This window comes from Thioalkalivibrio sp. ALE25, assembly GCF_000377285.1.
Taxonomy (GTDB): domain Bacteria; phylum Pseudomonadota; class Gammaproteobacteria; order Ectothiorhodospirales; family Ectothiorhodospiraceae; genus Thioalkalivibrio.
This window is the reverse complement of the sequence record NZ_KB897927.1, coordinates 57,041-114,711: the sequence shown is the minus strand read 5'-3', so window position 1 is coordinate 114,711 and position 57,671 is coordinate 57,041. Positions and strand designations below refer to the sequence as shown.

50 protein-coding genes, 1 tRNA gene and 2 pseudogenes (1 of these 53 cut by a window edge) are annotated in these 57,671 nt (G+C 65.5%); 17 read left to right on the top strand and 36 right to left on the bottom strand.

Annotated features, from left to right (window positions below; all coding sequences use genetic code 11):
* Positions 1-50, bottom strand: partial view of a nuclease-related domain-containing protein gene (locus C996_RS0103395; protein WP_018866061.1) — the 5' portion only. The gene continues 730 nt to the left of window position 1, outside the view; only the first 50 of its 780 coding nucleotides appear in the window; the start codon lies at positions 48-50; its stop codon lies beyond the left edge, outside the window.
* Positions 51-158: 108 nt separating this feature from the next.
* On the bottom strand, positions 159-1,661 hold the full coding sequence (locus C996_RS14640) for a hypothetical protein (RefSeq protein WP_026279186.1): 1,503 nt from the start codon (positions 1,659-1,661) through the stop codon (positions 159-161).
* Positions 1,662-1,947: 286 nt separating this feature from the next.
* Between C996_RS14640 and C996_RS0103385 the strand changes: the two genes are divergently transcribed.
* Positions 1,948-3,414: an amidohydrolase family protein gene (locus tag C996_RS0103385; RefSeq protein ID WP_018866060.1), complete on the top strand. Its 1,467-nt coding sequence runs from the start codon at positions 1,948-1,950 to the stop codon at positions 3,412-3,414.
* A 144-nt stretch (positions 3,415-3,558) separates the two neighbouring features.
* On the opposite strand, the gene C996_RS0103380 is transcribed toward C996_RS0103385, so the two are convergent.
* Entirely contained in the window at positions 3,559-4,272 is a 714-nt protein-coding gene (locus C996_RS0103380; RefSeq protein WP_018866059.1) for a DUF3012 domain-containing protein, read from the bottom strand.
* Positions 4,273-4,622: 350 nt separating this feature from the next.
* Between C996_RS0103380 and C996_RS0103375 the strand changes: the two genes are divergently transcribed.
* Positions 4,623-5,900 carry a hypothetical protein gene (locus tag C996_RS0103375; RefSeq protein ID WP_026279185.1) on the top strand — a complete coding sequence of 426 codons (1,278 nt, stop codon included), beginning with the start codon at positions 4,623-4,625 and terminating at the stop codon, positions 5,898-5,900.
* Positions 5,901-6,004: 104 nt separating this feature from the next.
* On the opposite strand, the gene C996_RS0103370 is transcribed toward C996_RS0103375, so the two are convergent.
* From C996_RS0103370 to C996_RS14700, 12 genes and pseudogenes are all read right to left on the bottom strand, one after another.
* Complete coding sequence (locus C996_RS0103370; RefSeq protein WP_018866057.1) at positions 6,005-6,655, bottom strand: hypothetical protein; 651 nt, start codon at positions 6,653-6,655, stop codon at positions 6,005-6,007.
* Between the two features lie 93 nt (positions 6,656-6,748).
* Complete coding sequence (locus C996_RS0103365) at positions 6,749-7,024, bottom strand: BrnA antitoxin family protein (RefSeq protein WP_018866056.1); 276 nt, start codon at positions 7,022-7,024, stop codon at positions 6,749-6,751.
* A gap of 7 nt (positions 7,025-7,031) precedes the next feature.
* Positions 7,032-7,289, bottom strand: coding sequence for a DUF2442 domain-containing protein (locus C996_RS13985; protein ID WP_081619368.1), 258 nt, complete (start codon positions 7,287-7,289; stop codon positions 7,032-7,034).
* The gene (locus C996_RS0103360) at positions 7,261-7,506 is read right to left on the bottom strand and encodes a DUF4160 domain-containing protein (protein WP_018866055.1); all 246 of its coding nucleotides are present in this window, start codon (positions 7,504-7,506) and stop codon (positions 7,261-7,263) included. Before C996_RS0103360 ends, C996_RS13985 begins: the two co-directional genes overlap by 29 nt.
* A 27-nt stretch (positions 7,507-7,533) precedes the next feature.
* Complete coding sequence (locus tag C996_RS0103355) at positions 7,534-8,559, bottom strand: transposase (protein WP_026279184.1); 1,026 nt, start codon at positions 8,557-8,559, stop codon at positions 7,534-7,536.
* 204 nt (positions 8,560-8,763) lie between these two features.
* Positions 8,764-9,345 (bottom strand): hypothetical protein, encoded by a 582-nt coding sequence (locus tag C996_RS13980; RefSeq protein WP_196799342.1) that lies wholly within the window; start codon positions 9,343-9,345, stop codon positions 8,764-8,766.
* A gap of 182 nt (positions 9,346-9,527) precedes the next feature.
* A pseudogene (locus tag C996_RS13975) lies at positions 9,528-9,692 on the bottom strand (transposase); the annotation flags it as partial.
* 135 nt (positions 9,693-9,827) lie between these two features.
* The gene (locus C996_RS0103350) at positions 9,828-10,049 is read right to left on the bottom strand and encodes a hypothetical protein (RefSeq protein ID WP_018866053.1); all 222 of its coding nucleotides are present in this window, start codon (positions 10,047-10,049) and stop codon (positions 9,828-9,830) included.
* Between the two features lie 85 nt (positions 10,050-10,134).
* Positions 10,135-10,377 (bottom strand): annotated as a pseudogene (locus C996_RS0103345) (transposase); the annotation flags it as partial.
* Between the two features lie 250 nt (positions 10,378-10,627).
* The gene (locus C996_RS13970) at positions 10,628-12,289 is read right to left on the bottom strand and encodes an ATP-dependent endonuclease (protein ID WP_081623665.1); all 1,662 of its coding nucleotides are present in this window, start codon (positions 12,287-12,289) and stop codon (positions 10,628-10,630) included.
* Positions 12,290-12,400: 111 nt separating this feature from the next.
* The gene (locus C996_RS13965) at positions 12,401-13,024 is read right to left on the bottom strand and encodes a GIY-YIG nuclease family protein (RefSeq protein WP_081623664.1); all 624 of its coding nucleotides are present in this window, start codon (positions 13,022-13,024) and stop codon (positions 12,401-12,403) included.
* A 91-nt stretch (positions 13,025-13,115) separates the two neighbouring features.
* Positions 13,116-14,624, bottom strand: a complete 1,509-nt coding sequence (locus tag C996_RS14700; protein WP_231367126.1) for a P-loop ATPase, Sll1717 family — start codon at positions 14,622-14,624, stop codon at positions 13,116-13,118.
* A gap of 250 nt (positions 14,625-14,874) precedes the next feature.
* Between C996_RS14700 and C996_RS0103330 the strand changes: the two genes are divergently transcribed.
* Complete coding sequence (locus C996_RS0103330) at positions 14,875-15,846, top strand: integron integrase (protein WP_026279183.1); 972 nt, start codon at positions 14,875-14,877, stop codon at positions 15,844-15,846.
* A 142-nt stretch (positions 15,847-15,988) separates the two neighbouring features.
* Here the strand turns inward: C996_RS0103330 and C996_RS0103325 are convergent, their stop codons facing one another.
* The gene (locus C996_RS0103325) at positions 15,989-17,227 is read right to left on the bottom strand and encodes a ribonucleotide-diphosphate reductase subunit beta (RefSeq protein WP_018866049.1); all 1,239 of its coding nucleotides are present in this window, start codon (positions 17,225-17,227) and stop codon (positions 15,989-15,991) included.
* A gap of 109 nt (positions 17,228-17,336) precedes the next feature.
* Complete coding sequence (locus C996_RS0103320; RefSeq protein ID WP_018866048.1) at positions 17,337-20,231, bottom strand: ribonucleoside-diphosphate reductase subunit alpha; 2,895 nt, start codon at positions 20,229-20,231, stop codon at positions 17,337-17,339.
* Between the two features lie 528 nt (positions 20,232-20,759).
* Here C996_RS0103320 and trxB point away from each other — a divergent pair.
* From trxB to gloA, 5 genes are all read left to right on the top strand, one after another.
* Positions 20,760-21,875 carry a thioredoxin-disulfide reductase gene (gene trxB / locus C996_RS0103315; RefSeq protein WP_026279182.1) on the top strand — a complete coding sequence of 372 codons (1,116 nt, stop codon included), beginning with the start codon at positions 20,760-20,762 and terminating at the stop codon, positions 21,873-21,875.
* 4 nt (positions 21,876-21,879) lie between these two features.
* Positions 21,880-23,118, top strand: coding sequence for a GNAT family N-acetyltransferase (locus C996_RS0103310; protein WP_018866046.1), 1,239 nt, complete (start codon positions 21,880-21,882; stop codon positions 23,116-23,118).
* A gap of 135 nt (positions 23,119-23,253) precedes the next feature.
* Positions 23,254-24,009, top strand: a complete 756-nt coding sequence (gene aat / locus C996_RS0103305; RefSeq protein ID WP_018866045.1) for a leucyl/phenylalanyl-tRNA--protein transferase — start codon at positions 23,254-23,256, stop codon at positions 24,007-24,009.
* A 423-nt stretch (positions 24,010-24,432) separates the two neighbouring features.
* Positions 24,433-25,107 (top strand): hypothetical protein, encoded by a 675-nt coding sequence (locus C996_RS0103300; protein ID WP_026279181.1) that lies wholly within the window; start codon positions 24,433-24,435, stop codon positions 25,105-25,107.
* Between the two features lie 484 nt (positions 25,108-25,591).
* Complete coding sequence (gloA, locus tag C996_RS0103295; protein ID WP_018866043.1) at positions 25,592-26,092, top strand: lactoylglutathione lyase; 501 nt, start codon at positions 25,592-25,594, stop codon at positions 26,090-26,092.
* 236 nt (positions 26,093-26,328) lie between these two features.
* Here the strand turns inward: gloA and C996_RS0103290 are convergent, their stop codons facing one another.
* From C996_RS0103290 to C996_RS0103270, 5 genes are all read right to left on the bottom strand, one after another.
* Positions 26,329-26,955, bottom strand: coding sequence for a peroxiredoxin (locus tag C996_RS0103290; RefSeq protein WP_018866042.1), 627 nt, complete (start codon positions 26,953-26,955; stop codon positions 26,329-26,331).
* A 178-nt stretch (positions 26,956-27,133) separates the two neighbouring features.
* The gene (locus C996_RS0103285; RefSeq protein WP_018866041.1) at positions 27,134-27,790 is read right to left on the bottom strand and encodes a hypothetical protein; all 657 of its coding nucleotides are present in this window, start codon (positions 27,788-27,790) and stop codon (positions 27,134-27,136) included.
* Positions 27,791-27,959: 169 nt separating this feature from the next.
* Positions 27,960-29,441 (bottom strand): sigma-54-dependent Fis family transcriptional regulator, encoded by a 1,482-nt coding sequence (locus C996_RS0103280; protein WP_018866040.1) that lies wholly within the window; start codon positions 29,439-29,441, stop codon positions 27,960-27,962.
* Between the two features lie 151 nt (positions 29,442-29,592).
* Positions 29,593-30,597 (bottom strand): cytochrome d ubiquinol oxidase subunit II, encoded by a 1,005-nt coding sequence (gene cydB / locus C996_RS0103275; RefSeq protein ID WP_018866039.1) that lies wholly within the window; start codon positions 30,595-30,597, stop codon positions 29,593-29,595.
* Positions 30,598-30,600: 3 nt separating this feature from the next.
* Positions 30,601-32,007, bottom strand: a complete 1,407-nt coding sequence (locus tag C996_RS0103270) for a cytochrome ubiquinol oxidase subunit I (RefSeq protein ID WP_018866038.1) — start codon at positions 32,005-32,007, stop codon at positions 30,601-30,603.
* A 368-nt stretch (positions 32,008-32,375) separates the two neighbouring features.
* Here C996_RS0103270 and C996_RS0103265 point away from each other — a divergent pair, with 368 nt between their 5' ends.
* The 3 genes from C996_RS0103265 to cydC all read left to right on the top strand — a co-directional run bounded on the left by C996_RS0103265 (position 32,376) and on the right by cydC (position 37,149).
* On the top strand, positions 32,376-33,761 hold the full coding sequence (locus C996_RS0103265; RefSeq protein WP_018866037.1) for an NAD(P)/FAD-dependent oxidoreductase: 1,386 nt from the start codon (positions 32,376-32,378) through the stop codon (positions 33,759-33,761).
* A 102-nt stretch (positions 33,762-33,863) separates the two neighbouring features.
* Complete coding sequence (cydD, locus tag C996_RS0103260) at positions 33,864-35,483, top strand: thiol reductant ABC exporter subunit CydD (protein ID WP_018866036.1); 1,620 nt, start codon at positions 33,864-33,866, stop codon at positions 35,481-35,483.
* Positions 35,476-37,149 carry a thiol reductant ABC exporter subunit CydC gene (gene cydC, locus C996_RS0103255; protein WP_018866035.1) on the top strand — a complete coding sequence of 558 codons (1,674 nt, stop codon included), beginning with the start codon at positions 35,476-35,478 and terminating at the stop codon, positions 37,147-37,149. Before cydD ends, cydC begins: the two co-directional genes overlap by 8 nt.
* Before the next feature lie 405 nt (positions 37,150-37,554).
* Here the strand turns inward: cydC and C996_RS0103250 are convergent.
* The 8 genes from C996_RS0103250 to C996_RS0103215 all read right to left on the bottom strand — a co-directional run bounded on the left by C996_RS0103250 (position 37,555) and on the right by C996_RS0103215 (position 44,932).
* Positions 37,555-37,645, bottom strand: a tRNA-Ser gene (locus tag C996_RS0103250).
* A 93-nt stretch (positions 37,646-37,738) separates the two neighbouring features.
* The gene (csrA, locus tag C996_RS0103245; RefSeq protein WP_026279180.1) at positions 37,739-37,996 is read right to left on the bottom strand and encodes a carbon storage regulator CsrA; all 258 of its coding nucleotides are present in this window, start codon (positions 37,994-37,996) and stop codon (positions 37,739-37,741) included.
* 68 nt (positions 37,997-38,064) lie between these two features.
* Positions 38,065-39,309, bottom strand: coding sequence for an aspartate kinase (locus tag C996_RS0103240; protein WP_018866033.1), 1,245 nt, complete (start codon positions 39,307-39,309; stop codon positions 38,065-38,067).
* Between the two features lie 328 nt (positions 39,310-39,637).
* Entirely contained in the window at positions 39,638-42,247 is a 2,610-nt protein-coding gene (gene alaS / locus C996_RS0103235) for an alanine--tRNA ligase (protein ID WP_018866032.1), read from the bottom strand.
* Between the two features lie 187 nt (positions 42,248-42,434).
* The gene (locus C996_RS0103230) at positions 42,435-42,923 is read right to left on the bottom strand and encodes a regulatory protein RecX (protein WP_018866031.1); all 489 of its coding nucleotides are present in this window, start codon (positions 42,921-42,923) and stop codon (positions 42,435-42,437) included.
* Complete coding sequence (gene recA, locus C996_RS0103225; protein ID WP_018866030.1) at positions 42,898-43,944, bottom strand: recombinase RecA; 1,047 nt, start codon at positions 43,942-43,944, stop codon at positions 42,898-42,900. The genes C996_RS0103230 and recA overlap by 26 nt, the downstream gene beginning before the upstream one ends.
* Positions 43,945-44,088: 144 nt before the next feature.
* Positions 44,089-44,622: a CinA family protein gene (locus C996_RS0103220; RefSeq protein WP_018866029.1), complete on the bottom strand. Its 534-nt coding sequence runs from the start codon at positions 44,620-44,622 to the stop codon at positions 44,089-44,091.
* 7 nt (positions 44,623-44,629) lie between these two features.
* Positions 44,630-44,932: a PilZ domain-containing protein gene (locus C996_RS0103215; RefSeq protein ID WP_018866028.1), complete on the bottom strand. Its 303-nt coding sequence runs from the start codon at positions 44,930-44,932 to the stop codon at positions 44,630-44,632.
* 134 nt (positions 44,933-45,066) lie between these two features.
* Between C996_RS0103215 and mutS the strand changes: the two genes are divergently transcribed.
* The 6 genes from mutS to C996_RS0103185 all read left to right on the top strand — a co-directional run bounded on the left by mutS (position 45,067) and on the right by C996_RS0103185 (position 51,801).
* On the top strand, positions 45,067-47,712 hold the full coding sequence (mutS, locus tag C996_RS0103210) for a DNA mismatch repair protein MutS (RefSeq protein WP_018866027.1): 2,646 nt from the start codon (positions 45,067-45,069) through the stop codon (positions 47,710-47,712).
* A gap of 452 nt (positions 47,713-48,164) precedes the next feature.
* Positions 48,165-48,488, top strand: coding sequence for a ferredoxin FdxA (gene fdxA, locus C996_RS0103205; RefSeq protein ID WP_018866026.1), 324 nt, complete (start codon positions 48,165-48,167; stop codon positions 48,486-48,488).
* A gap of 580 nt (positions 48,489-49,068) precedes the next feature.
* Positions 49,069-50,040, top strand: coding sequence for a hypothetical protein (locus C996_RS0103200; protein ID WP_018866025.1), 972 nt, complete (start codon positions 49,069-49,071; stop codon positions 50,038-50,040).
* A gap of 134 nt (positions 50,041-50,174) precedes the next feature.
* The gene (locus C996_RS0103195; protein ID WP_018866024.1) at positions 50,175-50,528 is read left to right on the top strand and encodes a hypothetical protein; all 354 of its coding nucleotides are present in this window, start codon (positions 50,175-50,177) and stop codon (positions 50,526-50,528) included.
* Positions 50,525-51,241 carry a C39 family peptidase gene (locus C996_RS0103190; RefSeq protein WP_018866023.1) on the top strand — a complete coding sequence of 239 codons (717 nt, stop codon included), beginning with the start codon at positions 50,525-50,527 and terminating at the stop codon, positions 51,239-51,241. The genes C996_RS0103195 and C996_RS0103190 overlap by 4 nt, the downstream gene beginning before the upstream one ends.
* Positions 51,242-51,321: 80 nt before the next feature.
* On the top strand, positions 51,322-51,801 hold the full coding sequence (locus C996_RS0103185) for a hypothetical protein (protein ID WP_038035606.1): 480 nt from the start codon (positions 51,322-51,324) through the stop codon (positions 51,799-51,801).
* Between the two features lie 29 nt (positions 51,802-51,830).
* Here C996_RS0103185 and C996_RS0103180 read toward each other — a convergent pair whose 3' ends face one another.
* The 6 genes from C996_RS0103180 to C996_RS0103155 form a co-directional block, all read right to left on the bottom strand.
* The gene (locus C996_RS0103180) at positions 51,831-52,844 is read right to left on the bottom strand and encodes a transporter (protein WP_018866021.1); all 1,014 of its coding nucleotides are present in this window, start codon (positions 52,842-52,844) and stop codon (positions 51,831-51,833) included.
* A 155-nt stretch (positions 52,845-52,999) separates the two neighbouring features.
* Positions 53,000-54,451 carry a sigma-54 dependent transcriptional regulator gene (locus tag C996_RS0103175; protein WP_038035592.1) on the bottom strand — a complete coding sequence of 484 codons (1,452 nt, stop codon included), beginning with the start codon at positions 54,449-54,451 and terminating at the stop codon, positions 53,000-53,002.
* Between the two features lie 248 nt (positions 54,452-54,699).
* Complete coding sequence (locus C996_RS0103170; RefSeq protein WP_018866019.1) at positions 54,700-55,668, bottom strand: arsenic resistance protein; 969 nt, start codon at positions 55,666-55,668, stop codon at positions 54,700-54,702.
* A 33-nt stretch (positions 55,669-55,701) separates the two neighbouring features.
* Positions 55,702-56,091 (bottom strand): hypothetical protein, encoded by a 390-nt coding sequence (locus tag C996_RS0103165; protein ID WP_018866018.1) that lies wholly within the window; start codon positions 56,089-56,091, stop codon positions 55,702-55,704.
* 55 nt (positions 56,092-56,146) lie between these two features.
* On the bottom strand, positions 56,147-57,037 hold the full coding sequence (locus C996_RS0103160) for an EamA family transporter (protein WP_018866017.1): 891 nt from the start codon (positions 57,035-57,037) through the stop codon (positions 56,147-56,149).
* A 40-nt stretch (positions 57,038-57,077) separates the two neighbouring features.
* Entirely contained in the window at positions 57,078-57,584 is a 507-nt protein-coding gene (locus tag C996_RS0103155) for a hypothetical protein (protein WP_018866016.1), read from the bottom strand.
* Positions 57,585-57,671: the final 87 nt, after the last annotated feature.

Below are 57,671 nucleotides of genomic sequence, written 5' to 3'. Positions count from 1 at the left end.
CAGAACTGCAGAGCCGCGTTCACAAATACTGCGCCCAGATCGATATCCATCTCGATTTCCTTCTCCGCTACCGGGATCCCGCATCGCCGACTGCGCGGGATCAACGAAATCGCGGCTGTCCTCTCTTCGCTCTTCCCGTCGAGACCGTTGTCCTCGAGTCAGTAGGGGACGGGGCCCCACTCCCGGCGCAACCGCGTCAGTGTCGGATCGAATTGGCAGCCAATCCGCCGGTCCACCTGCTCGAAATGGCGTGTCAGCTCCGGCATGGCCTGACGCAGCTTTTCCACTTCGTCCGGAGGAATCTCCGGATCCCCCTCCTCCAGGCAGATTCGCGCCAGATCATAGCCCCAGGCCTGACCGAGGTAGTTCACCTTGTGGTGATCACAAACGTCTTCCGTACCCCGCGCTACCTGCATCAACTGCCGCGTGAACTCATCGTACTGCCGATGCTTGATGGCGCATTGCTCGCCTCCGCCGGGCGCGCCCGCGACACCCTCGGCCACCGACTCCGGCGCGACCCCCGTCAGCGTCGGGTCATACTCGTCGTCCAGAACCGCGGCCAGCAATGCGTCCGCCGTCTCGCCGGTCTCCCGCCATTGCTCGGCAGCCGCGGCCAGCTGGCTGCGTTCCTCGTGCAGCTCACTGTACTGCTCCACCGAGGCCTGGACTTCTTCATCGAGACGCCAGTAGGCCTCCAGGGATGGTCGCGCGTCCCGGTTCAGCTCCGATTCGCACCGATCCTCCATGCGCGCCGGATCGTTCTCCCATGCCCGACGCCCATACTGCTCAAAGCAATACGGGATCGCCGCCCGGGCAATCGAGTCGTCCATATCCGGGGCCCCGAGGGCCGGGCGTACCTGCCACTGCCTTTCCAGTTCATCCCGGAGATCGTCTTGCTGCGTCACCAGCGCTTCGTACTGCGCGCGCCGGCGATCCAGCTCCTTATCCTGCTGCTCCAGGGCTACCCGCACCCGCTCGGCGTCACCTTCCAGCCTCGCATCGTTCCGAGCGACGGCGGGTTCCTCATCGCCGTCCTCCGGAACGGTGTCCGCAACCCGCTGTTCCCCGCCCTCCGGAACTGACCCTGACTCCAACTCCGGCGCCTCAACCTCCGCCTGTCGTCGCACCGGCACCAGTCGAGCGGCCTCCGGATACGCCTCCAACAGCTCTTCGTAGCGCGCCTCGGGGGCGTCCGACTCTTCAATGCGCGCCACCATGCGCTCGAACACCGCCTCCCGCAGCGGCGTCGCGGGATAGGCTTCGAGGAATTCCCGATACGCCTCCAGCGTGTCGCGCTCCCGATACGGTGCAAAATCTTCCTCATCGCCACGGGGTTCCAGCTCCAGATGGATCGCGATGGGCTCGCCCCCCATAGCCGACGTGGGCTGTTGATGAAGCTCCGAGTCGTGATACCCCTCCTTGCGCGCCAGGAAGTACATCCCGGACCAACCCTCGGACCGCGAGGTCGTCAACCGAAAAGGGGTCGTCGTATAGTGATAAAGGCGATCCGGACGATCCCCTCGATAGATCTCGGCTCCCGGCGGATCCGACGTCAGCACATACTGGGTAGGCCCATGCTGGACACCAGCACATCCCGCCACGACCCAGGTCAGCCATAGCCCGACCGCCGCCAACCCTACCCGCCTCAGCCCCTTGATCATCCTGCCGCTCCCTGACCTTCGCCCGTGCCAAACGAGCCTAGGCCAGTCCGTGCGAAGTTGCCATCGCGGCCATCGGCCAGAAAGCCGGGCTCGAGAACGCGGCGCCGCGCCCCGGTCAGGCCAGTAGACGCGCGCCCGATCTTGGGTATGCTGCAGGCATGCCCCGGCTATCGCTCGCGATCGGCAGCGGCCGGGATTCCGGCACCCGCGCGGGCGTCGGGGCGCGCCCCGAACCACTCGGCGCCGCATCCCGATGTCGCGCGCGTTAACCAGGAGCCACACCGTCATGGGCATGGCCTGTTGTGCACCGCACGGCGCGAACGCCGGCATCAACCCCTGCCACTGTGGCGCAGCCCATACCCAGGCGGCCCTCCGCCGCATCGAGGCCGACCTGAACCGGCGCCAGTTCCTCGGCGGTGTCGCCGCCGTGCTGGGCATGTTCGCGGGCTTCGGCCTCGCCCCGCGCGAGCTCAAGGCCGGCGAACCCGGCCAGCCGCTGCTGCTCACCCACCTGCGACTGTTCGATGGCGAGACCCTCGAGCTGCGCGAGGACGTGGACATCCTGATCGCGGACGGCCGCATCGCCGCGCTGCCCCGACGCGGCGAGGGCCCGACCGCCGCACGCACAATCGATTGCGGCGGGCGCGCGGTCATCCCCGGCCTGATCGACGCCCACTGGCACAGCACGCTGGTCGGGGTTAGCCAGCTGACCGCCATGACCGCGGACATCGGATTCCTGCACCTGATGGCCGGGCGCGAGGCCGGCGCGACCCTGATGCGCGGCTTCACCACTGTGCGCGATCTCGGCGGCCCGGCCTTCGGCCTGAAGATGGCCATCGACCGCGGCGCGGTGGCCGGCCCGCGCATCTTCCCCTGCGGCGCGATGATCTCCCAGACCTCCGGGCACGGCGATTTTCGCCAGCGCCACGAGTTGCCACGCATGCCGAGCACCCCGCCGAATTACATCGAGAGCAGCGGTGTCGCTGCGATTGCGGACGGCGTGGACGAGGTGCTGCGCCGCACCCGGGAACAGCTGATGCAAGGCGCCAGCCAGATCAAGATCATGGCCGGGGGCGGCGTCTCCAGCCTGTACGACCCGCTGGACACCGCCCAGTACCTGGAAGAGGAGATGCATGCCGCCGTGCGCGCCGCCGCCGACTGGGGCACCTACGTATGCGCCCATGTCTACACGCCGCAGGGCATCCAGCGCGCGATCCGCGCCGGGGTGCGCTCCATCGAGCACGGCCAGCTCGCCGACGAGGAGACGGTGCGCATGATGGCGGATGCCAACGTGTGGTGGAGCATCCAGCCCTTCCTGGACGACAAGGACGCCAACCCGAAGACGGACCCCGTCTCCCGGGCCAAGCAGCTCCAGGTGAGCGCGGGCACCGAGCGCGCCTTCGAACTGGGCCGCCAGTACGGCGTGCCCATGGCCTTCGGCACCGACATCCTGTTCAGCCCCGAGGGCGCCGCCAGCCAGGGCCGCCAGCTGGCCAAGCTGACCCGCTTCATGTCCCCGCTGGAGGCCCTGCACATGGCCACCGGCGCGGCCGGCCAACTGCTCGCCCTGTCCGGCGACCGCGCCCCCTACCCCGGCCGCCTCGGCGTCATCGCCGAAGGGGCCCTGGCCGACCTGCTCGTGGTCGATGCCGACCCGGCAGCCGGCCTGGACTGGCTGGATGCACCCGCCGACCACCTGGACCTGATCATGAAGGGCGGCAGCATCGTCCGGAACCAGCTGGACCACGCCTGACCCCAGCCACCCGCGCGGGGGAAACACGAAACCCGCCTTGGTGCGGACAAACCTTGCCTTTGGCCGGATGCGCTTGCACACCCGATCCCGTCAGTTCGCGCATACTCGTCCTCCGGCCATTCAGGTCCGCAGGGGCATCACGACTCAACCGCCCGTACAGTGATTCGCGAAGGCGAAAGCATCGTTCATCGTCCATTGGGCTTGCGGCGTGTTGGCCATCCGCTCGCACCAGGCGGGTGACCCCACCCGGGAGGCAGGCGCGGCCTCCACCGGCTGCGGCTCCGGCTCTGGCGCCATCAGGAGATCCATCGCCACCATGCGCTCGTCCGTCATGAACGCCTCCACCTGATCACCCAGCGCGAGCATCCCTTCCAGTACCGCGTGGCCCTGCCGAGGATCGCGCAGCATCAGGGCCTCCAGTCGCCCCCCGACCCGCTCGGTGGCACGATCAAACCGCATCTCCGCTGCCTGGAACCGGTCCGAGGCCGCAAACAACGCCTCCAGCTCCTGATCGATCACGGCACGTTCCGCTGCGTCCACCGGCACCAGATGCGTCTCCGCCCAGACCACCATCTCCTCCATCTGCGCAATCATGCGAGCGGTGTATTCACCCGCCAGGCGCCGACCCAGAGCGTCCGCCGCCGCCTGGTCATCCACGGCCTCCAGCTCGTCACCAATCGCCTCGAAGACGGCCGCCTGGTCGTGCAGATTCGCCAGTACCCGATCCGCCACCATCCCGGCATCCAGCGCCAGGGACTCCGCGGCAACCGGATCGGCATCCGCCGTCTGTTCCGTTCCACAGCCCAGGGGGAGAAGAATCATCAGCGCCGCGAGCGCCACCCATCGTTGCGTAATCATATCTGCAGCCCTCCATATCAGGGGCTGTCGAACGACGGCGGGTGGGAGTGAACGGCCGCCGTCCGGCGGGGAATCCACCGGGCCACGGCCCGCGGATCAGGGGACAGGCAGATCCGGCGACCCACGGCTCCCGGCCAAGGTCTTACGCTCGCTCCGCCCGGAATACTCCGCACTTCCTGAGTATAGATCCGCAAGCATCTCGCGCCGCCCGGAATCACCAGCGCCGGAGCATCGCCGACCAAGGGCGACAGGACACCCCGCTGCAGGTATGGTGTGGCCATGGGACAAGGCAGTCCCACAGTCGGGCCGGGACGCGCCCGACCCGGTTACGGAAAGACCAGGGAGCGAACATGTCAGGGAAGGGAATCTTGGTCGGCCTCGTGGTACTCACTGCCGCGGGCTTCGGCTACTACCACTACGAACTCCAACAGGCGGAGCAGAAACTCGACGATCTGGTCGAACGGCTCCAGCCACTCGGCACACTGCATTACACCAACGTCGGGGTTGGCCTGGGCGGCAGCCTGTACGTAGACGGTCTGCTGTTCGAGCCCCACAATACGGCGGTGGGCCGCATGCGGGCGGAACGCGTCTCACTGGAAGCTGGCAACCTGTGGCGACTGGCCCGCCTTCGACACACGCTGGACGCCCGCCGCCTGCCACAACAATTCGGGTTCTCGGTGCAGGGCCTGACCCTTCCGGCCGGCCTGGTCACCGGCAATCAAGGCGACCCACCCGCGCTGTCGCTGGACACCGCCGGTTGCGGTTCCTACCACGCCGCTCCGCCGGACGAATTGATGTCGGCGCTTGGCTACCACGACATCCCTCTGGATTTTGCGGTCCGCTACGACCTGACAGACGGCAACGACCGCATGACCGTGCACAGCACCTTCGGCATGGGGCCATTGAGTGCGGGCTCGTCCACTGCACACTTCTCGCTTGAGGCCCGCTCCAACCGGGCGCGCGATCTCGCACCGGCGCTGATCAACGCTCCCCTGCAGTCAATGACGGTGGTCTACGAGGATCGTGGCTACTACCCCGCATTGATGGAATTCTGCGCGGCCGAAATGGATATGACCCTCGAGGACTACACCGAGCACCACATGGGTGAATGGGTCGAGGCCTGGCGCCCCTTCGGCCTGCAGCCGGGGCCCACGCTGGTCGCAGCCTATGAACACTTCATCCAGGCCCCCCGCGACCTTTCGCTGCGGATCGGTCCAATCGACAATCCGATGCTTCTCTGGGCGAACCTGGACTCGGCCGAACGCATGCTGGGCCAGATCGAACATCGCCTGAGCGTGGCGGGCAGACACTTTGGCCCAGTGGACCTTTACCCGGTCGCCCCGGAGCCCGCCCGGACGACCCCTCAGCCCCAAACGAACTGGCCCCAAATGCGGCCCGAACGCGACACGCAAGCCGAACCCTCAACAACCGCCACCATTGCACTGACGGCTCTGGAAGAGCACATCGGACACACACTCCGCATTACCCTCGCCGACGGACGCGCGCGCAACGGTGAGCTGCTGGCCATCGAGGGCGATCGCATCCGCGTGCGTCGTCGCGTCGGCAGCGGCTATATGGAGGCGCCGATCGCTCTCTCCGCGATCGCCGAGGTACGCCGCCTGCGCTGAAGCCATCCCACCCCGGTGACTACCACTCGACCCGACAGTCCTGTGCACAGGTGACAGTTCTTACGAAATCACGGGTGTCCTCTTCGAGACGCTTTCGCAGCGAATCAGAGGCGTGGATTCCGCCGGCCCAGGCTCCCCGAATCTCGCGCCTTGGAGGACGGGCCGAACACCGTGGCGAGAATCATCCGCGTGGAGATCGCGATCAACACCACCCCCAGTAGCAGCATGCCATCGACCACCCAGCCGTTCTCGAACCACGGCAGGAGCGGATCCGAGTTTCCGAGTCGTTCCGCCAGGCCGAGTCCCAGCAACATCGCTCCGGGCGTATGCACCATGAAGGCAAGCCGCATCGCCCGCGCCCGGTCATCCTGCCTCGGCGCCACATCGTGTCCATGCCCCGAATCGGACTCGTGCCCAGCGCCATCAGACTCCTGCCCCGCGACGTCGGTAACCAGAGGGTCCCGCCTCGGGTTCACATTTGTCTCCTGCGCCGGCGATACGGACGGGTATCGCCGCACGAACATCCGAGCAAGACCGGCGGGAACGACCACAAACCCGAAGAACAAGACCGTCAGCGCCACCCCCATCGACGGGTCGCCACCGGCGATAGCCCAGCCTGCAAAGAGCACGACAACGGGCAGCATCAGCGTTGCGAGGGCGTACCGCACCCGAGGCCCCAGTGCGGCCCGCCTGGCGAGAAACAGGATTCCCAGTGCGACCAGCACTGCGGGGATATACAGAATCAGTAAAACCATGCGCGCCTCCATGCGTCGCTTATCACTACTATTGGCCCGAGTCCGATCAGGCTTACCCATCCACGTACAGAACTCAGCCCCTCAACCCAACCGCTAGCCCTTCTTGCGAGCTTGCTTTACATCGTCCGCAAGCCACGCCTTGATCAGGGACTGATACGGCATATCGCGCTTGTTGGCCTCGATCTTGATGTGGTCAAGAAGCGACTCCGGCAAGCGCAGGGAGATCGTCTTGGTAGAGGGCCTGAGGTTCGGGAGCTCGACGGCCTTGGCTCGGCCCCAATCGACATAGTCGCTGGAATCATGGCTTTCCCAGAACGTCCGTTCTTCCGCCTCGTCCTGGAATCTGGGGATCTTCGAGGTGTTGCTCATAAGTACTCTACCGAGCAGGCGCAGGTGCGCCTCGCAGCAGCCCTTCAGTGCTCAGGTCTTCGTCGAGCTTTGGCCAGTGAATTCCGTAGCCTCCGGCGGAGATCTCCCAGATCCGTAGCTGAGCGGGCGTTGCGTGCGCGAGGCGTGGGTACCACTCCAGCGGAACCGAGATTCGACGGCCATCCATCAGGCCGACCACCAGGTCATGCTCGGTGAAATCCACCGACGCAACACGCTCATCCGCGTTCGTGGCCAAAGAACTCATGCCAAGCCTCCAACAGCTCCGGCTGCCGACCCTCGACAACCTCCCGCATCCGCCGCAATTCGTGCGCCGGAAACCCCATATTCCGCGCCAATGCCACCCGGCGCAACCAGAACTTGGCCGAGCACTTTCCACGGTCCACATGCACATGTGGCGGCTCGTCCGGCTCATGGCTGAACCAGTAGTAGCGGTAGGGTCCGTCCCTGAACACCGTCGGCATCCGCGCCTCCCCTGAAACCGAAATGGTTCAGCGACAACCGGCTGGCGCCAGAAACATCCGGCCCGATATCCCCACACCCTTGATGCTGCGACGGCCGAGCTGCTTCACCGCCTCGCGAAAACGCTCCACGTGGCCCAGGGCCGCTACATGGTGCGACCTCTGCCCCCTTCCGACATGGCGCAGGAAATGCACTGGATCGATCCGCAGGCGTTCCAGGATCGGCGGAATGGATTCCGGTATCGCCCCACGCTTATCCTCGCGGATCGCCCGACCGGTCCAGTCCACCAGCTCCAGGTAGTCCTCCGTGGTAAATACCACCGCATTGGCATGCGGATCGTCCCCCTCCCGGCCCAGTACGGTCAGGCGAGGCTCGTCCCCCTCACACGCCGGACCTTCATGCTCCTGGCCCTCCCGAGCCAACGCCCGGATACGCTGCTGGATCGAGGTGAAATCGGAGGCCTCGGGCGTATCCGCCATGCCGGCGCGCACCGGGTTCAAATCCACGTAGCTCATGCAGGTCAGCACGGCCGCGTCGTCCAGCAGCGCCTGGCTCTTGTAGCGGCCTTCCCAGAAGCGGCCCTTGCAGCCATCCTCTGCATTCGCCCGCCGCGCCAGATGTTCGTTCAGGCTGCGCATGAACCAGGACAGGTCTTGCAGCCGATCCCGCCACTCGGCAATCTGCACCTGCGCCCGCTCGCGCTCCGCGACCGTCTTCGTCTGCCCCGCCCGATAGCGGGCTACCAGCACCGGCAGCGAGAACAGCCGCGCCCAGCGTTCCATCACCTCGCCTTCGCTCCATACCGCCGCGCGGTCTGCATCCAAGCGCACCACCAGGTGATAGTGGTTCGACATCACCGCGTACGCACACACATCCACAGCAAACACGCCCTGCAGCTCGCACAGCCGCTCGAGCACCCAGCCGCGCCGGTGCTCGTAGTTCTTGCCCGAATAGGAATCCTCGCCACACAGGAATGCGCGGCGAACACAGCGACAAATGCAGTGGTAATACGGCGTCGCCTCGATCAAGACGAGCTCCTTCCTGGCTCGCGTCATCTCCGGACCCTCCCTGGTCCATGCACTCCCCCTGAAACCTAGCCAGCCCGCCTCCGACCGTCAAGAAATCATGGGTGTCCTCTTCTCGCCCACGAAATAATTTCGACTATCTGTATGAAGGTACTCATGCCAATTTTCGCCTAACGCCTTGCTCACCGGAAAATTGCGAGCGTAGCGAGCAATCTTCCCGCGTGCGGCAACTTGTTATACATACGCTGAATCGGTCCGCGCATTAATAACCTCAACATCCGGATTTATTTTCCTCACAAGCTCAGTAATAAAACCATTATCCTGGGTACTCATGCGCCTGCCGCAAATGATCCTACATATCGTCACATCGACGAACTGCTTTCCGCGAGTAAATACTCGTTCCTCCGCCTCGTACTGCCAGACATCAAGCTTGTGACTCAGAACGTCAATTGCAGCGCCGTTGTGGAAGTTGTTCAGTCCAACCCTATGGAGCCCATCATATTCGATCGGTCGCACCTCATATTTTCTTTGGTCAACCTCTACACCAACAACAACTCCTCGATGCCCCTCTGAATAGTGAGACCACATCAATTCGTTATTCGGGTCTCGCGATAGAGCACAGATACGCAATTTCTCCTTTTCACCTTTCAGCAACCTGCGCATGTCCTCATCAAGCGAGCCTCCACCTTGGCTATAGAGGTACTTCCCTTCCATCGGATCATTAAGATCGAAGTACGGGGCAGCGTATAGTCGACTCTTCAAGATAATGTCGGCAAAGAACCGAAAATCTCTTATTCCTCGGTACTTATAAAGCAATACCATGGTCTCCTAGCATGTGTAACGCTAAAAACAGCGGCGCAATCTATGCGTCCGTCTGCTTTTCTTTGTTAGTTCTGTCCTGATATTCACAAGAAAACATGGGTGTCCCCTTCTTCCCCAGAAAACATGGGTGTCCCCTTCTTCCCCAGAAAACATGGGTGTCCCCTTCTTCCCCTACTCTGCAGCTCACGCAGACGCTCCAGCACCCAGCCCCGCCGGTGCTCGTAGTTCTTGCCCGAATAGGAATCCTCGCCGCACAGAAACGCGCGGCGAACACAGCGACAAATACAGTGGTAATACGGCATCGTCTCGACCGAGACGAGCTCCTTCCTGGCTCGCGTCATCTCCGGACCCTCCCTGGTCCATGCACTCCCCCACAAACCTAGTCAGCCCGCCTCAGACCGTCAAGAAATCATGGGTGTCCTCATCTTTGCTCGCGCTCCAGCACCCAGCCGCGCCGGACAGCCCGTAGCAGACCGTCAAGAAATCATGGGTGTCCTCTTCTTTCGCGCGCACACGTCCAACGCGAACACGCCCTGCAGCTCACGCAGGCGCTCCAGCACCCAGCCGCGCCGGTGCTCGTAGTTCTTGCCCGAATAGGAATCCTCGCCACACAGGAACGCGCGGCGAACACAACGACAAATGCAGTGGTAGTACGGCGTCGTCTCGACCGAGACGAGCTCCTTCCTGGCTCGCGTCATCTCCGGACCCTCCCTGGTCCATGCACTCCCCCAAAAACCTAGACAGCCCGCCTCAGACCGTCAAGAAATCATGGGTGTCCTCTTCTTCGCTTCTTCTTCGCTGTCCCAGGTGATAGTGGTTCGACATCACCGCATACGCGCACACGTCCACCGCGAACACGCCCTGCAGCTCGCGCAAGCGCTCCAGCACCCAGCCGCGCCGGTGCTCGTAGTTCTTGCCCGAATAGGAATCCTCGCCACACAGGAACGCGCGGCGAACACAGCGACAAATACAGTGGTAATACGGCGTCGTCTCGACCGAGACGAGCTCCTTCCTGGCGCGCGTCATCTCCGGACCCTCCCTGGTCCATATACTCCCCACAAACCTAGACAGCCCGCCTCAGACCGTCAAGAAATCATGGGTGTCCTCTTCTTCGCCGGGGTCAGACCTTACCTTTTGCGACTTTGCCTCGGAAGGTGGCGACGTAGGGCAAAAGGCAAGGTCTGACCCCATAGCTCTGTCTAACGTCCAAGCTCACTTGCCGCTATGGAGCGGCAGCGGAGTAGCGGTCAAGTGGAGCGCCTTGTTGGGCGCTTTTCTACTGTGAAACGAGCGCATTAATCTTCGCAGCAAGAGGATTTAGATCAATACCGTTCTGCGCCACCTGAAGCATCACATGCTGGGGTTTTCGGTGACGACGCCCTGCCGGCGCGATACCAATAAACCTCTCCAAGTCTTCAGGAAACGTATCTATACCTCCGGTAAACTCATTGGATGCTGCCTGAATCGTCTGGTCTATTGGCGCATGCCTTCCATTATCGAAGTCGTAAAGCACATAATGCCTGATGCCAAAAGACTGGAATAACCGCATAAACCGGTGAATGTTATATTTGCCAATAGTGTCGAGAACAAATACACCCTTACAATCCGGCAACAATCCGTGGTCAAACATATAGGTTAAGAGAGCTGTTTCGGTTGGGCCCTCGACTAACAGCACCTTTTCGGCGAAGAATGCTGAACTTCGTTTTTGGTCCAACCAAAGCGCGTATTTTACGGCCTCCATGTCAGTCTGGAGATCGTCTTGGTCAATGGGGATGCCTGCAGCCTGCCACGCCTGGGCATCCTGTTGATTCACTGTTAGAACCCTGTCTAGCTCGTCACTCGATACTTGGTAGCTTCTTGTTCTGCAATCTTCTCTCTGCAACCTGCAGATTGCCGTGATATTGCGGATACTGTGAGTAGCGAATTGCGGGTTGTGAGTAGACAGAAGCACCTGCGAGCCTAAACTTTCTGACAAAGACCTCAGATCTGAGTTCAATGAGCTTACCTGAGTTGGATGTAGAAATGCTTCTGGCTCTTCAAACAATATCCATGTCAGCTCAGGCGAAAATTCCTTCTTTTTTGGGGACTTCTTTTTGGGACCGTACCTCGCCGCTACACGAATCAAAGTATAGATAACGCTTCTTTGAAATCCTTGGCCGTACGCGGAAATTGGTTGAGCTCTGTCCATTGACTCATCAATGATCTCGTGATTAACAAGGCCTTTTATAATGTCATCTACGCCAACTGGGCTTATATTCAGCCTAAACCCCGCCCCCCAATCAGACAGTTCCTCCGAAATGTCAGTTTCAATACTTTGAAGCGAATAACCCTCCGCAGTAGATTCAGTCTTGATCGCGCCCTCAAACTCACTGAATGACTCACTTAATGCCTGGTAGGCACCTGACTCTTCCATTACCCTTGAGAGAACCGTATTTACAAGGTCTCTGAGTGCCGAGGGGCCTGTTAATTTCGTGTGCTCGTCAATCTTAGAAACTGCCGGAATATAGATGATCTCGCCAAATTTACCCTGCCCCACGTTTTTGAAGCCGTAAAATCTTTCTTCGGATAATTCACCATTCACATAGGCATATGGGCCAGAACGCTCTTTTCCTTCCTTGTCTTTTTGATCTGAGGAGAGATAACTTCTTACTCTAAACGTATCGTTTTCCGACCGGTACTCATCTTTTAATGTACCGATCTCCTCAGCAGAAGGCTTAAACTCAATCTCAACCCATGACTCATTATCTTCCGCACCTTTGTGAGGGAAGTCACGACTCTTATCAAACTTGACCCCTTTTCCATAGAAGGCCCGGATCGCATCAATGACTGTTGTTTTCCCTGCGTTATTGACGCCCACAAGAATTCCGTATTCCGCTAGCGTTATGGACGCATCGCAGATTGAACGGAAGTTGTGGATTTTAATTTCGACAGCTTTCATAGTGCTCCCTTGCTTGGCGCCCAACGCCTGAGTTCAGCGGCATTTGAGGCGACGCCCGTTTTTGCGGCAGCAAAAATGGGTGGCGGGTCAAATGTCCGCTGCAACGATTTGTTAGAGCTCATTTGCACGGCGCCCATGGCCGATTGCGCCAAACCATTCGAACTGGCTCAAGGTATCTTGTGCGATCGCGTGAATGTGCGCCGCAGCCTCCGAGTATTCGTCGATTCCGCTGGCTAATGCGATACTGCAGCAACAAGAGTTGCTGTCGTAAAACGCAGAGACCACGAATGCTTCTAGCGAAGCCACATTCAGCGCTCGCACAAAATCTGCCAGCTCGTTCTCTTCGCTTTCGACTCCATGTCGGCTGGAAACATCTACTGACTGATGCTCCCCAAATCCGACGGTGCCATCCGGCATATATGCAGAAAGCCCCTCGTTCTTCCAGTCGTGCTCGACCTCACATAGGTGAGTTATTGCACCAATTGCTGATGCGATTTTAACCGCAAAGAATTCCCGGTTTTCGCGGTGGCGAAATCTGGATAACAGTTGATGTACTTTCGCTTCATCAGATTTCGCATCCTGAGTCAGAGCGTAGTAAACGATTTGGAAGGGTTCAGGAACTCCAGTACTGAATAGTTCTGACATCCGCGCATCAGGTATACGCTCAGTACGCCCGATCTTGAGCAGCCCAGGCATCGATTCATTTCGCGCGACGTAAATGAAGCCCTTCGCCATCACCAGTCCTCCCGGATTTCAACTACGTTCATAAATGAGCTCTAACGCCGCGCATGAGCCGCCGCGGCACGCGGTCGGCTCCATGCGTTTGTTAGCGACCATTCCTGTCGGAGCGCGCCCTTTCCGATTTCGACTCGACATCCTTCAGCCGAAGCGTTTGGCGGAAAACAGGATGGATCTCCCAGGACACCCCTTCATCCAGATTGGTTGTAGCCCGGAGCAGGTTCGGCCTAGCTGCGTACGTTAGGTGCTCATAGCTACCGTCCGGCTCATCTCTGCGGGCGGACAAGAAACCAATCTGAAAAAGGAAGTGTGCGACCTCGCGCGCTCCCGGCTTACCTATGACGCCTTCAATCTTCGGATCCACCCCCTGAAGAACTCTGTCACGGAGGGCTCGTAGGAGTTGGTCCGTGGTGAAACGCTCAGGTTGATCGGCAAAGGCTATAATCAGATTTTCAATCTGTGGGCACTGTGCGCGAAATTCCGCAACCGTGTCGCCTATGCGGCGGCGACCGAACTCATCAAGCTGCTTGGTTATGTCGTCAAGTGTGATCTGGGTATTCCGCTGCCGATCCGCTTCTATAGATGCCAGCTTGCAAAGCTCTACCAGCCATCGCGGGCGATGCCTTGACAACGTATGCAGTACGACATGAATGGGCCTCTTTTTTCCACGCCCTCCCCACGCAACAGGGCTCTCGAACAGTAAATTGACAAGCTGAGTATTCCGGTGAGCCAAGCTTGGGCTCAACGTTTTAACAACCTCGGACCACTGATCCGTGCGTTTCAGGAAACCTTCAACACGGCGGGCTAGAATGTCTTCGAACGCTCTGTCGTTGTCCCAAGAGAGATCAACCATGTACTGCTCGACATGCGACAGAGCCTCGAAGTCCGATTTAATGCTTGCCCACACATTCGGTCGTACGCATAGGCGCGCTCGCACCTCAGGCACCTGCGCAAAAATCTGTCGTACAGCGATGAAGCAAGATGCAACCTTCATCTTTTGCTTTGAGGTGTTCTGATAGTTTTGGTCAATGTCATCTAGGATTAACCAAACAGGAGCGCCGTTCGCCAGCCATCGTTTTAGTAGGGCTTCAGCGTTCCCCAGAGGCGGCCGTGTTCTCTCTAGAGGCACAGCTTTAGACTGGAGGCGGTCCACGATTGACGAGACCAGCGACCTGCTTTTGAATCCATTCCGCTCAGCCTCTTCTACGAGAGACATTGCGTCGTCGCTGAACGCAAGGTTTAGCCGCCCACCAATTTCGCTAGCAATTTGACGAAATATATTCGCTTTCCAGGATCGCACCCAGTCATCCGAATCATCGCTATCCAGTGAAGGAGATAGCGCTTGGGCAGTTGAGCGGATGACTAGCGGCCTTGGGTTTTGTTCAGACAAGCTCCCTTCAACAAGCCGCAAGAGCGCCGACTTGCCCTCGCCCTTGTAGGCCCTGATAACTTGGACAGACCTGTTCGGGTCGAGGAACCTTTTGATTTCCGGACGCTTAACGGCATACGACTCAAGGATATCGTACGGTTCATCTTCCGCAGCTTCGTTTCCGAACAGATGATCCGGCTCGCTGAGGGGAAATTTTACTTGATTCATTAACTATCCTCAGAAAATGTATGCGCTTCCATCGCTAACAGTGATTGGGTAGCGCGCACGGATATGAGATGAACGTGCGCGCGTGTTCATTCGGATATTGGACCGGGGCAGGAATCCGGGATTCTGGTCGACAATCAGTGTGTTGCGGGTTTTCGGTGCGATCTACGCCGGGAATATCTCGCACGGCCGTTGCGCCACATGGCAGGGTACTGTATATATCGACAGTGCACTGTTTGAGTGGAGGCTTGGCATGGATGCCACTTCGAAGGGACCCCGGTTGATGGAGAGGGTGCGCACAACGCTGCGCACCCTTCGGTACAGCCCGCGGACGGAAAAGACGTATTGCTACTGGATTCGGTACTACATTCGGTTTCACGGCATCCAGCATCCCGCCACGATGGGCGGACCGGAAGTTCGGCGGTTCCTGGAGTTCCTCGCGGTGGAACGCAAGGTTGCGGCCGCCACGCAGAACCAGGCTTTGAATGCACTCGTGTTCCTGTATCGGCATGTGCTTGAACAGCCGCTGGGCGACATCGGCGAGGTCACGCGTGCCCGTCGCCCCCGGCGCCTGCCGGTAGTGCTGTCGCACCAGGAAGTGATGGCGGTACTGGAGCGACTCGAGGGACCAATGTGGCTTCTTGGGGCGTTGATGTACGGAGGAGGCTTGCGCGTCACGGAAGCCTGTCGTCTCCGGGTGCGTGACTTCGATTTTGAACGCGGGTCCATCACCGTGCGCAGCGGCAAAGGCGACAAGGACCGGGTAACCCTGCTGCCACCGGGCTGCAGGGAATCCATCCGCGAAAGGATTCGGGAGCTGGAAGCGGAAAGGAGTGAACGCCAGGTACCGGGAGTCCCGGTCTCGCTGCCGCATGCACTCGCGCGGAAGTATCCCAACGCATGCACAGCGCTGGGCTGGCAATGGCTTGTGCCAGCGAGCCGACCGTGCGTAGACAACGATGGGCGAGTGGTGCTGCACCATATCCATCCATCGGCGGTGCAACGCGCCGTTAGTCGTGCGATGCGGGGCGCTGGGCTGGTTCGTCCTGGCTCGTGCCATACACTCCGGCACAGCTTTGCGACGCAGTTGCTGCAGCGCGGTACGGATATTCGGACGGTGCAGGAGCTTCTGGGCCACAAGAGCCTGGAGACGACCCAGATTTACACGCATGTGCTGGGCGATCGCTTCGCGGGCGTACGAAGCCCACTGGATCATCTGCCGTAAGAACGATGGGGGTGTCGATTGCGTGACACCCGTCGTCGCTTCCAGGCCGCCAAGCGCAACGAGGGCGCCGACTTGCGGCGCCCTCTTCTGTTGCTGCACGGCCATTTCCCTGGCTCCGTTCGTTCCGGCGGTCGTGGCCCGGTCAATCCCAGCTCAACGCCCCACCCGTCTGATACTCCGTAACCCGCGTCTCAAAGAAGTTCTTCTCCTTCTTCAGATCGAGCACCTCGCTCATCCACGGGAACGGGTTATCAGCCCCCGGGTACAGCTCGGCCAGCCCAATCTGCGCACAACGCCGGTTCGCAATGAAGTGCAGGTACTCCTCGAACATCTGGGCGTTCATGCCGAGCACGCCACGCGGCATGGTGTCGCGCGCGTACTGCGCCTCCAGCTCGACGGCATCCGAGATCAGGGTGCGCATCTCGTTCTTGAAGTCTTCGGTCCACAGGTGCGGATTTTCGAGCTTGATCTGGTTGATCACGTCGATGCCGAAGTTCATGTGCATGGACTCGTCGCGCAGGATGTACTGGAACTGCTCGGCCACGCCGGTCATCTTGTTGCGCCGGCCCATGGAGAGGATCTGCACGAAGCCGACGTAGAAGAAGATGCCTTCGAACACGACGTAGAAGGCGATCAGTTCGCGCAGCAGCTTCTGGTCCGCCTCCGGGGTGCCGGTGCGGAAGTTCGGGTCCGCCAGGTGCTTGGTGAACGGCAGCGCCCACTCCGCCTTGGTGGCCACGGAGGGCACCTCGCGGTACATGTTGAAGATCTCGCCCTCGTCCAGGCCCAGGGACTCCACGCAGTACTGGTAGGCGTGGGTGTGCAGCGCCTCCTCGAAGGCCTGGCGCAGCAGGTACTGGCGGCACTCGGGGTTGGTGATGTGGCGGTACACGGCCAGCACCAGGTTGTTCGCCACCAGCGAATCGGCGGTGGAGAAGAAGCCCAGGTTGCGCTTGACGATGGTGCGCTCGTCGTCAGTTAATCCATTTGGGTCCTTCCACAGGGCGATGTCCGCGTTCATGTTGATTTCCTGCGGCATCCAGTGGTTGGCGCAGCCGTCCAGGTACTTCTGCCAGGCCCACTTGTACTTGAAGGGCACGAGCTGGTTGAGGTCCGCGTGGCAGTTGATGATCTTCTTGTCATCCACACGGATGCGCTCGGCCCCCATCTCCAGGTCTTCCAGACCGGTGCCGGTCAGGGCGTCTTCGTTCGGCTCGGCCAGCGGCTGGCCGGCGTTTTCCGGGTCCGGCGAGACGCTGGGTGCGGCGCCGGCGGTGCTCATCAGCGCTTCGTTCTCCTGAAAGCCCATGCCGGGGCGGACGGCGGGTTCTTTCTGGCCTTCGCCTTTGATGGCTGCGATCGGATCGTCCCAGGAAAGCATAGTGTCCCCTCTTGTTTTCGGTGGCGGCCCGACGCGGTGGCCGGGCCTTTTGTTCAGTGCGTTGTGATCAGTGTGTGGTGCGTATTCGGTGCCCGTGGGCGGGCCCGCCTTACTGGCAGGCCTCGCAGTCCGGGTCGAGGATGGAGCACGCCTTGGGCGCTTCCGGCTCGGCCGCCTGCTGGCCGCCGGAGACGGCGTTCAGCTTGTTGGCGCGCGAGGAGTCGGCCACGGTGCTCTTTTCCACGTGGGTCGCGCCCATGGAGCGCAGGTAGTAGGTCGTCTTCAGGCCGCGCACCCAGGCCAGCTTGTACAGGGCGTCCAGCTTGGGCCCGGAGGGCTCGGCCATGTAGAGGTTCAGGCTCTGCGCCTGGTCGATCCACTTCTGCCGGCGCGAGGCGGCCTCGACCAGCCAGCGGGTGTCCAGCTCGAACGCGGTGGCGTACAGGGCCTTGATGTCCTCCGGCACGCGGTCCAGCGGCTGCACCGAGCCGTCGTAGTACTTGAGGTCGTTGACCATCACCTCGTCCCACAGCTCGCGGTCTTTCAGGTCGCGCACCAGGTACGGGTTGATCACGGTGAACTCGCCCGACAGGTTCGATTTGACGAACAGGTTCTGGTAGGTCGGCTCGATCGACTGGCTGACCCCGCAGATGTTGGAGATGGTCGCGGTCGGCGCGATCGCCATGGTGTTGGAGTTGCGCATGCCGACCTTCTTCACCCGCTTGCGCAGCTTGTCCCACTCCAGGCGCTGGGTGGTGTCCATCTGCAGGTAGTCGCCGCGGGTCTCGGCCAGCTTGTCGATCGAGTCGATCGGCAGGATGCCCTGGCTCCACAGGCTGCCGGGGAAGCTCTCGTAGCGCCCGCGTTCCTCGGCCAGATCGGTCGAGGCCTTGATCGCGTAGTAGGAGACCGCCTCCATGGAGGTGTCGGCAAACTCCACGGCCGCCTCGGAGGCATACGGCACGCGCAGCTTGTACAGAGCGTCCTGGAAGCCCATGACCCCCAGCCCCACCGGGCGGTGGCGCAGGTTGGAGCGGCGCGCCTGCGGCACGGAGTAGTAGTTGTAGTCGATCACGTTGTCGAGCATGCGCATGGCGGTGTTTACGGTCTGCTCGAGCTTGGGCAGATCCAGCTCGCCCGCCTCGTTCACATGCGCGGCCAGGTTGATCGAGCCCAGGTTGCACACCGCGATCTCGTCATCCGAGGTGTTCAGGGTGATCTCGGTGCACAGGTTCGAGCTGTGGACCACGCCGGTGTGTTGCTGCGGGCTGCGCAGGTTGCACGGGTCCTTGAAGGTCATCCACGGATGGCCGGTCTCGAACAGCATGCCGAGCATCTTCCGCCACAGGTCCACGGCCTTCATGGTCTTGTGCACGCGCAGCTCGCCGCGCGCGGCCTTCTCTTCGTATTCGCAGTAGCGCTTCTCGAACTCGGCGCCGACCAGGTCGTGCAGGTCCGGGGTCTCGTTCGGGGAGAACAGGGTCCAGTCGCCGTCCTCGGCCACGCGCTTCATGAACAGGTCCGGGATCCAGTTGGCGCTGTTCATGTCGTGGGTGCGGCGGCGGTCGTCGCCGGTGTTCTTGCGCAGCTCGATGAACTCCTCGACATCGATGTGCCAGGTCTCGAGGTAGGCGCACACGGCACCCTTGCGCTTGCCGCCCTGGTTCACGGCCACGGCGGTGTCGTTGGCGACCTTCAGGAACGGGACCACGCCCTGCGACTTGCCGTTGGTGCCCTTGATGTGGGCGCCCATGCCGCGCACGCGGGTCCAGTCGTTGCCCAGGCCGCCGGCAAACTTGGACAGCAGCGCGTTGTCGCGGATGGCGCTGTAGATGCCGTCCAGGTCGTCCGGGACGCTGGTCAGGTAGCAGCTGGAGAGCTGCGGGCGCAGGGTGCCGGAGTTGAACAGCGTCGGCGTGGAGCTCATGAAGTCGAACGAGCTCAGCAGGTTGTAGAACTCGATCGCGCGTGCCTCGCGGTCGATCTCGTTGATCGCCAGGCCCATCGCCACGCGCATGAAGAACGCCTGCGGCAGCTCGAAGCGGGTGCCGTCGCTGTGGATGAAGTAGCGGTCGTACAGGGTCTGCAGGCCGAGGTAGGTGAACTGCAGATCGCGCTCCGGCTTGATCGCCGCGCCCAGCTTGTCGAGGTCGTAGCGGGTCAGCTCGCTGTCGACCAGCTCCAGGTCGGCGGCGCGGCGGATGTAGGCGCCGAAGTACTCGGCGTAGCGCTCGGCCAGCTGCGCCTGGGTGGCCTCTTCCGGGCGGCCATGCACGAAGCTCAGGGCCTCGCGGCGCAGCGCGTCCATCAGCAGGCGCGCGGTGACCTCGGAGTAGTTCGGCTCCTTCTCGATCATCACGCGGGCGGCCATCACCAGCGCGGTGGCCACATCCTTCTCGGCGACGCCGTCGAACAGGTTGCGGCGCGCCTCGGTCAGGATCTTCTGGCCGTCCACGTGCTCGATGCCGTCACAGGCCTCGGCGACGACCGCCTGCAGGCGCGCCTCGTCCAGCGGGGCCTGGGTGCCGTCGGCGCGGGTCACGTTCAGGCTGGCGGCAGCCTCCTGCTCTTCCGGGGACTGCTCGGCGGCCTCGGCGGCGCGCTTCTGCGCCTGCTGCTCGCGATAGATCACATAGGCCCGCGCGACCTTGTGGTGGCCGCCACGCATCAGGGCCAGTTCCACCTGGTCCTGGATATCCTCGATGTGCACCGTCATGCCCTGGGTGCCGGCGCGGCGGAACAGGCTGTCCACCACCTGCCCGGCCACTTCCTTCGACACCTCGTGGATGCGGCGGCTGGCCGCGGCATTGCCGCCCTCCACCGCGAGAAAGGCCTTGGTCACCGCCACCTCGATCTTGGAGGCATCGAAGCCCGTGACCTTGCCGTTACGGCGAATCACCTGGTGCTGGCCCGGGCTGGTCGCCAGGACCTCGGCCGACGGTTCGGCCTGCGGCGGGTACTGGGTGCCCTCGGGGGCTTCGGCGGTGTAGGGTTCGCTGTTCATGACGGCCTCGCGCTGGTGTTGGATCGAACGTGAAGTACTATAGATCGGGGATCCGGAACTGCATAGCCACTAGATATAGTGGTTCGCGAAAGAACAAGCCGCGCACAACCCGTGAGCAAGCTGTGGATAAAAACGGCGATTCCCCGTCCTGCCGCCGTTCCCGGAGGGGCGCCCGGGTTATCCACCAAACGCCGATGTAGTGACTGCCCGGGCCGCGATCCGGCCCGCGCGATCATGAAAATGTTTTATCGACCGCGATTAACCAAATGCGTCCCGCCCTTCCCGCCGGCGCGGCGTTCCCCCGGTGCCCGTGACCGCGTTGGACAAAGCCGTCCGGCCTCCCAATAATCCCCGCCATATCGATCCCCGATCCGGGATGGCCCGCCAGCTGTGGGCGCACCCCGGATCCCGCTACCCGATTCATGGAACCCGGGCCCACGCCCGACGATCCGGTATCGTGTGCAGCACTCGCAGGGACGGCCCCGCCGCCCCCGCCACGGAATTCATTGTTGCGAGATGGAGAGCGCCATGAGCGACGCCAAGAAGTCCAAGAAGGACAAGAAGAACGCATCCGGCAAGGCCCAGGCCGAGACCCCGAAGATGGCCAGCGCCACCGGGGCCGTGCAGGCCGCCACCGGCGCCGTCCAGCTGGGCGGCGCCACCGAGTCCGAACCGAAAAAGGGCGGCAGCGGCAAGGAAGCGCGCCACTGCCCGCTCTTGATCCTGGGCTCCGGCCCGGCCGGCTGGACCGCCGCGGTCTACGCCGCGCGCGCCAACCTGAACCCGGTCGTGATCACCGGCCTGGAACAGGGCGGCCAGCTGATGACCACCACCGACGTGGACAACTGGCCGGGCGACAACGAGGGCGTGCAGGGCCCCGAACTGATGCAGCGCATGCAGAAGCATGCCGAGCGTTTCGACACCGAGGTGATCTTCGATCACATCCACACGGTGCAGCTGAAGGACAAGCCCTACCGCCTGATCGGCGACTCCGGGGAATACACCTGTGATGCCCTGATCATCTGCACCGGGGCCTCCGCGCAGTACCTGGGGCTGGAGTCCGAGACCACCTTCGCCGGCAAGGGTGTCTCCGCCTGCGCGACCTGCGACGGCTTCTTCTACCGCAACCAGAAGGTCGCGGTGATCGGCGGCGGCAACACCGCCGTGGAAGAGGCCCTGTACCTGTCCAACATCGCCTCCGAGGTGGTGCTGGTGCACCGCCGCGATGCCCTGCGCGCGGAGAAGATCCTGCAGGACAAGCTGTTCGAGAAGGAAAAGAACGGCAACATCACCATCGAGTGGAACCACACCCTGGACGAGATCCTCGGCGACGCGACCGGCGTGACCGGTGCCCGCCTGAAGCACGCCCAGAGCGGCGAGACGAAGGACATCGACGTGATGGGCGTGTTCATCGCGATCGGCCACAAGCCGAACACCGACATCTTCCAGGGCCAGCTGGACATGGAAGGCGGTTACATCAAGGTGCAAAGCGGCCTGGAGGGCAACGCCACCGCCACCTCCGTACCGGGCGTGTTCGCCGCCGGCGACGTGATGGACCATGTCTACCGCCAGGCGGTCACCTCCGCCGGCACCGGCTGCATGGCCGCACTGGACGCGGAGAAGTACCTGGACAAGCTCGGTTGATCACGTGAGCGCCGAGGGCGATACCCAGGCACCGCACCCGCCGGAGGACGACTCGGGCGACACGCCGGAACGTGTCGAACTGCGCGACGGCCTGGCCGACGTGGACCCGGCCGCCTGGGACGCCCTGACCGGCGGCACCGAGCCGTTCCTGCGCCACGCCTTCCTGGAGGGCCTGGAACGCCACGAGTGTCTGGGGCGCCAGTTCGGCTGGTTCCCGCAGCACGTGCTGATCTTCCGCGACGACCAGCTCGTCGCGGCCGCGCCGGCCTACGCCAAGACCAACAACTACGGCGAGTTCGTGTTCGACTTCGCCTGGGAGAGCGCGTGGAACCGCCAGGGGCTCAACTACTACCCCAAGCTGGTCGTCTCCGTGCCCTATACCCCGGCCACCGGCCCGCGCCTGCTGGTGCACCCGGAGGCGCCGGACTTCGATCACCTGCGCACCCTGCTCGTGCGCGCCCTGGTCACCCGCGGGCGCGAGCTGAACGCCTCGGGCGTGAACATCCTGTTCCCCAACCAGGATGATCTGGACGTGACCCGCGAGCTGGGGCTGGCCGAGCGCATGGGCTGCCAGTACCACTGGACGAACGCGGACTACGCAAGCTTCGACGACTTCCTGGCCGCGCTCAGCTCGAAAAAGCGCAAGAACATCAAGCGCGAACGCCGCCGCGTCAATGAGGCCGGCATCGAGTTCCGCACGCTGACCGGGGCCACCGGATCGCCCGAGGACTGGGCGCGCTTCCACCGTTTCTACGTCGACACCTTCGAGAAGCACATGGGCATCCCGACGCTGTCGGAGGCCTTTTTTGTGGAGACGGCTGCGGCGCTGGGCGATCAGGTGGTGCTGTTCGAGGCCCGGCGACCCAGCGAGACGGGGGACGACGAGACCATCGCCGCGGCCCTTTGCTATCGCGGCCACGACACCCTGTACGGACGCTTCTGGGGCTGCACCGAGGAGCTGGCCGACCTGCACTTCGAGACCTGCTACTACCAGGGCATCGAATTCTGCATCCGCGAAGGACTCGCCCGCTTCGAGCCCGGCGCCCAGGGCGAACACAAGATCCCGCGCGGCTTCCTGCCCACGCCCACCTACTCCGCCCACATGATCCTGACCGAGGGCTTCGACCAGCCCGTGCGCGACTTCTGCGAACGCGAGGCCCAGATGATGCAGGCCCACTGCGAACGCCTGCACGAACACTCGCCCTACCGGCAGGTCCAACCCAACGATGCACCTCGCGCCTGACCAACACCCCCCTGTGGGAGCGGGCTTGCCCGCGAAGCCCCTGCCCGCGCGGGGCTCCGCCACAGGCCCTTCGCCTGCAAGCAGGCTCCTACAAAACCCGGGCCTCCAACCTCGGGTCACGCACGGAAGCGCCCCATGAACTCCAGCCCGCAGATCACCCTGCCCTGGCTGGACCCGGAGCACCCGGAGGCCCCGTTCCCGGACCCGGCGCATGCCCTGGCCGAGCCGAACGGCCTGCTCGCGGCCGGCGGCGATCTGTCCGTGCCACGTCTGCTCAATGCCTACCGCTCCGGCGTGTTCCCCTGGTTCGAGGCCGGGCAGCCGATCCTGTGGTGGAGCCCGGACCCGCGCGCGGTGCTGGAGCCGGGTCACTTCCGCCTGCACCGCAGCCTGAAGAAGGCGATCCGAAACCGTGGCTACACGGTCAGCTTCGATCGCGCCTTCGAGGCCGTGATCGAGGCCTGCGCCGCGCCGCGCGACTACGCCGACGGGACGTGGATCACCGCCAGCATGCAGCAGGCCTACATCGCCCTGCACCGCACGGGGCACGCACACTCGGTGGAGGTCTGGGACGGTCCGCGCCTGATCGGCGGGCTCTATGGCGTGGCCGTGGGGCGGCTGTTCTGCGGCGAGTCCATGTTCTCGCGCGAGCGCGACGCCTCCAAGGTCGCGCTCGCCTGGCTCAGCCGCCACCTGGTCGCCTGGGGCTGGCCGCTGGTGGATGTGCAGATGGAGACCGCCCATCTTCTCAACCTGGGGGCCGTGACCCTGCCCCGCCGCGAGTTCATCGCCCGCATCCGCGACATCGCGAACGAACCCGTCGAACCCGGCCCGTGGCGCACCGACCCGCCCCTGAGCCCCCTCGACCACGGCTGGAACACCGCCGCATAACAACAGTGTCGCCCATGCTCTTTGTGGGAGCGGGCTTGCCCGCAAATGGCTTTTACCAAGTTCCGACGGGGGCAGGGGCTTCGCGGGCAAGCCCGCTCCCACAGGCCACTGCCACACCCCCCCCGCTCCCTCCACAGAGCCCCCTCCCCGCTCGCCCCCGCCCCCGTCACTGCGAGGAGGCGCAGCCGACGTGGCAGTCTGCTGGGGGTATTCCGGCGCCGGGGGCTGCGTCGGGCGATTGCTTCGCGGCGCTCGCAATGACGGGATGGTGGAGCAACCGGGAACCCGTATGCCCGACACTGCGAGGCGCCCGCAGGGGCCGGGGCAGCCTCCGAAACCGGGCACGTCAGCCGGCGCACCCTTGGCCCCCGTTGCGGGTGCTTTATACTCCCGGCCATTAGGGGAACCGAGCGGGAGATTCGGGTGGGCAAGGCAGATCAGGGGGAATCGCGAGCCATGGCGCTCAACGGGCTGCGCGCGGGCCTGCTGCTGGCGCTGGCCGTGATCACGGCGGGCTGTGCGACGCTGGCGCCATCGCCACCCCAGGACCAGAGCAATATCTGCGAGATCTTCCGCGAGCAGCCACGCTGGTACGACTACGCGCGTGATTCCGAACGCGAATGGGGCACGCCCATCGCCACGCAGATGTCGTTCATCCAGCAGGAGTCCTCGTTCCGCAGCCACGTGCGCCCCGACCGCGAGCGGCTGCTGGGCTTCATCCCGTGGAGCCGGCCATCCTCCGCGCGGGGCTACGCCCAGGCGCAGGATCCGGTCTGGGGCGAATACCGGGAGGATGCCGGCAGTCGCTTCGCGCGGCGCACGCACATGAAACACGCCACCGACTTCATCGGCTGGTACAACGATCGCACCCGGCGCATGACCGGCGTACCGCTGCACAACGCGGAGCACCTCTACCTCGCCTACCACGAGGGTCAGGGCGGCTACAGCCGTGGCAGTTATCAGAACAAGCCACAGGTGCGGGCCGCGGCGCGCCAGGTTGCCCAGCGGGCGGACCGCTACGAGTCCCAGCTGGCGAGCTGCGAATCCGAGTTCCGCTGCCGCCGCTTCTATCAGGTCTGGCCCTTCTGCCGACAGTAGGCGAAACCGATCCGGAGCCTCCCAACAGATCGTCATCGCGCGCACCGCGAAGCGATCTCCCGGGAAACCCCACCGTCGGGGCCACCCCGACCGACTGCCACGGCGGCTGCGCCTCCTCGCAGTGACAGGAATACGGTTTCCCGGCTGTTCCACCATCCCGTCATTGCGAGCAGCGCGAAACAATCGCCCGACGCAGCCCCCGGCGTCGGGATAGCCCCAGCAGACTGCCACGTCGGCTTTGCCTTCTCGCAGTGACCGAGGGGGGTATTCCCGAGCGCTCCAACATCCGGTCATTGCGAGCGCCGCGAAGCAATCGCCTGACGCAGCCCCCGGCACCGGGATAGCCCCAGCAGACTGCCACGTCGGCTTTGCCTCCTCGCAGTGACGGAACCGGGGCCCGAGGCGTGACGGCGGCACTTGAGGGAACCCGGCCGGCCGTGTTCCAGTCTCCGGAGTACCCTCTTACGGACTACAAGGACGCACCATGAGCGACAATCCCACGGCCGGCTTTCGCTTCAACCACACCATGCTGCGCGTGAAGGATCCGCAGAAGGCGCTGGACTTCTACCAGCGCGTGTTCGGCATGCAGCTGGTGAAGACGCTGGATTTCCCGGAGTTCGAGTTCACGCTCTACTTCCTGGCGCAGATCGGCGAGGACGAACCGCAGCCGCCCAAGGACGCCGGCGAGGCCACCCGCTGGATGTTCAGCCAGCGCGGCATCCTGGAGCTGACCTACAACTACGGCACCGAGAAGGACGCCGGCTTCCACTACCACGACGGCAACGAAGAGCCGCAGGGCTTCGGCCACATCTGCTTTTCGGTCCCGGATCTGGACGCGGCCGTGCGCTGGTTCGACCAGAACAATGTTGAATTCGTGAAGCGCCCGGACGAGGGCGGCCTGAAGGACATCGCCTTCGTGAAGGACCTCGACGGCTACTGGATCGAGATCCTCGAACCCAGCCGTCTGACGGGGCTGGGGCGGTAGGCCCCACCGCCAACCGAGCGGGTGGCGCCGCCAGGTGTTGCCCGCCACCGGCGCTGGCGGGGGCTTCGCGCGCGAGCGCGCTCCTGCAGGGTTGGGGCTAGCCCCGGCTCACCGGAAAAGGCCAGCGATTCACCTCAGCGGGCGCTGTACCCAAACATAAAAAGGGCCCCTTTGCGGGGCCCTCCACTCTCCAGAGCGTTCCGGCGTTAGCGGCCGGTCGATCGTCGCCCGATCGTTTAGACCTGGGTGTAGCGCAGGTAGGAGCGGATCTCCTCGAAGCCCTGCGGGAACTTCTTCTGCGCGTCCTCGTTGCTGACCGTCGGCGGGATGATCACGCGAGCACCCGGGGTCCAGTCGGCCGGCGTCGCGATGCCGTGCTGGTCACCGGTCTGCAACGCGTCGATCACACGCAGGATCTCGTCGAAGTTGCGGCCCACCGACATCGGGTAGGTCATCATCAGCCGGATCTTCTTGTTCGGGTCGATGATGTAGACCGAGCGCACGGCGGCGGTCTCGCTCTCGCCCGGGTGGATCATCTCGTAGAGCTCGGAAATCTTCTTGTCGGCGTCGGCGACGATCGGGAACTCCAGCGTGGTGTTCTGGGTGTCGTTGACGTCCTCGATCCACTTGTTGTGCTCCTCGACCGTGTCGGTCGACAGCCCGAGCGGCTTGGTGTTGCGGTCCGCGAACTGCTTGGCCAGCTGCGCGGTACGGCCCATCTCGGTGGTGCACACCGGGGTGAAGTCGGCCGGGTGGCTGAAGAAGAAGCACCAGGAGTCGCCAATCCATTCGTGGAAGTCGATCTTGCCCTTGGTGGTGTCAATCTGGAAATTCGGTGCGGTATCGCCCAAACGCAGTGCCATGATGTACTCCTTGCTTTGAAAGTTTGATCGGGTCGTTCATGGGGTCGTGCCTCCATGTACGTCTTACTTTATCTGTCGACCCGAATATAGTGAATTACTTATTTCTTAACGCAACGATAGTTTTTCACTAAAGCGGGCCAGGCAAGACGGCCCCTGCCCCAGCCCGCTGACCACGGGCCTACATGCGACGGAACAAGTCCACCAGGTCTTCACGCATGTCCTGACGACCCATCTCCTCGGTCGTGAAGTCGTCGCCATCGAAGTTCACGCCCAGCATCACCGCCTGACCCGCCTCCAGGTCGGGCTGGAGCGCCACCATGCGGAGCCCTTCCAGATAGTCAGCCACCGCTTCGTCGGCCTCCGCGACAGCCTGGACCTGCTTCTGCATCCACGAGGAGATGTGCAGCACCAGGGTGCCGTCCCACTCCGAGGCGGCGAGCTCCTGCAGGTAGGCGTGGGCCAGCGCCACGTTCTCATCGCGATCCAGCTCGCCCCCCAGCGCCAGGTAGGCCACTTCCTTGTCCGCGGTCACATGCACCGCGGCGGCGGCATCCTCGCCGGAGCGCAGCGTCGCGATCTGGAAGCCCGCCCGCGGATCGGCCGAGAGCATGGATGCGCCCAGGCCACCCGCCAGGGCACCACAGATGGGTGACGGATTATTGATCACGACCATCGAACCGGCGCCCATCTGGTTGACGATGGCCTGCCCGACCCCGGCACTGGCCATAGAGCGGATGGTCTGTTGCTCGCCAAACGAAAGGGGCTCGGCGGCGGCCAGCATCGGGGTCGCCAGTAGGGCGGCGGACAGGGAGAGGGTCATTGCGGTCTTTTTCATCAGAGACTCCGGTCTTTAAGCTGTATTGGACTATCGTGTTTTACTGATGCTTATGGCGGTATCTCTCCACTCCCGTCCCTTGTGACAGGCAGTGGCCGGACGTCCGACCGCCCACGCGGACGTCGTTTAAACCCGGGCGAGACGCGTTACCCGACCCGCCCGGGCACTTTCAGTCTTGCTCGTCGGCGTCGCCCTCCAGCTGGCTCAGACGGCGGTACAGGCTGCGCTCGCTGATCCCGAGGGTCCTTGCCAGCGCACGGCGGTCCCCGGGGTACACCGCAGCCGCGTGCCGCAGGTATTCGCGCTCGATCTCGTCCAGCGGGCGCAATGACTGCGGATGCAGCAACCCTTCCAGTCCGCCAGTCCTCGCCCCGACCGGGGACGCACCGCCTTGCCGCACGCGGTCCGGCAGGTGTTCCGGACGGATCGCCTCGCCGTCTGCCAGCAAGGCCGCGCGCTCGAGGATGTTGCGCAGCTCGCGCACATTGCCGGGGAAGGAATACTGCTCGAGAACTCTCAGGGTCTCGTCTTCCAGGCGCGGTGGCACGACCAGATCCAGGCGCTCGCCAAGAGCCTCCAGCAGCAACGGGATGTCCTCCACCCGCTCGCGCAGCGGGGGCACCTCGATCGGGAAGGTGTTGATACGGTAGTAGAGGTCCTCGCGGAATTCGCCGGCCCGGACCATGGATTCGAGATCGCGGTGGGTCGCGCAGACCAGGCGAAAATCCGCCCGCCGCGACTCGACACCACCGACCCGGCGATAGGCGTGGGTCTCCAGCAGCCGCAGCAGCTTGACCTGCTGGCTTAGCGGTATATCCCCCACCTCGTCGAGAAACAGGGTGCCGCCGGCCGCCGCCTCCACCAGCCCGGCCTTGGCCGAGGTCGCCCCGGTAAACGCCCCCCGTTCATGGCCGAACAGCTCGCTTTCGAACAGGGTTTCGGTGAGGCCGGAGCATTCCACGGGCACGAACGGCAATTTCTTCCGCGGGCTCGCTTCGTGAATGGCGCGTGCGATCAGTTCCTTGCCCGTGCCGGACTCGCCGAGCAGAAGGGCCGAGGCATTGCTCGGCGCCACCCGGCTGATCATCCCCAGCATGGCATTGAAGGCCCTGGAGCGACCGACCAGCCCGCCGCTGCCCGCCTGTGGCGCGGACACCGGCAGGTGATGCAGGCGTTCGATCAGGTAGCGGATCTCCCCGTCAGCATCCCGGATCGGCAGCAACTCGACGTCCACGTGCTCGCGCCCGGCCTCGGTGTGATGCACGTGCAGCACGCGTTCGCGGTGGCCACTGCCCAGGGCGGCCCGCAGGGGGCAGGACTCCCCCGCCTCGTCGCAGGGGCGGCGGAAACCATGGGAGGCCTCGAAGCAGGTGCGACCGGAGCCATCGCGATCAGTCCCGTAGATGCGCTGGTAGGCGCCATTGGCCGCCAGGATCCGATAATCCGGGGACAGCAGGATGGCCGGTTCACGAAATACCTCCAGCACCTGGCGCAGGGTCCCCACGTTGGGGTCCAGGGGTGCCGACTCCTTCTTCGGGATGCTGGTCACGTCGCCTCGCAACAAGGGGTCCTGGAAGGCGTATCCGACACCGGAACCGACGCCGTCACGCTGCCCGATAGACACGTTCAGACGAGCGATGTTCAACGGCATGCCATCACCCCCGTATGCAGCTCGTGAGAGGAAGGTCCGCCATTCGGGTCGTGCCACGGCGCCGACTTCCTGCAGACGCGTGGCTCGATGCCCTGAATGGCGGACTCGGACATTCCGGAAAGGCCCTGTGACAACCGATGGGCGATCCCGCCTAGTGATAGCCGGTCTCCGGGGTCACCTTCCCGCGGAAGACCCAGTAGGTCCACGCGGTGTAACCCAGGATGATCGGGATCACGAACAGCGCCCCCACCAGGATGAACAGCTGCGCATCCGGCGAGGAGGCCGCATCCCAGAAGGTGTAGTCCGGCGGCACCACGTACGGCCACTTGCTCACCAGCAGTCCCAGGTAAGTGGTGATGAACAGGGCAATCGTGGCGACGAACGGGATCCCTTCATCTCGCCGGCGCACCGCGCGGATCAGGACCCAGGCGGAGAACAGCGCCAGCGCCGGGAGCACCCAGAGGTACTGCCAGGTCCCCATCCAGCGCTCCATCACCTTCGGATCGATGAACGGGGTAATCAGGCTCACCGCGCCGAACACCAGCAGCACGACCGCCAGCATCCAGGGCGCCACCCGATAGGCAAAGGCCTGGGTATCACCCTCGGTCTTCACAATCAGCCAGGTCGCGCCCAGCAGGGCATAGCCCGCCAGCAGCCCGATGCCGGTGAGGACGGTGAACGGCGTCAGCCAGTCGAGCGGACCGCCGGCGAAGCTGAAGCCGTCCATCTCGAAGCCCTGGATATAGGCACCGACCACCGCGCCCTGGGCGAAGGCCGCCACCGCCGAGCCGATCGCGAAGGCGGCGTTCCACAGCCCCTTGGAGCGGTGCGCCTTGAAGCGGAACTCGAAGGCCACGCCGCGGAAGATCAGCCCCGCCAGCATCAGGAAGACCCCGATATAAAGCGCCGGCAGGAACACCGAGTACACCAGCGGGAAGGCGGCCAGCAGGCCCGCGCCGCCGAGGATCAGCCAGGTCTCGTTGCCGTCCCACACCGGGGCGACGGAGTTCATCATCACGTCGCGCGAGGTCTCCCCCGGGGCGAAGGGGAAGAGGATCCCCACCCCGAGGTCGAACCCGTCCATCAGCACGTAGGCGATCACGCCCACGGCAATGATGACGACCCAGATCAGCGTGATATCGATCGTGGTTTCCATCACTTAGCTCCTTGCACCGCTGACCGCGGCGTCATCGACGAAGGTGTCAGCGGCCGACAGCGGACGCTTGGCGTGCGCCGGCGCATGCACGGCATCGGCCGGTTCCGGGCCCTGACGCACGATGCGCACCAGGTAGTAGACGCCCCCGGTGAACACCGCCGCGTAGACCGCCACATAGCCGATCAGGGTGAACAGGGCCATGCCACCGGTCAGGGCCGGGGTAATGCCCTCGGCATGATTCATCACGCCGTAGACCAGCCAGGGCGCGCGCCCGGTCTCGGTCACGAACCAGCCCGCGACCACCGCCAGGAACGGCGCCGGGATCATCCAGGCCAGCCCCTTGAGGAACAGCGGCGAGGCATACATCCGGCGGCGGAAGCGCAGCCAGGCGCCCGCCAGCGCGAACAGGATCATCACCATGCCAATCGCCACCATCACGCGGAACGACCAGAAGGTGATGCCTACCGGCGGACGTTCCTCGGCCGGTACCTCCAGCAGGCCAGGCACTTCCCCGTCCATCTCGTGGGTGAGGATGAAGCTCGCCATCTTCGGGATGCCGATCTCGAAGTGATTGGTCTCGTTGGCCGAGTCGGGGATCGCGAACAAGAGCAGCGGCGCCCCGCGCTCGGTCTCCCACACGCCTTCCATCGCCGCCACCTTGGTCGGCTGATGCTCGAAGGTGTTGAGGCCGTGGATATCACCGACCACCAGCTGCGCCGGGGCCGCGAACAGCAGCACCCACATCGTGGTGCCCAGGGCCTTGCGGTTCATCACCACGTCGCGCTGGCGCAGCAGATACCAGGCGGAGACCCCGGCGACCACGAAGCCGGCGGTAAGCAGCGAGGCCAGCCCCATGTGGAAGAAGCGCGGCCAGAAGCTCGGGTTGAAGATCGCCGTGATCCAGGACGTGACATGGAACACCCCGTCCTGCAGCTCGAAGCCGACCGGCGTCTGCATCCAGCTGTTGGCCACCAGGATCCAGAACGACGAGATGAAGGTGCCCAGCGCGACCATCAGGGCCGAGAACAGGTGCACGCCCTGCGGCACCCGGTCACGCCCGAACAGCAGCACGCCCAGGAACGCCGCCTCCAGGAAGAACGCAGTGAGCACCTCGTAGGACAGCACCGGCCCGAGGAAATTGGCCGTGGCATAGGAGAACGCACTCCAGTTGGTCCCGAACTGGAACGACATCACCAGGCCGGAGACCACGCCCATACCGAAGACCACCGCGAAGATCTTGATCCAGAACTTCGAGATCTGGGTATAGATCGTGTCACCGGTCTTCCAGGCGCGAAATTCCAGAAACGCAATAAACGAAGCCAGCCCGATCGTGAACACCGGGAAGATCGCGTGAAACGAAACCACGAACGCGAACTGGATTCGCGAGAGTAGTATGGGGTCGAGCTCCATGGCCTTTCCTCCGTTATCAGGGGCACGCCGGGATGACGTATCGATGAACCCCTAACAAGTACCGTGCCAGAGTTCCGGTCCGGACCCCGGCGGCGCGCTGCAGGCGACTGGCCCGTGTCTTGGCGCCTGGCCAACGCCCGCCAATGCCGCCCCGGGTCTGCCATTCTTGGCAGTCCGGTCGCAGGTGACTGCCACGAATGGCAGACCGGAACCGCCAACACCGGCGCCCAGGGCCCGACGGGGCGGTCTGCCGGTGTTGGCATGCAACTTGTAAGCATTCCGTCACACGAAGCGCCCGGCAGACGGCGCGACCCTCAGAACTGGCCCGCCCGGTCCCCGGAGCGGCAGACGGATACGCGGAGAGAGCCATGCATCACCCCGAAGACCCGAAGCACCCCGAGATTGACCAGGCCCTGGCCCGGCAGGCCCGGGAGACCTTGCAAGGACTGTCCCGGCGCGATTTCCTGAAGATCGCCGGTGCCGCCGGCCTGGTGTCGGCGACTGGCGTGCAGGCCGCCCCGGCCCGCGCGGCGGTCTCCAGCCAGGCCCGCATCGTGGTGCTCGGTGGCGGAGCCGCCGGCATGACCATGGCCGCCCGCCTGCGCGACCTGCTTGACGGCGCACGCATCACCATCGTCGAGCCCAGCGAGATCCATCATTACCAGCCCGGCTGGACCCTGGTGGCCGCGGGCGTTTATTCCGTGGGCGAGGTCCAGCGCCGCAATGAACGCTATATCCCGCGCGGCGTCGACTGGGTGCGCTCCACGGTGGCGGCCATCGATCCCGAATCGCAACGGGTCGAGACCACCGACGGCGACCGGCTCGACTACGACTTCCTGGTGGTCGCCACCGGGCTGCACCTGGACTTTGAAGCCATCGAAGGGTTGCGCCGCGAGGATATCGGGCGTCCCGGCCTGACCAGCCTGTATGCCAGCGCCGAGGCCGCACGCGATGCCTACGAACAGATCCATGCGTTCGGCGAGAACGGCGGGGTGGCGCGGTTTACCATCCCCAATACGCCGATCAAGTGTGCCGGGGCGCCGATCAAGGCGACCTTCATCGCCGATGACCTGCTGCGCTCGGCCGGTCAGCGCGCCGGGGCCGATTTCCACTATCACACGGGGTCGGACACCCTGTTCAGCGTGCAGCGCTTTGACCATATGGTGCGCGACCTGTACGCGGAACGCGGCGTGAGCGTGAACGACGGAGGTGCCCTGGTGGCGGTGGATGTCGACGCCCGCCAGGCCCAGTTCGAGACCCGCGACGGCGGGCGCGAGACGGTGGACTACGACTATCTCCACGTGACCCCGCCGATGCGCGCGCACGACTTTGTGCGTGACGCCGGGCTGGCGGTGGAGGACGGTCCCCTGGCGGCCGGAGGCTGGCTGGAGGTGGATGACCGCACGCTGCAGCACACGGACTACCCGAACATCTTCGGCGCCGGCGACGTGGTCGCGACCGCAATCGGCAAGACCGCCTCCACGGTGCGCTCGCATGGCGCGGTGATGCCGGACAACCTGGTAGATGTGATCCAGGATCGCGAACCCTCGCGCCGGTTCGATGGCTACACCTCCTGCCCGCTGATCACCGAAGTGGGCAAGGCCGCACTGGTGGAATTCGATTACACCCTGCAGGAGGTGCCGACCTTCAGCTTCCTCGACCAGGGGGAACCCAGCTGGATGTGGTGGCGCCTGAAGGTGCATATGATCAAGCCGCTGTACTTCAACATGCTGCGCGGGCGCTACCTGCGCTAGTCAATGCCGCAACCGGGCGAAACAGGCGCCCCGCCGCCGGACCACCGTGCCGCGCCGGGGCCATGGCTGCGCGCACGGCAACGGCCACACCGCCACTGGCTGGTGCTCAGTGCCGCCAGCACGCTGGTGGCCACGCTGGCGACCATTGCGCTGGCGGGGCTCGTGGCCTGGGCGGTGCACGGCACGCTGTTCGCCGCCGCCCCCCCGTACCTGCCGGGCATCCTGCTGGGCGGCCTCGCCTTGCTCGGTCTGCGCTATGCCGCCCAGGCCCTGCGCGACCTGGCGGGACACCGCCTCGCCTTTGCGGTCAAGCAGCAGCTGCGCACCGATCTCCTGCAACAGGTCCGGCATGCCGGGCCCGCGCGCCTGGCCGGACAGACGACCGCGGGCGCCTGGGCGGAGCAGTTCCAGACGCGGGTGGATGACCTGACCGGCTACTATGCGCGTTACCTGCCGGCCCGCCAGGCGGTCATCCTGACGCCACTGGCCATTCTGGCCGCGGCCTTCTGGCTGGACTGGCTCGCCGCCCTGCTGTTGCTGCTCGCCGCCCCGCTGATTCCGGCGTTCATGGCGATCGTCGGCATGGGTGCGGAACAGATCCACCGGCGTCAGCAAGAGGAGGCCAACCGTCTGGCGGGGCACTTCCTCGACCGCATCCGCAGCCTGGACTGGCTGCGCCGGGCCCGCGCCATCACGGCCACCGAGATCGAGGTCGTCGAGCGCAGCCACCAGCAACGCCGCCTGACCATGCGCACCCTCCGGGTCGCATTCCTGTCCTCGGCGATCATGGAGTTCTTCAGCGCGGTCGCGATCGGCATGGTCGCGATCTACATCGGCTTCGCCCTGTTCGGCGCCATCGACTATGGCCCGGCCGGGGACATCACCCTGTTCACCGGGTTGTTCATCCTGCTGCTGGCGCCGGAGTATTTCCTGCCCCTGCGCCAGTTCGCCCAGAGCTACCATGACCGCGCCGGTGCGCTGGCCGCCGCCGAGAGCCTCGCTCCCGCGCTTGCTTCGCCCAACGGGGCCGAGGCTTCAGCCGCGGTCACCGAGGTCACCGGCGGGGACGAGACCGACCCCTTGCTGAAACTCGAGGATGTGATGGTGCACTACCCGGGTCAGCGCACACCGGTCCTGCAGCATCTCGACCTCGAGATTCAAGCGGGGGCGCATCTCGCACTGACCGGCCCCAGTGGCAGCGGAAAATCCACCCTTCTGGCGGTATGTGCCGGCTTTCTGCCCCCCACCGAGGGCCGCATTCAACGCCATGCCCGGGCCCGCCATTTCGCCTGGATCGACCAGGATGCCCATCTGTTCCACGGTAGCCTGCGCGAAAACCTGCAGCTGGCCCGCCACGCAATGATCCCCGATGCAGAGATGGCCACGGCACTGGAACAGGCCGGGTTACCCCTCGACGCGCCCGAGCTCCCCGACGGCCTGGACACCGCCATCGGCGAGGCCCGGCACGGCCTCTCCGGCGGCCAGGCCCAGCGGGTCGCCGTCGCGCGCGCACTGCTCTCCGGGCACCGCCTCTGGCTGCTCGACGAACCGACCAGCGCGCTCGACGTGAAGACCGAAGAGGCACTCCTGGACACGCTGTTCCGGCTGGCCGACACCCGTGGCCTGACGCTGGTGATCGCGAGCCATCATGCCGCCATCCACCGGCGCTGCCCGCAACAGCTGGAGCTGGCGCCGGTCACGCCGGAGACACCCCATGCGTGACGAAACCCGCGCCAACCTCGCCTTTCTGCACCGCGTCTTCCGCCGGCGCCGCGTCTGGTACTGGGGCGCCTGGGGCCTGCTGGCATTGACCTGGATCGCCGGGATCGCCCTGCTGGCGCTGTCCGGCTGGTTTATCACCGCGACCGCGCTGGCGGGCGCCGGACTTCTGGCCACCCTGGACCTCTACGTACCGTCCGGTGGCATCCGTACCGCCGCGATCAGCCGCACCCTGGCACGCTATTTCGAGCGTCTGGTCAGTCACGAGGCGGTGCTGCGCAGCCTGGCCGATCTGCGCGGCCACAGCTTCCGCGGGCTCGCCGCACTGCCCATGGCACGCGTTCGCGCCTACCGCAGTGGCGACCTGCAGACCCGCCTGACCAGCGACATCGACACCCTCGATGGGATGCCCCTGCGGGTGGTCGGACCGATGGTCGCCGCGGCCATCAGCCTCGTGGTCACGCTGGTCATCGCCATCTGGCTGGCGCCCTGGCCCGCCGCGGCCGTGCTCGCCGTCTCCGGTCTTGCAACGCTTGCTGTCTCCGCGCTGCTTGCACTGGCCGGGCAGCGCCGCAGCCACGCGCTGGTGCAGGCCCGGGCACGCGAACGCATCGGGCTGTTCGACTACATCGGCGGCCTGGCCGAGCTTCTGGCCTACAACCGGGCCCGCGAACACGAGGCCTCGCTGCGCCGCGAGAACGCGACCTACGCGCGCCAGCAACGCGCCCAGGAGGCGTTCGGCGTTGGGTCTGAACAGGCCGTGCAGGCCGTGGTCGGCGCATCCGCGCTGCTGATGCTGGTCCTCGCCCTGGGCTGGTACCGCGACGGGACCCTGAGCGCGCCTGTGGCGGTACTGCTGCCGCTGATGACCCTGGGATTGGGCGAGGTCCTCGGCAGCCTGCCCGGGGCGTGGTGGCGTGCCGGCGAGAGCCTCAAGGCCGCCGGGCGCGTGCAACATCTCGAAGCAGCCGGGCAGGCCCCGGCAGGAGCCGCACGCCCGGCCCCTGCCGACCACGCCCCCGTGCTGCAGGCCCACGGCCTGACCATCGGCTTTCACCGCGAACGCCCGCTGCTCGGCCCCCTGGACCTCGCCCCCGCGCGCGGCCGTCCGCTGGTGATCAGCGGGGCCAGCGGGCGCGGCAAGAGCACGCTGCTGGACACCCTCGCCGGCGAACTGCCGCCCCTGACCGGGCGCATCGCGCTTGGCGGCGACGATCTCGATCGAATCTCGGCCGACACCCGGTACCGCCATCTCAGCTACCTGCCTCAGGGGCTGCAACTGCCGGACACCTCCCTCCGCGACATCCTGGAGCCGCGTCACACGCCTCTCAGCGATGCGGCCCTGTGGGAGGCTCTGGAGCAGGTGGATCTGGCGAACGCCGTGCGTGGCACGGAAGAAGGTCTGGACTACCGCATCGGCGAAGCTGGCTCGTACCTCTCCGGCGGCCAGCGGCGCCGGCTCGCCCTGGCGGCGATCCTCCTTCAGGACCGTCCCGTCGTCCTGCTCGATGAACCCTTCGCCGGCCTCGACCCGAGGACTCTCGAGCGCGTGCTGCCCCGCATCGGCCCGTGGCTGAACCAGCGCCAGTGCCTGCTCGTGACCCACGCCCCGGAATCCCTGCCGCGCGACTGGCCCCGCCTCGATCTCGGCCGCCCCGCCCCCTCCTGAACCCGGACCGAAGGGATACCCCCGCAGTCGAAATGCGAACAGCGCCGCGCGGACCTCGTCGCCGGGGAATATAGAGAGTAAGGGGGTGACGGCCGGCTCCGGCGTGCTGGCGCCGCAGGGCGCCAATGGTCGAACCATCGTTCTCATATCTCGGGTTCGAATCCCGGAAATGCTGGGGCCAGACGTGCGAAAGGAGCCACTTGGGCCCCTTTGCGGTATTTGGCGGAGAGTGAGGATTACGCCCGGCTGCGCCGGTCGCCCTTCGGGCCGCCTTCGCTGCGCTGCGGCGTTCCGGTGTCGCTACGCGCCACCGGTCGAACCATCGTTCTCATATCTCGGGTTCGAATCCCGGAAATGCTGGGGCCAGACGTGCGAAAGGAGCCACTTGGGCCCCTTCACAGGATTTGGCGGAGAGTGAGGGATTCGAACCCTCGATGGGCTTTTGACCCATACTCCCTTAGCAGGGGAGCGCCTTCGACCGCTCGGCCAACTCTCCGGAAACGCGGCACAGGATACGTTCTTGGGCGGCCAAATGAAAGGCCCGCAGGCGGTGATCCGCCTCCGGGCCCTGACATTGCCTGCCGAGGGTTCAGTCGTCGCGTGCGCCTGCGGCCACACCCCCGGCCCCGGTACTACCACCGCCACCGGAGTTCTCCCCGCCGCCGTCACCGCCGGCGACGTTCGATTCGCGCTGGATGCGCTGAAAGATCTCCTCGCGATGAACCGCGACGTCCTGAGGTGCGTTGATGCCGATGCGGACCTGATTGCCCTTGACCCCCAGGACGGTGACGGACACATCCTCGCCGATCATGAGGGTCTCGCCCACACGTCGAGTCAAAATGAGCATGCTCTTCTCCGCAGTGCCTGTGTCGGACGGAGTCGGTCGTCCGGTAACCGTTTTACGGTCTGTCATCCTTAACCGTCCTCCTGTTGACCGGCAGGGTCGTGTTCGAGTTCAAATGCATCGTGCAATGCACGTACCGCAAGTTCGAGGTACTTCTCATCCACCACCACGGAGATCTTGATTTCCGAGGTGGAGATCATCCGGATGTTGATGGTTTCGCGCGACAAGGCCTCGAACATCTTGCTGGCGATGCCGGCGTGCGAGCGCATGCCGACGCCCACCACGGAGATCTTGACGATGTGGGTGTCGCCGGCGACCTCGCGGGCGTTGAGGTCCCTGGCCGCCGCCTGCAGGATCTCGAGGGCCTTGTCGTAGTCGTTGCGATGAACCGTAAAGGTGAAGTCGGTGGTCTGATCCGCGCCCACGTTCTGCACGATCATGTCCACCTCGATATTGGCCTCCGCGATCGGGCCGAGGATGCGATGCGCGACCCCCGGCTGATCGGGGACGCCCTGAATCGTCAGCTGGGCCTCGTTCTGATTGAACGCGATACCCGCAACCAGCGCCTGTTCCACCTGCGCATCCTCCTCCGTGGTAATCAGGGTCCCCGGTCCTTCCTCGAACGAGGACAGCACTCGTAACGGGACGTTGTACTTGCCGGCGAATTCCACCGCCCGGATCTGCAGCACCTTGGAACCGAGGCTTGCCATCTCCAGCATCTCCTCGAAGGTGATGCTGTGCAACCGGCGGGCATTCGGGACCAGGCGCGGATCGGTGGTGTAGACGCCGTCGACATCCGTGTAGATGCGGCACTCGTCGGCCTTGAGCGCCGCGGCCAGCGCGACCGCCGTGGTATCCGAGCCACCCCGGCCCAGGGTGGTGATCGCACCGTGTTCGTCCACGCCCTGGAAACCGGCCACAACCACCACGCGCCCGGCGTCCAGGTCGCCCCGCACGCGGGCATCGTCGATGCTGCGGATGCGCGCCTTGTTATGCGCGCTGTCGGTGCGGATGGTCACCTGCGCGCCGGTGTAGGAGCGCGCGTCGCAGCCGCGCGCCTCCAGCGCCATCGCCAGCAGCGCGATGGTGACCTGCTCGCCGGTGGACAGCAGCACGTCCAGCTCGCGGCCATCCGCCCGCGGGTTCAGCGCGTGGGCGAGTCCCAGCAGACGATCGGTCTCGCCGCTCATCGCGGAGACCACGATCACCAGCTGGTGCCCTTCCTCGCGCAGTTTCAGGGCGCGTTCCGCGACCGCCTGGATGCGTTCGGGCGAGCCCACCGAGGTGCCGCCAAATTTGAGTACCAGCAACGCCATTTGAAGATTCCGTTCCGTGCCCGGCCCTTGCGGCCGTCCGGACAGGGCGCACCCCATCCATTAGCGTTTACTTAAAAGGCCACCATTAGACAACAAAATATCCGTCGTTGCGAGGCCCGTCAGCGGCGGCGCTATCCCCCGGAGATCGCCGCGGCGCTACGCGCCCCGCGATGACAAGACCCATCGTCATTGCGAGGCCCCGTCAGGGGCGGCGGCAACCGCCATCCGAAGCCACCGCACCCGCCCGCCTTCCAGCGCCGGGCAACCCCTGCAGATCGCCACCGCGCTGCGCACCTCGCGATGGCGGGCGTGCTAGTGACGGAAACCGTCAGGCCCGTTCGCGTACCCAGTCGGTGACCGAGGCCAGCGCGGCCTCCAGCTTGTCCGGGCTCTGGCCACCGGCCATCGCCATGTCCGGGCGGCCACCGCCCTTGCCGTCCACCTGCGCGGCGACGTGGCCGACCAGATCGCCGGCCTTGAACTGGCCGGTCTCGGCCTTGGTGACGCCCGCCACCAGGCTGACCTTGCCCTCGCCGGTGGCGGTACCCAGAACCACGACCGCCTTGCCGAGTTTCTGCTTGAGCTGGTCGACCATGTCGCGCAGGGCCTTGGGCTCCACGCCTTCGACCTTCGCGGCCAGCACCTGCATGCCGCCGACCTCCTGCGCCTGCGAGGCCAGATCGCTGCCGGCCTGGCTGGCCAACTTGCCCTTGAGCTGTTCGATCTGCTTTTCCAGTTCGCGCGAGCGCTCCTGCAACTGGGCGACCTTGTCGGCCGCCTCGCCACGCCCGGCGCGCAGGCGATCGGCGATCGCATCCAGGTACCCGAGCTGCTGGTCGACCCAGCGCAGCGCCACCTCGCCGGCCACCGCCTCGATACGGCGAATACTGGCCGCCACCCCGCCCTCGGAGGTGATGCGGAACAGGCCGATGTCGCCGGTACGATCCACATGCGTGCCGCCGCACAGCTCCACGGAGGTGCCAATCTTCAGCACCCGGACCTGATCGCCGTACTTCTCGCCGAACAGCGCGACCGCGCCGGACTCCATCGCCGACTCGATGTCCATCACGCGGGTATCGGTGGCCTCGTTGGCCAGGATCTCGGCGTTCACCTGGGCCTCGATGGCACGCAGCTGCTCGTCGGTCAGCGGCTCCATGTGGGTGAAGTCGAAGCGCAGGCGCTCCGGGTCCACCAGCGAACCTTTCTGCTGGACGTGGTCGCCCAACTGGTCGCGCAGGGCCTTGTGCAGCAGGTGGGTCGCCGAGTGATGTCGACGGATGTTCTCGCGGCGCGGGCCTTCCACCGCGGCCTGCAGCGTCTGGCCGACCTCCAGCGTGCCGGCGCGGACCTGGCCGACATGGATGTGCGCCGCGCCCTGCTTGCGGGTATCAGCGACCTGGAAGCGCACGCCGGAGCCACTGAGCGTGCCGACATCGCCCACCTGGCCGCCGGACTCGCCGTAGAACGGCGTGCGGTCCAGTACCACCAGGCCTTCGGCGCCGACCTCGAGTCGTTCGACCGGCTCGCCGTTCTGGTACAGCGCGACCACGCGACCCTCGTCGTCGACGGTCTCGTAGCCGGAGAATGTGGTCTCGAGATCGACCTGCGGCAGGCCGCCGTCGTCCATGGAGAAGTGGCTGGCGGCGCGGGCCCGGGCACGCTGATCGGCCATCGCGGACTCGAATCCGTCCATGTCCAGCTCCAGGCCGCGCTCGCGGGCGATATCGCCGGTCAGGTCCACCGGGAAGCCGTAGGTGTCATACAGCAGGAAGATGGTCTCGCCCGGGATCACCTGGCCCTCGAGATCGCGCAGGTCGTCCTCGAGGATCTTCATGCCCTTGTCGAGCGTCTCCAGGAACTTGCGTTCCTCCTTCTCCAGCACCTTCTCGACCTGCGCCTGCGCCTCGGCCAGCTCCGGGAAGGCCTCGCCCATCGCGCGCACCAGGTCGCCGACCATCTGGTAGAGGAAGGCGTCCTGCGCGCCCACCTTGAAGCCATGGCGCGCGGCGCGGCGGATGATGCGGCGCAACACGTAGCCGCGGCCCTCGTTCGACGGCAGCACGCCGTCGGTAATCAGGAAGGCAATGGAACGGATGTGGTCGGCGATCACGCGCAGCGAGGCGGAATCCTTTTCCCTCGCCCCGGTCACGCGCGCGGCGGCCGCGATCAGGTCCTGGAACAGGTCGATCTCGTAGTTGGAGTGCACGCCCTGCAGCACGGCGGCCAGGCGCTCCAGTCCCATACCGGTATCGACGGACGGGCGTGGCAGCGGGTTCAGCATGCCGTCCGCGTCGCGGTCGTACTGCATGAACACCAGATTCCAGATCTCGATGTAGCGATCGCCGTCCTCGTCCGGGGAGCCGGGCGGGCCGCCCTCGACCTCCGGACCGTGGTCGTAGAACACCTCGGTGCAGGGGCCGCAGGGGCCGGTATCGCCCATCTGCCAGAAGTTGTCGGAACCGCCATCGGGGTCGTCGCCTATGCGGATGATGCGCTCGGCCGGCACCTGGATCTCGTTCGCCCAGACGCTGTAGGCGTCGTCGTCGGTCTCGTAGACCGTGACCCACAGCTTCTCCGGCGGCAGGCCAATGGACTCGGTCAGGAACTGCCAGGCGTAGTGGATCGCGTCGCGCTTGAAGTAGTCGCCGAAGCTGAAGTTGCCCAGCATCTCGAAGAACGTGTGGTGGCGCGCGGTATAGCCGACGTTCTCGAGGTCGTTGTGCTTGCCGCCCGCGCGCACGCAGCGCTGCGTGGACACCGCCCGGGTATACGGACGCTTCTCGCGCCCGAGGAACACATCCTTGAACTGCACCATGCCCGCGTTGGTAAACAGCAACGTGGGATCATTGCCCGGTACCAGCGGGCTGGACGGCACGATCGTATGGCCATGCCCTTCAAAGAATTCGAGGAAACTCCGGCGAATGTCGGCGCTTTTCATGCGGTTCCGGTGAGCGTTGGGGTCAAACCCGGAATGCTATCACGCAAGCGCCCCAGCCGCGTATTGCCGGGCCCGCCTTCGGGCCATGCTTCCGGTGCTCGGGAAGTGCATTGTGGGAGCGGCCTTGGCCGCGAAAACGCCAGCATAACCATCGGCGGGAGCATTCGCGGGCAAGCCCGCTCCCACATCAGTCCCTGGATGATGCGTCTTTCCAGGCGGCGAGGGCCTGGTGGGCGACGCCGCCGGGGAAGCCGCGGCCGGCCAGGTGGCGGAGCATGCGGGCCTCGTCCTCGCGGGTCTCGGGGGGGCGGCGGAAGTGGCGTTCGAGCTGGCCGCGGGCCTGATCGGTCCAGTCGACCTCCAGGGCCTCGAGGGCGGCATTGACGGTATCGCTGCCGATGCCGTTGTGGGCGAGTTCGGCGCGGATGCGCTGTTCGCCGTAGCCCTGCTCCGTGCGGTGGCGGGCCATGAAGTCCGCGTAGCGGGTGTCGCTCAGGTAGTCGAGCTCGCGCGCGCGCTCGAGCGCGGTATCGACCGCTTCCCGCTCGAAGCCGCGTTCGGCGAGCTTGCGGCTCAGCTCCAGCGCGGAGTGTTCGCGCCGGACCAGCAACCGCAGGCCCGCCTCCAGCGCGGCCTCCGGGTCGGCCGGGTCAGCCTTGCTCCTCGACCGGGGCATCGACCGGATCGTCCTCCGCCGCGGCCTTGTTGCGCTTCGGCAGCAGGCGGTCGCGCAGGGTCTTTTCGACTTCCTCGGCGATGTGCGGGTTGTCCTTCAGGTACTGGCGGGCGTTCTCCTTGCCCTGGCCGATACGCTCGCCGTTGTAGCTGTACCAGGCGCCGGCCTTGTCGATCAGGCCTTCCTTCACGCCCATCTCGATGATCTCGCCGACCCGCGAGATACCCTCGCCATAGAGGATCTCGAAGTAGGCCTCCTTGAACGGGGGCGCCATCTTGTTCTTCACGACCTTTACGCGGGTCTCGTTGCCGATCACCTCGTCGCCCTTCTTGATCGCGCCGATACGGCGGATATCCATGCGCACGGAGGAATAGAACTTGAGCGCGTTGCCGCCGGTGGTGGTCTCGGGGCTGCCGAACATCACGCCGATCTTCATGCGGATCTGGTTGATGAAGATGACCAGCGTGTTGGAGCGCTTGATGTTGGCGGTCAGCTTGCGCAGCGCCTGCGACATTAGGCGCGCCTGCAGGCCGACGTGGGAATCGCCCATCTCGCCCTCGATCTCGGCCTTGGGCGTCAGCGCGGCCACCGAGTCGACGATCACCACGTCCACCGCGCCGGAGCGCACCAGCATGTCGGCGATCTCCAGCGCCTGCTCACCGGTATCCGGCTGCGAGACCAGCAGGTCATCGACGTTCACGCCCAGCTTCTCGGCGTAGGTCGGGTCCAGCGCATGCTCGGCATCCACGAACGCGGCGGTACCGCCCACCTTCTGCGCCTCGGCCACCACCTGCAGGGTCAGGGTCGTCTTGCCCGAGGACTCCGGCCCGTAGATCTCGACCACGCGCCCGCGCGGCACGCCGCCGATGCCCAGCGCGATGTCCAGCGCCAGGGAGCCCGTGGAGATCGCGGGGACGTCGACCGCCTGCTGATCGCCCATGCGCATCACCGCGCCCTTGCCGAATTGGCGTTCGATCTGCCCCAGTGCGGCGGTCAGGGCCTTCTTGCGATTCTCGTCCACGGTTTGCCTCCCGATACTTGCAGCGATGATTTCCGATCCGTTGCGGGGCGGATACGGGGCCGCAGTATCCCACAGGGCGGGGAACGACCCAACCCGGGATCCTGCGCGGATCAATGCCGGGCACGAAACCCGCCCCGAGCGGCGTCAGGCCGCCTCGTGGGCGAGCAGTTCGCTCAGGGCGTGGAGCATTGACTGCAGACGAACGGCGTGGCGTTCGCCGGGGAAATGACGGGTCGCGACGCGGGCATCCTGGCCGCGCGTCTGCCAGCCGAAGCAGACCGTACCGACCGGCTTTTCCGCGGTCCCGCCACCGGGCCCGGCGATCCCGGTGACCGAGAGGGCATGATCCGCGTCGCAGCGGGCCAGTGCGCCCTCGACCATCGCGCGCGCCACGGCCTCGCTGACCGCGCCGTGTTCCGCGATCAATTCGGCCGGGACCCCGACCATCGCCGTCTTGGCCGCGTTGGAGTACGCCACCCAGCCGCATTCGAACCACTGCGAGCTGCCCGGGATATCGGTCATCGCCTGGGCGATGCCGCCACCGGTGCAGGATTCCACGGTACACAGACGCTCGCCCCGTGCCATCAGGCGCTCGCCCAGGTCGTACACCAGCGCGGAGAGGCCGGGGGCGTCGGCTTCCCCCGAAGTCAGGATCGTGCTGCTGGATGCGGCGGTCATGGCGCGATCATCCCTCCGTATCAAAGGCGACCGCAACCCGCCAGCCGCCGCCATCGGCTGGATCGACGGCGTCGCAGCGCACCACGCGGCCGTGGCGTTCCAGCCCCGCCAGGCGGCCATCGGGACTTGGCACCACCACGCTGACATCGACCCCCGGGTCGGTCTCGCGCTGGACCACGAACGCACAGCCCGTCGCCGACAGGTCCTCCAGCTGCACCGCGACCGACTCGCCACTGGAGCGCCAGGTCATGCGCGCCTCGCCCTGCACCTGCATCCGCCGGTGATTGCGCCGATCCTCTTCCCCGATCATGTTCGCCCCTCCCTGACGTGGCGTCCGCCGCACGGCCCCGAGTGTGGCACAACATGCCAGGCCAGACCCACCTGCCATGTGGCGCGCTGCATCCGTATACTGCGCGTTTGCCCGGATCGAGCGCAGCCGAACCGATGAGCACCGCCGAACCCCTTTCCGCCCATACCCCGATGATGCAGCAGTACCTCGGCATCAAGGCCGAGTACCCGGACACGCTGCTGCTCTATCGCATGGGCGATTTCTACGAGCTGTTCTACGACGATGCCGAGCGCGCGGCCTCGCTGCTCGACATCACCCTGACCCGGCGCGGCGAGTCCGCCGGGCAGCCGATCCCCATGGCCGGGATCCCGGTGCACACCCTGGAGAGCTATCTCTCGCGCCTGCTGAAGCTGGGCGAAAGCGTGGCCATCTGCGAGCAGACCGGTGCGGTGGGCGCGCAGAAGGGCCCGGTCAAACGCGAGGTGGTGCGCATCGTCACCCCCGGCACGGTTACCGAAGAGGCCCTGCTGGAGGCCCGCAGCATCAACCGGCTGGTCGCCGTCTGCCCCGCCGGCTCGGCCGCGATCAAGGGCCGCAAGGAGGGCTACGGGATCGCCAGCCTGGAGTTCGCCAGCGGCCAGTTCCGCCTGCTGGAAGTGCGCGACGCGACCGAACTGGCCGCCGAGCTGGCGCGCCTGGACCCGGTGGAATGCCTGATCCCCGATCAGGCCGCGCCGATCCCCGGGATCGACGGATTCGCGCCGCAACGCCACGCGGACTGGCACTTCGACGGCGTCTCCGCGCGCCGTGTGCTCACCACGCACTTCGGCACCCGCGACCTCTCCGGCTTCGGCTGCGACGGCCTCGACCTCGGCATCGCCGCCGCCGGCGCCCTGCTCGCCTACGTGCAGAACCGCTACCGCGGTGATCTCGCCCACATCACCGGTCTGGCGCACGAACTGCGCAGCCAGATGCTGGTGCTCGACCCGGCCACCCGCCGCAACCTGGAACTGACCCGGACGCTCGGCGGCGAACGCCAGGGATCGCTGCTGGCCCTGCTGGACACCACCCGCTCGGCGATGGGTTCGCGCCGGCTGCTGCAGTGGCTGCACCAGCCGCTGCGCGACCGTGCCGTCATCCGCGAGCGCCAGACCGCGATCACCGCGCTGCTGGAGGCCGACGCCACCACGCCCCTGCGCGAGGCCCTGGCCGGCAGTGCGGATGTCGAACGCATCCTGTCGCGCATCGTCCTTGGCAGCGCGCGCCCACGTGACCTGACCGCCCTGCTCGCGAGCCTCGAACGCCTGCCGCCGCTGCACCAGGCCCTGACGCCCGTGGCCGGGAACAGCGACGCCCTGCAGGCCCTGCATCAGGCCCTGGCCCCGGAGGCCGACCTGAGCACCACTCTGGCCGCCGCGCTGGTCGAGGAGCCCCCGCTGCGCGTCACCGACGGCGGCATGATCCGACCGGGCTTCGATGCCGAGCTGGACCGCCTGCGCGCACTGGAGCACGACGCCGACTCGTTCCTGCGCGAGATCGAGGCACGCGAGCGCGAGGCCACCGGCATCCCCACCCTGAAGGTCGCCTACAACCGCGTGCACGGTTACTACATCGAGGTCTCGCGCACGCGCTCGGCGGAGCTGCCCGGACGCTTCATGCGCCGCCAGACCCTGAAGAACGCCGAGCGCTACACCACCGAGGAACTCAAGCGCTTCGAGGACGAGATCCTCTCCGCCCGCGAGCAGGCGATGGCCCGCGAGCGCGCCCTGTTCGACGGCCTGATCACCGAGCTTCAGGGCCGCGCCCCGCGCCTGCGCGCCATCGCCGACGCGCTCGCCGAACTGGACGCCCTCGCCTGCCTGGCCGAGCGCGCCCAGCGCCTGGACTGGCACTGCCCGGAACTGGTGGAGAATCCCGGCATCCGCATCGAGCAGGGGCGCCACCCGGTGGTGGAGGCCGGTCTGGACGCGCCGTTTGTCGCCAACGACACCGAACTGGACCCCGAAGAACGCCGCCTGCTGGTGATCACCGGGCCCAACATGGGCGGCAAGTCCACCTACATGCGTCAGACGGCCCTGATCGTGCTGCTGGCCTGCATGGGCAGCTTCGTGCCGGCCGCGCGGGCGCAGATCGGGCCGGTGGACCGCATCTTCACCCGCATCGGGGCCTCCGACGACCTGACCTCCGGGCGCTCCACCTTCATGGTGGAGATGACCGAGGCCGCGAATATCCTGCACAACGCCGGTCCCGAAAGCCTGGTGCTGATGGACGAGATCGGGCGCGGCACCAGCACCTTCGACGGGCTGGCGCTCGCGCTGGCCTGCGCCGAACGCCTGGCGCGCCACAACCGCGCGCTGACCCTGTTCGCCACGCATTACTTCGAGCTGACCGCACTGGCCGAACGCGAAGCGGCCGTGGCCAACGTGCACACCGACGCCATGGAGCACGAACACAGCATCGTGTTCCTGCACCAGGTCCGCGAGGGGCCGGCCAACCAGAGCTACGGGCTGCAGGTCGCGCAACTGGCCGGGGTGCCGGCCGACGTGCTGAAACTCGCCCGCACCCACCTGCGCGAGCTGGAGGACCGCGCCGCGGCCGCCGACTCGCCCCAGCTCGGCCTGTTCACCGCGCCCCCCGGGCCAGCGGCCGCCGAACCGGAGCCCGAGGCGCGCCCCGCGCCGGCCCCGGAAGAACGCGCCCTGAAGGCCCTGTTCGACACCCTGGACCCGGACGAGATGTCCCCGCGCGAGGCCCTGGACGCGCTCTACCGCATGAAGGACGCGCTGCGCAACCCGGATTGACGCGCTCGTTGTGCGGCCCTGAAGGGGCCGTGGCAATCCGTTTCGGGACCATCGGAATTCAGCGGGGGACCCCGCGCCGGGGTGCCCCGAGAGATCGCCACGTCGCTTCGCTCCTCGCGATGACGGTTAAAGCGATGGCCGCTCCTGGCAATGATGGATTAAGGGTAGCGTTGCGCCCTGCGATGAGGGGTTGAGGAGTGGCCACACCTTGCGGTGACGAGATGGTTCCCCTGTCATTGCGAGGTCCCGGAGGGGACGTGGCAATCGGTCCGCCGCTGGCGCGAGGCCCCCGAATGTGGCCAGGGTTCGCCCGGGATTCCCGACAGCCGCGGGGGAGGCGTTACAATGCGGCGAAATCCTGCCGGCTGTCGGTGCCACGGCCGGTTCACGCTCGGCCAGGGCGGTCAGCGGAAACGACCGGTCACAAGACTGAACAAAAAGGGAGAAACACCATGACGTTCGTCGTTATCGATAACTGCATCAAGTGCAAGTACACCGACTGCGTCGAGGTCTGCCCCGTCGACTGCTTCCACGAAGGCCCGAACTTCCTGGCCATCGATCCGGACGAGTGCATCGACTGCACCCTGTGCGAACCGGAGTGTCCGGCCGAAGCCATACTGCCGGAGGACGACGTACCAGAGGACCAGATGCATTTCATCGAGCTGAATGCCGAGCTCGCGCGCACCTGGCCGGTGATCACCGCGCGCAAGGACCCGCCGGAAGACGCCGAGGAATGGGACGGCGTCGAGAACAAGCTGCAGTACCTCGAACGCTAGCCTCGAACGCCCGCCCCGCTCGCGAGCCCCGGACGCGGCCCCGGGGCTCGTATTGGGAAGCCACTGCCGCTGCAGCTACCGTTCATTTCCCTTCTACGGTGGCACTAACACGGCCGAACACGCCCCCTGCATGATCCGCCTCGCGCGCGCTGCTCCTCGCTGAGCTGACCCTGCGCGCCGCGCGGCCGTCGGGGTGCCAGCTGGCTGGCGTATCGGGGGCACCCGACACCGGGCCATCATCTCGCCCCCCTGCCCGATGCAGGACCTCCGCATGACCGCGGGCCGATCGCCCCCGCGGACCTGTCTCGCCTGGTAGCCACCTCGTTCCATCCGGTTTTTCCCCACGATTTCCGCAAGTTGCAACTGGTTTTCCGAAAAGCCGCGCGCGAACTGTTTCAACGGCGGTACATCCGCAACCCCGATCCTGACGGTTCATCACAACCATCCCATTGTTTTCTCGATCTATTCCGGTTTTGGCGCGACTCCTGCTACCGGGTTTGGTCGTGGCGCCCATGGCGCAAAGGGCCCGGTCGCCACGCTGCCCTCGGGCGCAGTCCAACCAGCCAAAAGGAGATTCATGATGAACTTCAAAAAAACGCTTATTGCTTCCGCGATCGCACTTGCCTTCGGCCTGAGTTCCGGTCTGGCACTGGCCAATCCGACCAACACGGCGGAAGGCGAGGTCGGCGATCAGACCGCTACCGCCTCCTCGACCGCCGACAATGGCGGCGCATCCGCGAACGAGAACTCGCTGGCGGTGGCGATCAATGACTCCGATCTGTCCGACAGCTCCGACAACAGCACCAGTGTGGCCGACTCCGGGAACACCACGGTCTCGGATTCGGGCAATGACAGCTCCGACAACAGTCTGAACATCGCCGACTCCGGCAACGACAGTTCGGACAACAGCACGAATGTGGCGGACTCCGGAAACACCACGGTCTCCGACTCGGGCAACGACAGTTCCGACAACAGCCTGAATATCGCCGACTCGGGCAACGACAACTCGGACAACAGCCTGAACATCGCTGATTCGGGTAACGACAGCTCGGATAACAGCCTGAACATCGCTGACTCGGGCAATGACAACTCGGATAACAGCCTGAACATCGCCGACTCGGGCAATGACAGCTCCGATAACAGCCTGAACATCTCCGATTCGGGCAACGACAGCTCCGACAACAGCTCGGCCAATGCCGACGACAACAGTGCCGCGGCCAACAACGGCTCCACTGCCAGCGTGACCCGCGATCAGAGCGACAACTCGGACAACAGCCTGGCGGTCATGGATTCCGGCAACAACACCGCCACCGACAGCTTCAACACCATGCTGCAGGTCAACGCGGTGGTGAGCCAGAACGAGCTGTCCGGCACGGTCACCGGGAACTATGTGGACATCGCCGAGGGTGCGCGCAACATCGCCCGCAACTCGATCGGTTCCGATTCCTTCGTGGCCCCCGCCGGCATCACCCAGGTCTCGCAGAACAGCGGGGCCAACAGCCTGACGCAACAGCAGGTATCGGTGCAGGCACACCTCAATCTGGGCAACTAGTCCGTGCCACGCGGCGGGTCCGAGACCCGTCGCGTCACGGCCCTGCACTGGAGAATCCGGTCATGCGCCTCCATCCGAGATATTCGCAATCCTTGTTCACCCGATCCTTGTTCACCCGATCCTTGTTCGCCGCGATGCTGGGCACGCTGCTCCTGGCGGCCGGTTCCGCCAGCGCGGCCGACCCTCGCGACAGTCAAACAAACCTCGCCGCATCCGGCACGCTGGACCTTCAGGGCCTGACGTCGGTGGATGCCGACACCCTCAACCAGCAACGGGCGCGCCAGGGGGTCAGCAACATCCAGCTGGGCCAGGTCCACTCCCAGATCGCCCTGCATGACAACGTCGTTATGGGCGGCCATGGCGGCACCAACCTGATCGCGCCGGGCGCCTTCGACAATGCCCGCGGGTTTTCCACCGTCATCCAGAACACCGGCCATAACGTGGCCATCCAGGAATCCATGATCGTGAACGTCACGATCCACCCGTGAACATGCGGCACCACCACCTTCTGCTTGCGCCGGGGATCCTGGTGCTTGCCCTGCTGGCACCCCAGGCGCTGCAGGCCCAGGCGGGCGGGGCGCAGGTTCCCGGGATGATTGGCAGCATGAACGTCCCGGTCGAGAGCATGAAGGCCCTGCGCTTTCGCTCGGTGGTCCCGCAGCAATACGACTTCAGCTGCGGCTCCGCCGCACTGGCCACCCTGCTCAGTTACCACTACGACCGGCCCACGGTGGAAACCACCACCTTTGACGGCATGTTCCGCCGCGGTGACCAGGACCTGATCCGGGCCCAGGGCTTTTCGCTGCTGGACATGAAGAACTACCTCGGGGCGGAGGCCGGCCTGGCGGCGGACGGCTTCCGGATCGGCCTGGACGACCTGGAGGGGCTGGGCGTGCCCGCCATCGCGATGATCGAGACGCGCGGCTATCGGCACTTTGTGGTCATCAAGGGCCTGCGCGAGGGCGAGGTCCTGGTCGGGGACCCGGCCCTGGGATTGAAGAGCTACCGCCGACCCGAGTTCGAGGCGGTCTGGGTAAACGACATCCTGTTCATCATCCGCGAAGAGGTCGAGCGCGCCCGCGCGAACTTCAACGCCCCCCATACGTGGGCTGCCATCACCCGCGCACCCGTCGAGGACGGCGTGGTGCGCCGCGACCTGGCCAGTTTCACCCTGAATCTGCCACGGGCCCGGGAATGGTAACGCCCATGATCCCCATATCCCCGCAGCGATCCGATGCCTCGCCCCCCCGAGGGCCGCGGACCGGTTCGACGCTTGCCCGCCTGGCGCTTTGCATCCTCGCCGTCGGCCTGCCCGTCGCGGCCCAGGAACTGGAAACGCTTCCCGGCGCGGGTGACCCGCGGGTGGTCGCCGATGCGGTGCTGGCCGAGCAGCGCGGTGGCTTCTTCGGCCGCGACGGGCTGCAGATCGCGATCGGCCTGGAACAGATCACGGCCCTGAATGGCGAGATCCTGCACCAGAGCACGCTGCATCCACTGGGAACCCTTGGCGCCGCGACGAGCCACCCCTCCGCCGGTCGCATCACGATTCTCAACGCGACGGCGGGCCTCCCGGCACAGACGTTCGTCTCGGAAACGGCCAGCGGCCAGGGCTGGGTCACGACCATCCAGAACCAACTGGACGGTCAGGCCATCCAGCACCAGACAATCCTGCAACTGGAGCTGCGCAACCTGCAGATGCCGCGCAGCGACCTTGGCCGGGCCCTGGAGCAGCAGCTAACCGACGGCGGTCGCGGCTGGTAGCCCCGCCGCCGTCGTTCGCGGCAGCGATCTCAGAAACGCATCGGCACCCGCACGGTCATCTGCACATCGGGCGCGGACTCGGTCACCCCCACCCCCAGCGAGAAGTTCAGGCTGGTGCGTTCAGTCAGGCGATGCGACACCCCCCACAGCAGCGTCCCCACCTGGCGCCGACCAAACACGGGCTCCAGCCCGGGATCGTTCTCCACGCGGGTCCGAAACACCACGCTGTGGTCATAACCCAGGCTCATCGAGGTACGGTCATTCAGGCTGATGGCCATGCCGAGGCTGGCGCCGAAGGCGTCCCCCGGATCCACCGTGCCGTAGTCCGGTCCCACATCCCGCTCGATATTCCACAGATAGCTGACGTTCGCGAACAGTACGGCGGGATCGGTCGGGTAGATCATGGTCACGCTGGGCTGCACGGCCCAGAAGCCGGATCCGGTGGGCTGTTCCAGGAAGATCTCGCCGAGCCGGTTCCCGTCCTCGTCCACGATCCGGCGTCGATCCACCGAGAACGGGTCCGTCCCGGTGCGGCTCTTTGCCTTCAGATTGCCGATAAAGAAAGGGCGCCCGCGATCGGCGGTGTTGAACTGGTAGGACAGCCCGAACTCGACATCCCCCAGGCCGCTGCCGGTGGACCCGGTCACCCGCTCCAGCTCCGTTCCTTCCAGGATGTCGCGCCGGCGCACCTGCTGTTCGCGGTAGACCCAGGGAATCTTGAGCCCGACCTCGAGCCGGTCGGTGAGCCCGTACCGCAATGCCACAGCGGCCGTCAGCGTGTCCCGTTCCGTCTCGCTGACATCGATCAGCCCGATCGCCAGGGCCGGGATGATGGTGAAGCCCTCGATCGAGACATCCAGCGCGCTGCTGTGCACATAGGCGAGCGAAGGCTCGATCACCCATTGCCCCTGCGGCGTCAGCATGCCGCGCTCCTCGAAAACCGTGACCTGTGGCCCGGTGTCGCGCGGTGCATCACCGACCGCCTCGCGACCCTCCTGCGCAACCACCGTGGCCGAAAATCCCAGCAACAACGGGCCGACCATCAGCCCCGCCCCCCTCCTCCCGATCCAAGTCCCGTCCACGGTCATTCTCCCGGCCCCGCAAGGGGGCAACGAATACAGGAACCCACAGCCCGGTCACGCCGACCGGGCCTTGCGCGTCCCCCATCGGACCGCCTCCACGACACCAAACCGCCGGTTCAGTGCTTCTGTGGCCGCACCCCGTACTTGTCGAGCAAGCGATAAAGCGTCACTCGCCCCACTCCCAGTTGGCGTGCGGCACGCGACACGTTGTTGTCGCACTGCCCCAGCGCCCGTATGACCGTCTCGCGTTCCGCGCGGTCGCGCGCCTGCGCCAACGTCTCCTGGCTGTCATCCCGCTCCTGCGCCGGGAATCCCAGATCCTCCGGCCGTATCAGGCGTCCCTCCGCCATGGTCACGGCCCGCTGGATGCGATTGACCAGTTCACGGACATTGCCCGGCCAGCGATGGCCATGGAGCGCCCGGACCGCTGCCTGGGTGAAGCCGCGCAGGCGCGGGTTCTGGCACCGGAAACGCTCGAAATAGAACTGCGCGAGCGCCATCAAGTCGCTCCCGCGATCGCGCAGGGGCGGCACATCGAGCTGAATCACGTTCAGGCGGTAGTAGAGATCCTCGCGGAAACGCCCCGCCTCGACGGCGCGGAACAGATTCATGTGGGTGGCCGCCAGCACCCGCACATCGACCTGGATGGGCTGCAGGCCACCCACACGCACCAGCGTCCCCTCCTGCAGGAAGCGCAGCAGGTTCACCTGAAGCTCGAGGCCCAGATCCCCGATCTCGTCCAGCAGCAGCGTCCCGTCATGAGCCAGTTCCAGCTGCCCGATCTTGCGCCGCGTCGCGCCGGTAAAGGCCCCCGCCTCGTGCCCGAACAGTTCGGACTGGATCAGCGGTGCCGGCAGCGCCCCGCAGTTGACCGCCACAAACGGACCGTCAGCGCGGCGCGACAGACGATGTACCGTCCGCGCCGCCAGTTCCTTCCCGGTCCCGCTCTCCCCGAGGAACAGGACCGGCGCTTCCGAACCGGCCACGCGCGTGAGCTGCCGCGCCAGGGACTGCATGGGGGCGCTGTGGCCAATAATCGGGCGTCCCTCGGCGGGCGACGGGACCATCGCGGTGGGCTCGGACGGGGTCTCCAGCACGGCCATGCCACAGGCACGGCCCAGCGTGACCTCCAGACGGGCCTGATCCAGCGGCAGGGTATGGAAGTCATAGCAGTTATCGCGAATCAGGTCGCGCAATGCCGGACTCGGCAGCAACCCCGGATGGACCAGCGCAATCCATTTGACCTGCTGGTGGGCATTCACGAAGTCAATCAACTGCGACGGCAGGGGATGATCGAGATCCAGCAGACCCACCCGGACCCCGTCGAGGTCGGGCCAGGCGCGCGCCAGCGGGAAGCTCAGGCGGCGCAATCGCCAGGCACCCGATAGGCGCAGCACGGACTCGCGGGCATGCCCACCGGCATCCAGCCATGCCACCTCGCGGGGTGCACCCGTGGAGCAGGCCCGGAACACCTCCGCACCGAAGCCGGCCTGCGCGCCAGCCGAATCGACAATCCCGCTGGGCAGCGCAGGCCACAAGGCCCCGTTGATCTTTCCTGATCCGGACATGCTCTTCCCCGTCTGTCCGAAGAAATCCCTGGCGCCCCAGGTCCCGGGTGACGCTTTTCACCTTTTGGAGTATAGGCCGCTTCCGTCAAAAATCCGTTTCCAGGGATGACAAAAATGCTACACAGGCAGGGTACTGTCGGATTAATGACACCAAGGGGTCGCCGGGGCGATCGGCGGCGCATGAGGACCGACGCCGCCAGCGGGTCCGCCGGGCTCACATCAAGCCAGTGCCGGAGGGCCCGCCGTACTCAGGAAGCAGCCGAAGGATTGGGGAACAGGTGCCGCGGAATCCACCACAGGTACAGCGCCATCCCGACCAGCTCGACGAGGGACTGGAACACCACCACGACCACCGCGAGCTCCAGGCCCTGCGGCAGGGCCAGCGCGATCGGGAGCACCACGAAGGAATTGCGCGAGCCGAGGCTGAACGCCAGCACCCGCCCCTGCGCCACCGGCAGGTCGAACCCCCGGGCCAGCGCCCGCGCCAGCAGGGCCGCAACCACCAGAAAACCGGCAAAGATCAGCAGCAGCGGCAACAGCACGCCGACTCCGTCGAGCACCGTCGTGACCTGCGAGGCCGCGATAACGAACACCACCCCGGCCAGGAGCGGGACTGGCAGCCAGGCCAGGCCCGCGATCAGACGACCGCGCCCGGGATCATCGTCGGCCCAGCGCTCAGTCAGATACGCCAGAATCAGCGGGACCAGGATCAGGCCGGCAAAGGCCTTCAGCACGTCTCCGCCGGCCAGCACCAGGGTGAACTCGCCACCGAAGAGCCACCACAGATACAGCGGCAACAGGGAAAGCTGCAGCAACAGCGAAAGGGGAGAAAAGGCGATCGCCCGGCGCGTGTCACCCCCACCCAGATGGGTGAAAGTGATGAACCAGTCGGTGCACGGCACCAGCAGCACCAGCGCGATGCCCAGCAGGACCGCCGGACCGCCCGGCGCGACCTGAAGGATCGCCCAGACCAGCAGCGGGATCACCACAAAATTGCCGATCACCGCTGCCGCGAGCAGGCGCGGCTCGCGAAACGCCGCGCCCAGATGGGTTAGTGGCGTCTGCGTGAACGTGGCGTACAGCAACAGCCCCAGCACCGGCCAGAGCACGGCATCCAGCATCGCCCCGAACTCCGGCGCGGACAGGCCCAGGCCGAGCCCCAGGGCAATGGCCACCAGATAGATCAGTACCTGGTATTGCTCCAGGCGCGCGCGCATTCGCCAACGCCGCTCAAGGGCGGCGCACAAGAACTACCAGAGCCAGGTCTCGGGCTGCTCGATGGCGCGGTTGTCGTTGTTCGCCAGCAGGCCCTTGATGCAGCGCACCAGCAGCCAGATGATCAGGGCCAGGAAGATCAGGAAGCCGATGCCGATGGGCGTGGTGATGGCTCCGATCACGGCAAACAGCAACCCGATCCAGAAGGTGCGGATCTGATAGGTGAAGTGGGAGACGCTGACGCTATCGGCCTCGCCACGCTTCATATAAGCGATGATCAGGCCGGCGATCGCGGTGAGCGCGGTCAGGAAGCTCACCAGGTACAGCACGTACACCACGGTGACCATCGTAACGTCCTTGCGCGGCCCGGCTGCGGGCTCGCTGACGTCGCTGCGCACGACTTCCGGCTTGGGATCTTCGGACACCTGGCACCTCCTGTGGGTTGGGTCACGCCGCCAACTTAACAGACTTGCCGGTTCCCTACCCGGGCCCGCCGAGCACGATGAGGACGATGCCCGCCAGGGCGAAGACGAAACCGGTCAGTTGCACCCGCGACATGCGCTCGGCCTGGAAAAAACGCGCCATCAGCGCGGTCGGGGCCGGCGACAGCGCCCCGGCCACCGCGATGATCGACAGCAGGCCCATGCGCACGGCCACGACAAAGGCGAGCGTCGCCGCGGCCTGGAACAGACCGGCCAGCGACAGCAGCACCAGCGTGGAGCGGCTCATCCCGGTCTGCGGCCGGCGCACCAGCATCACCGCCAGCAGCGCCAGCGCGCCCACCGCCGAGGTCGCCACCACCGGCCACAGCGGCGAGCCCGCCTCGGCCTCGTTCAGGAACACGAAGACCAGCCCGAAGCAGACGCCGGCGATGGTCGCGTCCACCAGCCCGCGCACCGGGTGCGCCCCCCGGGCCAGCGCCATCAGGCCACGCACGGGCTCGTCCAGGCGGCGTGGACTCGCCTTGCGCGAACCGCCGGAGATCATCCCGATCGCGATCACGATGGCCGCGATCCCGGCCAGCGCCAGCGGGCCCGGCTGCTCGCCCATCACCAGCCCGACCAGCAGCGGCACCAGGGCCGAGATCACGCCGGTCACGGCGGCGACCAGCCCCATCGAGCCCTCGGCCAGGCCGTGGTAGTAGGCCAGCAGCCCGAGGGCCAGGGCAAGCCCCGAGGCCCCGCCCCAGATCAGGGCCTGGGTCCCGGGCAGGCCCGCCAGCGGGAGAGCGATCACCAGCAGGACGACGGTGGCCAGGATCTGCGAATAGCAGGCGACCACCAGCGCCGGGATGCGCCGGGAGGCCAGGCCGCCAAAGAAGTCGCCAGCGCCGAAGCCCAGGGCCGTCAGCAGGCCGAGGAAAAAGGCCATGTCAGCCCCGGCCCGGGCTCGGAAGCCTCATGCGCGTGGCTTACTCGACGGCCTCGGCGAGCAGGTCCTTCAGGGCCTCTTCGCTGCCGGCATGGCCAACACCGGTCACCACGCCCTCGCCATCCAGCAGGACCACGGTCACCTGTTCGCGCTCGTGCGGCAGGAAACCGGCATCGGCCTCGCTGGAGGTCACCACGATGGAGTAGTCCCGCGCCTGCATGCGCGGCAGGACCACGTTCTGCATCGGCTGCGGCGGCATCTCGTGGATGTCGGCGATGTAGACGATCCCCTCGCGCTCGGCGGGGCTCATCTCGCTCAGGACCGCGTTGGCGACGCCGGCCGGGGCCGCCTCGACGGTCTTCAGGATCACGCGGGCATTGCCCGGCAGCTCGACCGGGTTCCCGTGCTGGTCATTCAGGCTGCGCTCGGGAAACGGCTGGCCCTCGGCGAACTCGGGCTCCGGACCGCCCCCGGACATGCAGCCGGCCACCAGCCCGGCGGCGAGCAGCAGGGCGGCGGGCAGAAGGGATCGGGCAACAAGCGACATGGCAGTTCTCCTGCGGATCGAGACATGGGATCGAAACACACGCGGGTGCGCGCGACAGCGGCGCCGATGGTAACGCATCGAGCGCGT

Excerpts from the sequence above, each read along its gene's own strand:
- C996_RS14640 (WP_026279186.1), bottom strand. The coding sequence starts at position 1,661 with ATGATCAAGGGGCTGAGGCGGGTAGGGTTGGCGGCGGTCGGGCTATGG.
- C996_RS0103385 (WP_018866060.1), top strand. The coding sequence starts at position 1,948 with ATGGGCATGGCCTGTTGTGCACCGCACGGCGCGAACGCCGGCATCAAC.
- C996_RS0103380 (WP_018866059.1), bottom strand. The coding sequence starts at position 4,272 with ATGATTACGCAACGATGGGTGGCGCTCGCGGCGCTGATGATTCTTCTC.
- C996_RS0103375 (WP_026279185.1), top strand. The coding sequence starts at position 4,623 with ATGTCAGGGAAGGGAATCTTGGTCGGCCTCGTGGTACTCACTGCCGCG.
- C996_RS0103370 (WP_018866057.1), bottom strand. The coding sequence starts at position 6,655 with ATGGTTTTACTGATTCTGTATATCCCCGCAGTGCTGGTCGCACTGGGA.
- C996_RS0103365 (WP_018866056.1), bottom strand. The coding sequence starts at position 7,024 with ATGAGCAACACCTCGAAGATCCCCAGATTCCAGGACGAGGCGGAAGAA.
- C996_RS13985 (WP_081619368.1), bottom strand. The coding sequence starts at position 7,289 with ATGAGTTCTTTGGCCACGAACGCGGATGAGCGTGTTGCGTCGGTGGAT.
- C996_RS0103360 (WP_018866055.1), bottom strand. The coding sequence starts at position 7,506 with ATGCCGACGGTGTTCAGGGACGGACCCTACCGCTACTACTGGTTCAGC.
- C996_RS0103355 (WP_026279184.1), bottom strand. The coding sequence starts at position 8,559 with ATGACGCGAGCCAGGAAGGAGCTCGTCTTGATCGAGGCGACGCCGTAT.
- C996_RS0103350 (WP_018866053.1), bottom strand. The coding sequence starts at position 10,049 with ATGACGCGAGCCAGGAAGGAGCTCGTCTCGGTCGAGACGACGCCGTAC.
- C996_RS13970 (WP_081623665.1), bottom strand. The coding sequence starts at position 12,289 with ATGAAAGCTGTCGAAATTAAAATCCACAACTTCCGTTCAATCTGCGAT.
- C996_RS13965 (WP_081623664.1), bottom strand. The coding sequence starts at position 13,024 with ATGGCGAAGGGCTTCATTTACGTCGCGCGAAATGAATCGATGCCTGGG.
- C996_RS14700 (WP_231367126.1), bottom strand. The coding sequence starts at position 14,624 with ATGAATCAAGTAAAATTTCCCCTCAGCGAGCCGGATCATCTGTTCGGA.
- C996_RS0103330 (WP_026279183.1), top strand. The coding sequence starts at position 14,875 with ATGGATGCCACTTCGAAGGGACCCCGGTTGATGGAGAGGGTGCGCACA.
- C996_RS0103325 (WP_018866049.1), bottom strand. The coding sequence starts at position 17,227 with ATGCTTTCCTGGGACGATCCGATCGCAGCCATCAAAGGCGAAGGCCAG.
- C996_RS0103320 (WP_018866048.1), bottom strand. The coding sequence starts at position 20,231 with ATGAACAGCGAACCCTACACCGCCGAAGCCCCCGAGGGCACCCAGTAC.
- trxB (WP_026279182.1), top strand. The coding sequence starts at position 20,760 with ATGAGCGACGCCAAGAAGTCCAAGAAGGACAAGAAGAACGCATCCGGC.
- aat (WP_018866045.1), top strand. The coding sequence starts at position 23,254 with ATGAACTCCAGCCCGCAGATCACCCTGCCCTGGCTGGACCCGGAGCAC.
- gloA (WP_018866043.1), top strand. The coding sequence starts at position 25,592 with ATGAGCGACAATCCCACGGCCGGCTTTCGCTTCAACCACACCATGCTG.
- C996_RS0103290 (WP_018866042.1), bottom strand. The coding sequence starts at position 26,955 with ATGGCACTGCGTTTGGGCGATACCGCACCGAATTTCCAGATTGACACC.
- C996_RS0103285 (WP_018866041.1), bottom strand. The coding sequence starts at position 27,790 with ATGAAAAAGACCGCAATGACCCTCTCCCTGTCCGCCGCCCTACTGGCG.
- C996_RS0103280 (WP_018866040.1), bottom strand. The coding sequence starts at position 29,441 with ATGCCGTTGAACATCGCTCGTCTGAACGTGTCTATCGGGCAGCGTGAC.
- cydB (WP_018866039.1), bottom strand. The coding sequence starts at position 30,597 with ATGGAAACCACGATCGATATCACGCTGATCTGGGTCGTCATCATTGCC.
- C996_RS0103270 (WP_018866038.1), bottom strand. The coding sequence starts at position 32,007 with ATGGAGCTCGACCCCATACTACTCTCGCGAATCCAGTTCGCGTTCGTG.
- C996_RS0103265 (WP_018866037.1), top strand. The coding sequence starts at position 32,376 with ATGCATCACCCCGAAGACCCGAAGCACCCCGAGATTGACCAGGCCCTG.
- cydC (WP_018866035.1), top strand. The coding sequence starts at position 35,476 with ATGCGTGACGAAACCCGCGCCAACCTCGCCTTTCTGCACCGCGTCTTC.
- csrA (WP_026279180.1), bottom strand. The coding sequence starts at position 37,996 with ATGCTCATTTTGACTCGACGTGTGGGCGAGACCCTCATGATCGGCGAG.
- C996_RS0103240 (WP_018866033.1), bottom strand. The coding sequence starts at position 39,309 with ATGGCGTTGCTGGTACTCAAATTTGGCGGCACCTCGGTGGGCTCGCCC.
- alaS (WP_018866032.1), bottom strand. The coding sequence starts at position 42,247 with ATGAAAAGCGCCGACATTCGCCGGAGTTTCCTCGAATTCTTTGAAGGG.
- C996_RS0103230 (WP_018866031.1), bottom strand. The coding sequence starts at position 42,923 with ATGCCCCGGTCGAGGAGCAAGGCTGACCCGGCCGACCCGGAGGCCGCG.
- C996_RS0103220 (WP_018866029.1), bottom strand. The coding sequence starts at position 44,622 with ATGACCGCCGCATCCAGCAGCACGATCCTGACTTCGGGGGAAGCCGAC.
- C996_RS0103215 (WP_018866028.1), bottom strand. The coding sequence starts at position 44,932 with ATGATCGGGGAAGAGGATCGGCGCAATCACCGGCGGATGCAGGTGCAG.
- mutS (WP_018866027.1), top strand. The coding sequence starts at position 45,067 with ATGAGCACCGCCGAACCCCTTTCCGCCCATACCCCGATGATGCAGCAG.
- fdxA (WP_018866026.1), top strand. The coding sequence starts at position 48,165 with ATGACGTTCGTCGTTATCGATAACTGCATCAAGTGCAAGTACACCGAC.
- C996_RS0103200 (WP_018866025.1), top strand. The coding sequence starts at position 49,069 with ATGAACTTCAAAAAAACGCTTATTGCTTCCGCGATCGCACTTGCCTTC.
- C996_RS0103195 (WP_018866024.1), top strand. The coding sequence starts at position 50,175 with ATGCTGGGCACGCTGCTCCTGGCGGCCGGTTCCGCCAGCGCGGCCGAC.
- C996_RS0103180 (WP_018866021.1), bottom strand. The coding sequence starts at position 52,844 with ATGGTCGGCCCGTTGTTGCTGGGATTTTCGGCCACGGTGGTTGCGCAG.
- C996_RS0103175 (WP_038035592.1), bottom strand. The coding sequence starts at position 54,451 with ATGTCCGGATCAGGAAAGATCAACGGGGCCTTGTGGCCTGCGCTGCCC.
- C996_RS0103170 (WP_018866019.1), bottom strand. The coding sequence starts at position 55,668 with ATGCGCGCGCGCCTGGAGCAATACCAGGTACTGATCTATCTGGTGGCC.
- C996_RS0103160 (WP_018866017.1), bottom strand. The coding sequence starts at position 57,037 with ATGGCCTTTTTCCTCGGCCTGCTGACGGCCCTGGGCTTCGGCGCTGGC.
- C996_RS0103155 (WP_018866016.1), bottom strand. The coding sequence starts at position 57,584 with ATGTCGCTTGTTGCCCGATCCCTTCTGCCCGCCGCCCTGCTGCTCGCC.